We start from the raw sequence: 56,068 nt of genomic DNA, 5'->3' as shown, positions 1-56,068 counted from the left end.
TGATTCCGGACGAGGTGATCAAAGGCCTGGCCGCGATCGGCGCGTTCGGCATGACCATCGAGGAGGAGTACGGCGGGCTGGGCCTGAGCCACCTGTACTACTGCCGCGCGCTGGAACTCGTGACCTCGTGCTCCCCCGCGCTCACCGCGCTGCTGTCGGCCCACCAGTCCATCGGGGTTCCGCAGCCGCTGCGGCTGTTCGGCACCCCCGAGCAGAAGCGCCGCTTCCTGCCCCGCTGCGCCCGGGGCGAGATCTCCGCCTTCCTGCTCACCGAGCCGGACGTCGGCTCCGACCCCGCCCGGCTCTCGACCACCGCCGTACGCGACGGCGACGCTTACGTGATCAACGGCGTCAAGCTGTGGACGACCAACGGCGTGGTCGCCGACCTGCTGGTGGTGATGGCCCGGACCGGCTCCAAGATCTCGGCCTTCGTGGTCGAGGCCGACGCGCCCGGCATCACCGTCGAGCACCGCAACCAGTTCATGGGCCTGCGCGGCATCGAGAACGGAGTCACCCGCTTCCACCAGGTGCGGGTGCCGGTGGAAAACCTGATCGGCCGCGAGGGCCAGGGCCTGAAGATCGCCCTGACCACGCTCAACACCGGCCGGCTCTCCCTTCCTGCCACCTGCGTCGGCGCGGCGAAGTGGGCGACGAAGATCGCCCGCGAGTGGGGGCGCGAACGGGTCCAGTGGGGCCGGCCGGTCGGGCACCACGAGGCCATCGCCCGCAAGATCGCCTTCATCGCCGCCACCACGTACGCGCTCGAATCGGTGGTGGACCTGGCCGGCCGAATGGCCGACGACGAGCGCAACGACATCCGCATCGAGGCCGCGCTCGCCAAGCTGTACAGCACCGAGATGGCCTGGCGGCTGATGGACGAGCTGGTGCAGATGAGAGGCGGCCGCGGTTACGAGACCGCCGAATCGCTGCACGCCCGCGGGGAGCGCGGCGTGCCCGCCGAGCAGATGCTGCGCGACCTGCGGATCAACCGCATCTTCGAGGGCTCGACCGAGATCATGCACCTGCTCATCGCCCGTGAGGCGGTCGACGCCCACCTGTCGGTCGCGGGCGAGCTCATCGATCCGAAGGCCGACCTGCGGGCCAAGGGGCGGGCGGCCACCCGGGCCGGCGCCTTCTACGCCAAGTGGCTGCCGAGCCTGATGGCCGGGCCCGGCCAGGTGCCCACGTCGTACGCAGAGTTCGGCCCGCTGGCCCAGCACCTGCGCTACGTCGAACGGACCTGCCGCAAGCTCGCCAGGTCGACGTTCTACGGCATGTCGCGCTGGCAGGCACGGCTGGAGCACAAGCAGGGGTTCCTGTCGCGGATCGTGGACATCGGCGCCGAGTTGTTCGCCATCACCGCGGTCTGCGTACGCGCCCAGGAGGACGGGGCCGAGTTCGGGCGCAAGCCGTACGAGCTGGCCGACACCTTCTGCCACCAGGCCCGGCAGCGGGCCGAGGCGTTGTTCGACCGGCTCTGGGACAACACCGACGCCATGGACGTGCGGCTGGCCCGGCGGGTGCTCGACGGGCGCTACACGTTCCTGGAGGAGGGCATCATCGACCCGTCGCTGGAGGGGCCGTGGATCGCGCCCCAGCGCACGGGGCCGTCCATGTTCGACGACGTCCACCGGCACATCGGCTGAACGGGAACGGCCCCGCCCCCTTCTGCGCGGGGGGCGGGGCCGTTTCATGCGGTGGAGCCGTGTTTTGTGCGGGGCCGTGCTCTATGCGCGGGCGGGGCCGTGCTTTGTGCGCGGGCGGGGCCGTGCGGCGAGCCGGTCAGGCTCACACGTCGAGGCACCACATCCAGCCGTGGTCCGAGACGTAGCAGCGGTACCAGCCGTCGGCCCTCTGGGCGTGCGCCGGGGCGGACAGGACGCCGAACGTGGTGACCGCGACGGCGGTGGTGGCGAGCACGGCGGCGACGCGCTTGAACGACTTCATGGGTATCTCCTGACTCCTGTGCAAGGGATGTCTCTCTGACGCGTCTGAGTACACAGGACCCCACTTGTCGCGGTCTGGTGGGCCACTTGGAGACGGTTTGGCCGTCTCGGACGGCGAAAACCCTTTGTCCGGCGATACAGCGGCTTGTTACCGTCGTCCGCATGTGGATTCTGTACGGCGACCGCTGATCAGCCCAGCTGATCCGCTCAGCTTTCCGGCCCTGTCCATCCGACGCGGCAGCTGAGTGACGGCACCTCGGTGCCGCGTTCCCGACGTACAAGGAGATCCCGTATGCGTACTCGCGCGTCCAGCAAAGGCGGCAAGCGGCAGAACCCCCGCACGCCGCAGCCCCAGCGTTCCTTCCCACCGCCGCGGCAGATCCCGGCACCGCCCATGCGACCGGTGCGCCAGCCGCGGCGCCTGCCGAAAGGCCGCTGAATAAGCCGGCCCGGCAGAGGAAAGGGCACCTCGGAATCGATCCGGGGTGCCCTTTCGGTGTCCGTGCCCTGCCGTCCCGTCCTCTGCAGGGGTGACGGGGCCTGAGCTCAGACCGAGAGAAGCACAGCAGGATCGATGGAGAGCTCGACTGGGACATCCGTCTCCAGCAGGTCCCCGGCGAAGACACGATCGACCCGCCGGTAGACGTCATGACCCGGCACCAGCGTCCAGACCGTGATGTTCGGCTTGGGCTCCAGGTCCACCACCCAATATTGGGCGATCCCCGCCTTGGCGTACTCGCTGGGCTTCTCGTACCTGTCGGTGCGCTCGCTGGCGCTCTCCCGGGAGACGACCTCGACCACGAGAAGCAGGTCCACTCCCTGATATGCCCGTTCGTCTCGCTCGACCGCGCGCCGGGCGGCCCTGCCGTCGACGACCGCGACGTCGGGCACACGTATCCCGGTCGACGTGAACACGTCGACCGGGCCGTTCACGTAGAGATCGGCACCGGCGCGCGCGACCGCCGCATCCAGCCGCGTGCGCAGGTTCCGGACCGCGTGGTCATGACGAATGCTGGGCCAGGGGGACATGACGATCCATCCGTCGACGAGCTCGTACCGCGCGTCCCTGGGCATGCGATCCAGGTCGGCGATCGTGTACGGACCGTGGTGGTAGGAGTGCTCTCTGTCATCGTAAGCGACGCTCATCCCGCCTCCTTCGCCCCGAATGCCACGAGCCACGACTCAGCGTAACCCAGCGGGCCCACGAGGGCCGGGGCTCGTGCACCGCACGTCGCCGGCCCGGCAGAGGAAAGGGCACCTCGGAATCGACCCGGGGTGCCCTTTTCGCGCGAACGGTCAGAGACGCTCGATGATCGTGACGTTGGCCTGGCCGCCGCCCTCGCACATCGTCTGCAGGCCATAGCGCCCGCCGGTGCGCTCCAGCTCGTGCAGGAGCTTGGTCATGAGGATCGCGCCGGTGCCGCCCAGCGGGTGCCCCAGCGCGATGGCGCCGCCGTTGGGGTTGGTGCGCGCCGGGTCGGCCCCGATCTCCTTGAGCCAGGCCAGCGGCACGGGTGCGAACGCCTCGTTGATCTCGATGACGTCGATGTCCTCGATCGACAGGCCCGCCTTGGCCAGCGCCTTGCGGGTGGCCGGGATCGGCGCCGTCAGCATGTAGATCGGGTCGTCGCCGGTCAGCGCGAGCGTGACGATCCGGGCGCGCGGGACCAGGCCGTGCTCGCGCACCGCCTGCTCCGAGGCGATGAGCAGCGCCCCCGAGCCGTCGGAGATCTGCGAGGAGGTGGCCGCGGTGATCCGGCCGCCCTCACGAAGGGTCTTCAGCCCGGCCATCTTCTCCAGCGTGGTGTCGGGTCGCGGGCCCTCGTCGTCCTCGACGCCGTTGATCGGCGCGATCTGGTCCTTGAAGTGTCCGTTGGCGATCGCCTTCGCGGCCCGCTGGTGGCTCTCGTAGGCGTAGCGCTCCAGCTCGTCGCGCTCGAAGCCCCACTTCTCGCACATCAGCTCCGCGCCGCGGAACTGGGAGATCTCCTGCTTGCCGTACCGCTCGACCCACTTGTCGCCGAACGGGAACGGCATGCCCTTCTCCAGGGCCGCCGAGATGCTCGATCCCATCGGCACGATGGACATCGACTCGACGCCGGCCGCGACGACCAGGTCCTGCGTGCCCGACAGCACCCCCTGCGCTGCGAAGTGGATGGCCTGCTGCGACGAGCCGCACTGCCGGTCGATCGTGACCCCGGCCACGGTCTCCGGGAGGCCCGCGCTCAGCCACGCGTTGCGCGCGATGTCCATGGACTGCGGGCCGAACTGCATGACGCAGCCCATGATCACGTCATCTACGGCGGCGGGGTCGACGCCGGTGCGCTCGACGAGCGCGGAGAGAGTGTGGGCGGCCAGGTCGACCGGGTGGACCGTGGAGAGCCCGCCCTTCTTCTTGCCGACCGGCGTGCGAACCGCCCCGACGATGTACGCCTCTGCCACAGTGCCTCCATAAGAAACCGAGCAATGTTCGGTTAGTGAGAGGTTACATCAGAACTTTCGTCGGGGGAGGCGGGGAAACGGACATATTCAGGCATAACCTCCCGGAAGCGCGTCGGCAGGCTCGGCAAGCTGGAAGCCCCGGCTGTCGGCCGCGATCCCCCGGAGCGCGTTGGCGAGCGTCACCGCGACGTCCGCCCGGACCAGCAGCGCCGCCCGCGCCTCGTCGGCGTCCTCCGCGTCGGTCTCGCTGGCCGTGTCCTCCACGTCTGGGTCTGCGTCCGTATCTGAATTGGCGCCCGCATCGGCGGCGGAGCCCGTGTCCGAGGTGGCGTCTGCGTCGGAGCCGGAGTCCGCGTCGGCGGCAGAGCCCGTGTCGGCAGTGGCGTCCGTGCCCGAGCCGGCGTCCGCGTCCGAGGTTGTGTCGGCGTGGCCGTCCAGCGGGGCCGCGTCCGCGCCCGCCACGTCTTCCGTCGTGCCGTCGGCCGCTTCTCCGGAGGCCGCGCCGGCCGCGTCGTCGGCTCCCGTCTCCTCCGTGCGTACGACCGGGGAGACCCTGGCGATGGCGATCTCCGTGAGGTACGGCCAGCGGGTCTGGGCGGCGGGCGGCAGGCGGTGCCCCTCCTCGATCGTGACCTGCACGTCGGCTCCGGCGTAGACGTCGGCCACCCTGCCTCGGCGTACGGAGACGTGGACGACGCCCTCGATCAGCTCGCCGTCCGGCCACCTTTCGGCGTCCACCGCATCGGCGTGCCGCAGCGCCTCGGTCAGGACCGGCAGGATCTCCTCGGGCTCGGGCACGGCCGGCAGGTAGACCAGCGGATCTACGGTCTCCTCCGCGGGATCGAGCGGCTCGCCCTGGCAGAGCGACCAGCCGCCCAGGCGGTAGGCGATGCCCTCGGCGAGACTCTTGTCGAAGAAGTCCACCGGCAGCGGGCCCTCGGCCGCGATCCGGCACGCCCAGAGCGTGTCCGAGTCGGGCACGCCGAGTTTGGCGAGGACGTCACCGGTCAGCTCGACGGGCGCCTCGATGCGCGACCCGCCCGCGAGGATGTCGTCGCCGTCGGTTCTCGCCTCGGGATCGGCGAGTTGCGCGACCGCCAGCAGTGTCTTCGGATCCGGCCGGGCAGGCAGCAGCGCCGTGGGCCCCGTGCGCAGCCGACCGGGCAGCAGGAGTTTCGAGAACCAGCCCACAGGCCCTCCTCATGATCGGGTCGAAGAGACCATAGCCCCGACGGCCGCCCGCCACGAGCCCTTCCCGTGAGGTGCCCGGGATCAGGACTTTCTTTTCGCCAGGCGCGTGCCGGTCATCGTGGCATAGACGATGACATTGTCGACATAGTGGCCAGTTGTGTGGTTGTAGGTGCCGCCACAGGTGATCAGCCTGAGCTCGGCGTTGTCGGCGTGGCCGTACACCCGGTTGGTGGGGAACGTCTGCTTGTCCGCCTGCTCGATGCCGCCCACGGTGAAGATGGCCACGGTCCCGTCGAGGCGATACACCTCGATCTTGTCGCCGTACGCCAGCTCGTGCAGGCGGCTGAAGACGGCGCTGCGCGTGGTGGTGTCCTTGTGGCCGAGCATGACGGCAGGGCCCGCCTCACCCGCCGTCGGGCCCCCGCGATACCAGCCGACCAGGTTCGAGTTGCTGATCGGCGGCGTCTGGATCGCGCCGGAACGATCGAGGCCGACCGACTTGATCGGCGCGTTGACGCCGATCTTGGGGATGACCAGGCGCTTGGGCGTGGACGGCTGCATCGCCGGAGCCGCCGGGATGTTCGGAACCGGCGGCGGCGCGGTGGCGACCGCCTGCGTCAGCGGCTGCCCGACTCCGCCCGGCCCCACGGAGGGGGCGAGCCCGTCCTGCGCCACGCGCTTCAGCGTCGAACGCTCCGACGCGGCGTACTCGTCCGGGTTGTTCACCATGATCACCACACCCACGATCATGATGACCAGGCCCACGATGGCCGCCGTGATCAGCAGCCGCCGTACGGCCTCCGCCCCGCTGCCGGGAGGCTTCTCCTCCGGCGGCGGGGGCGGCGCCTGCACGGGCTGCATCTGGGGCAGCATCACCGGCTGGAAGACCGGCTGGCCGTAAACCGGCTGTGGGTAGCCCTGCCCGCCCGGCCCGAGAGGCACGCCGTACGGCTGGCCCGGCGGGTACTGTCCAGGTGGCGGGGTGGTCATGACTCGTCCTACTGCCTCACCGGACGTCGCCGGGCCCGGAGCACGAGCCCGCCCGCACCCGCCGCCAGCATGAGCGCGGTGCCGGTCAGGACGAAGAGCCGCGCGTCGGGGCCGGCGTCGCCTCCACCGCCGGTGGCCGCGCCGCCCCCGGGCGTGTTCTCGATCTGGGCGGACTTCGACTTCTTGGTCTTGACCGGCGACGGCGACGCGAAGACCGTCTCGTACACCGTCCTGGTGCTACTGGGCCTGGGCGAGGCGCTCGCGGAAGGACTCGGGCTGGCGCTGGGACTGGCACTCGCGCTCGGGGACGCCGAGGGGCTCGCCACCGCGATCGTCGCGACGGCGGGCGCCGTGTTGGCGCCCGTGGTGGCGACCACGCAGTTGTAGAGCGCGGTGGGCGTCGTGGTGGTCGTGCCCGTGCCGGCGGGCGCGATCATACTGATCTTGAAGTCCTTCGCCGTCAGCACGACGGAGGTGGCCCCGCTTTGCGGTGTGACGGTCATCGTGGCCGTGGGAAGAGCGGGCATCGCCCCTCCCGACGCGACGACCGCGGTCAGCGGCGTGCCGGTCGGCGAGGGTGTGGACACGCCCGCGGTCATGCCGGCCGGCAGCGCCGACGCCGACACGGTGGGCTGGAGCTCGATCGTCGCGCCGCTCGCGATCTCCACCGGCGCGGGGAACGCCGACGTGGTGACGGGCTGGACGCTCAGGGTCGCGGTGTACTGAGTGCCGGACACCGCCGAGGTGCTGGCAGTGAGCGTCACCATGAAATCGTGCGTCACCGCAGCGCCACCCACGCTCGGAGTGCAGCTGTACGTCACGGTCTTCGTGTCGGCGTGCGCGCCGAGCGCGCTCAGGCCCAGGAGAAGGCCCGCGCTGACCACTCCGGCCGCGGCGGCCCTTCCGGCGACACGGCCCCGCGCCTTTGACTTCAGCACTGACGTCTCTCCACTTCGATGCTCGCAGTCAACAGGCGTACCAGCATTCCAGCGTACGGTCACGGTCAGGTAGAGATCTTACGGACAAAAACCCCAAGACTGTCTCCACTTGCTCAAACATTCTCCCGTTCTCCACCTGTGCGCGTCAGCCGGACGCTAATGCCTGCCGTACGAACCGGGGTTGAGGCCGAACCGCCGCAGCAGCAGCCCTCCGGCCGCCGCGGCGGCCATCAGCGCCAGGCCGGTGAGCACGACGAGCCGGGCGTCCGGGCCCGCGTCGCCTCCGCCCCCGGTCTGCGCGCCGCCGAGCGGGGTCGTCTTGATCTGCTTGGTCGCCGGGCGGGAGGCCGTCGCGGTCGCCGTGACCGTGCGGGTCGCCGTGATGCTCGGGCTCGGGCTCGGGGTCGGCGATGCCGAGGCGCTGGGGCTGGGCGAGGCGCTCGCGTCGCTGTCGGACGGGCTCGGCGAAGGGGACGGCGAAGCGGAGGGAGACGGCGAGGCGGACGAGGACGAGGCGACGGCGAACGCGAGCGACGCCCTGCTCGCGGACGCCGGCAGCGTGCACGTGTAGAGCGCGTCACCCTCGCCTGTGGTGTCCCCGGCGGCGCGCAGCTTCAGCGTGAAGTTCCCGGCCGCGACTCCGACCGTGCCCGTCGCCGTCGGCGTAAGCGTGACGAGCAGCTGGGGGATCGGCGTCAGCGTGGCCGACGGCGAGAGTGACGACGCGAGCACCGTAGAAGCGGACGGGCTCAGCGTGATGGCCGCAGGGCTCTCCCCCGTGCCGTTCTCCGTTTCGGCGCCGTTCTCCGTGTCATCCGTGGTCGAGCCGCCCTCCTCGCCGGGCGGAGTCGCACTGGCGGAGGGTGACGGGCTCGGGGAGGCGTCCGTCGCCGACTCGTCGCCGTCAGGGGAAGGCGACGGCGATGCCGAAGGAGAAGCCGAGGGAGAGACGGATGGGGAGACGGAAGGGGAGGGCGACGGGCTCGGCGTCGGGGAGTCCGCAGGACTGGCGCTGGCACTGGGACTGGCACTGGGGCTCGGCGACGCGTCCGCGGGCTCGCTCACGACGGGAGCGCCGGTCACCTCCACCAGGCCCTCGGCGATCATGACGTCGTTCGCCGCGATGCCCGTCGCCGGCGCCACCATCGCGCTCTGGCCCTCAGACGGCGTCGCGGGAGCGATCTGCCAGGTCAGGGTCGCCGCGCTGCTCACCACCGGGTCGTCGGGCGCGACCAGGGTCACGTTCACCGGGTAGGTCGCGGCGGCGGAGGCACCGGCCGGAGTGCACGAATACAGCACCGTCGTGGTTTCGGTCTCGGCGAGCACCGGCCACGTCATCAGGGCCAGCGCGACCGCCGCTCCCGCCGCCGAACGGGCCGCGATGCGACGCTGGGCACTCCTGCGCCGGGCACTGGGGTCGGGCACGACGTCTCTCCTGCCACCTCAGTCACGTACACGTAGCGAACAGTCTCCCAGGAGTTGACCATTGACATAACCGGCGGGCGGCCTATGTCAGGAAATTCCCAGGGAACCTTCATCGCCTCGCAACAGTAGGGAGGGTGGAGGTGTTGACCATGAGAAAACTGCTCGTGGCTCTCGCGGCCATGGCTGCGATCCTCGTTCCGGCCCTGCCCGCGCACGCGCGGGCAGGCGGCTGGGCCGTGACCGAGCTCGACCCGCTTCCCGCCACGGTGCGGCCCGATGTCTCCTACACGGTGGGCTTCTGGGTGCTTCAGCACGGCACCCACCCATACGACGGCCCCGGCGACATCGGACCGATCGGCCTGCGTCTGACCGGAAAGGACGGCACGACCCTGACGTTCGACGGGACGCCGCTGCCGGAACCCGCGCACTACGCCACGTCCATCACCGTGCCTGCCGGACGATGGCGGGTGGAGGGTGTGCAGGGCATATTCGCGACGTACGAGATCGGGACGCTCACGGTGCCGGGCGGGCTGAAGACGGCTCCGCCGCCGTTCCCGGTGCCCGTCGGCATCGTGATCAAGGATTATTGGGGTCCGGTGAAGCCGCCCGGGTTCCCCTGGAAGGCGACGAACGTCGTTCCCAACCGCCCGCCGACGGCGATGCCCGCAGCGTCCGCGGAGCCGACCGGTGCCTCACCGCAGGCCCCTGCCCCTCAGCCGGTCGAGGCCACCCCGCCGACGCAGGTGGCCGCGGCCGCCGGCGACTCCTCGCCGTGGCGTCATCCGTACGCGCTGGTGGCCGTCGCGGTGGCGGCGGTGGCGGGCACGCTGCTGGTCCAGCGCGCGGCCCGGCCGGTCGTACGGCGAAGGCCCCACGATCCGCCCGAGCGTGAGGAGCGGGAGGGCGAAGAGGTGATCAGCCTGGGCTGATCACCTCCGTGATCACTTGGTCTGCGTCAGCGTCGCGTAGACGATGATGTTGTCGGTGTAGTGGTGCTGCTTGGCGTTGTAGACCCCGCCACAGGTGATCAGCCGCAGCGACGACGTGATCGTGTTGCTGTAGACCCGCTTGGTCGGGAAGGTCGACTTGCTGACCTGCTCGATCCCGTCCACCGTGAAGATCGCCATCTTGCCGTCCGCGCGGAGAACGGCGATCTTGTTGCCGCGCTTGAGCTCGCGCAGGCGGCTGAAGACGGCGGCGCCCTTGCGGGTGTTCACGTGTCCGAGGATGACCGCCGGCCCCTGGTCGCCGGGGGCCGGTCCGTAGCGGTACCAGCCAGTCAGGCCGGGCTTGCTCAGCGGGGGCGCCTGGATGACGCCGGACTTGTCCACGCCGACCGAGCCCACCGCGGCCTTCACGCCGATCGCGGGAATGCTGATCTTGAGCGGGCGGCCGGCGGCGGCCTTGCTCGTCGTCTTCTTCGCACCGGACGACGAGGACGACAGCGGCTTCGAGGACGACGAGGCCGCGCTCGTGAGGGTCAGCGGGGCGATCGGCTGCAGCGCGGGAGCCGGCGGCGGCGCGGTCGGGTCGGCCGCCGTGAGCGGCACGCCCGGCCCGCCCGGGCCCACGGTCGGCGGCAGGAAGGCCGCGTTGCCCGCGTCCCGGACGGTCACCGTGGCCGGAACCGGCCCGCTCTCCTGCGGGTCCGAGGGGCTCAGCACGACGAGCATCCCGGCCATCACCGCCGCGATGCCGCCGAACGACCCGGCCACGAGCAGCGTCGCGAGCACCGGCTGGGGCAGTGGCTTGCGCGCCTTCTTGGCGTCGGCCTCCGCGGGAACGCCGCTCTGCACGGGCACGCCACCCTGCGAGGGAGCGTCCGCCTGCGCAGGAACGCCACCCTGCGAGGCAGCGCCCTGCGCGGGATTGCCGGCCTGCTCGGGAACGCCACCCTGCTGGGGAGCGCTGCCGTGCTCGGGAGCGCCGCCGTCAGGAATGCCGTCGTTCATCGTCATCCTCCTCAGCCCCGCTCACCCGAGTGCGCCGCCCTGCGCCGGAGCATCGCCACACCGCTGAGCATGCCGATAAGCAGCAGCGCGCCGCCCGAGCCGATCAGCAGCATGCCCGAGAACGACACGCGCTCCGGAGCCTCACCGGTCTGCGCGCCGCCCTGCGGCGTGATCGCGACCTGTGCCACGCTCGGCGTCGCGGTCAGCGTCACCGTTCTCGTCGCCGTCGGCGACGGGCTGCCCTGCGTCACCACCGCCGTCACGATGTAGTGCTGCGTCTGCACGGCAGCCGGCGAGGGACTGGCCGACGGAGAAGGCGAAGGCGTGGCCGAGGGCGACGGGGAAGGCGACAGCGACTCTTCGCCCGGGTTCTCATCCGTGGGACTGGCCGAAGGGGTCGGCGACGTGCTCGGCGAAGCGGACGTGTCAGGCGAGGTGTCCGGCGACGGGCTGGCCGGGTTGTCGTCACCACCGCCGATCTCCACCTGGATGGCGCCCGGTGCGTTGGCGAGGGTGCACTCGGCGCGGTACTCCTTCGGCGGATTGACCAGGTCACGAGTGATCACGCGGAAGGCGTCGAGCTGGCCCGCCTTGGCGTCCTGGACGTTCTTGATCGTGATCGTGTGCTGCCCGTACTTCAGACCGTGGAACTTCCACAGGGTCTCGCCGCCCTTGTGGGCATCGTTCACGAGAGTGCCGTCGGGGTTTCGCGAGGGATCCACCCGCGGCGGAGTCGCCGGCTGGCCGTCGATGGCGATGTCTATCGGTCCCGCGTCCCGGTCCTTCTGCGCGACGTATTCGATGCCGGTGCCCGTGAAGGTGTAGGACGCCCAGGCGTCCTTGTCCGTGGTCCGATGCAGGTCGAGGTGATAGTCGTTGTCCTCGCTCGGCCGGTCGTTGAGGTCCTCCCAGCCGGCGCTGTAGGTGATCGTCGGATCGTCATCGTTGACCATGACTTCCGAGGCCGCCGGCCGGAAGTCGACGAACAACGTTTTGCCGGGCCGCACCGTTACAGTGCCGGCCCGGTCGGTGTGGCCGAAGTCCGAGATGCCGACGGGCAGATCGAGCGGGACGCCCTTGTCAAGCGGCCCCGCCTGCTCCACGGTTCCCTTCGGCTGAAGCTGCCCGTCCCAGCCGCCGCTGATGTTGGCCCGGCCGATCACATCGATCCGGCCACCGTTGGGCATGTATGCGGGTGATCCGAAGCGCGTCGCGTCCTTGTAGTTCAGTTTCCACTCGACGTTGAGCGGGTCACCGACGTTGAGCGTCGTCGGGACGGTGAGCCGCGTCCGGAGATTCACGGTCCCGGAGCCCGTTCCTGCAATGCCGTTGTTGCAGGTGTAGTCGACGACCAGAGTGGCGGTAGCGGCGCCTGCTGTCATCGACGGCCCGACGACGAACGCCGTACCGGCCAGGCCGAGGGCTAGAGCGGCCATGGTCCTAGGGAGACCAGCTTTCCACCGAATCACCGCATACTCCGATCACAGGACCGCCCTGGCGGGCCTATAGCAAACCGAAGGTAGATCTTAGAGGCAACCGAAGCGGGCCAAAGGGGTCGTTATGACGATGGTTTCGGAGTTGTGACCCTCCGTACAACGTGGTGCCGATCGACCGGGGAGGACCAGAATCGTATTCTGGTGCGGCCAACAGACCCTGGGACCGGAAGGCTTACCCGATGCGGCGAGACCTCTTCGACGAGGAGCACGACCTCTTCCGCGAGACCGTCCGTGAGTTCATGGCCCGCGAGGTCGTCCCCCACCACGCGCAGTGGGAGAAGGACGGCATCGTCCCCCGCGACGTGTGGAAGAAGGCGGGCGAGCTGGGCATGTTCGGCTTCTCCGTCCCGGAGGAGTACGGCGGTTCGGGCATCACCGACTTTCGCTACAACGCGGTGATCGTCGAGGAGATCATCCGCGTCGGCGCCACCGGCCTGGGATTCGGCCTGCACAACGACATCATGGCGCCGTACATGGTCGATCTGACCAACGACGAGCAGAAGCAGCGGTGGCTGCCCGGCTTCGCGTCCGGCGAGCTGATCACGGCGATCGGGATGACCGAGCCGGGGGCCGGCAGCGACCTGCAGGGCATCCGCACCACCGCCGTACGCGAGGGCGACCACTACGTGGTGAACGGTCAGAAGACCTTCATCACCAACGGCATCAACTCCGACCTCGTCGTGGTCGTGACCAAGACCGACCCCTCGGCGGGCGCGCGGGGCACCTCGCTCCTGGTGGTGGAGCGCGGCATGGAGGGCTTCACCCGCGGCCGCAACCTGGAGAAGGTCGGCATGCACGCACAGGACACCGCCGAGCTGTTCTTCGAGAACGTCCGGGTGCCGGTGACCAACCTCCTGGGCGGCGAGGAGGGCCAGGGCTTCTTCCAGCTCATGAACAACCTGCCGCAGGAGCGGCTGTCGATCGCGGTGGCGGCCGTGGCCGCGGCGGAGACGGTGCTGGAGCAGACGATCGAATACTGCCGCAACCGTACGGCCTTCGGCCGCAGCATCGGCAAGTTCCAGAACACCCGGTTCCTGCTGGCCGAGCTGTCCACCGAGGTGGAGATCGCCCGCCACTACGTGGACAAGTGCATCCGGGCGCTCAACGCCAAGGAGCTCACGGCCGTCGACGCCGCGAAGGCCAAGTGGTGGACGACCGAGCTGCAGAACAAGGTCATCGACCGGTGCGTCCAGCTCCACGGCGGCTACGGCTACATGCTGGAGTATCCGGTGGCGAAGGCCTGGCTGGACAGCCGCGTGCAGACGATCTACGGCGGCACCACCGAAATCATGAAGGAGATCATCGGCCGGTCCTTCGGCTTCTGAAAGGGCCCCGGATCGGCAAGGCCCCGGATCAGCCGTGCTGCTGTCCCCAGATGAGCAGCATGGCCACCACGAACACGACCATCACGCCTCCGTAGGCCACCGGGCTCAGCCGGAAGAACCTGCGCACCTTGTTCAGCAGCCACGCGAACAGGAACGCCAGGAAGACCAGAAGGATGAGTCCGGTGTCCACACTGATCAGTATGCGCGGGTTTCCCCGCCCCCGCGTGCCCGTCGGCACAAGCGGCATGAGCGGCACAAGCCGCCCGGGAAGGCTCAGCGGGAGTCCTCGCGAGCGCAGCCTTCGAGGATCACCCGCGCGACCAGTTCCGGGTCGTCGCTCATCGGCAGGTGACCGCAGCCGCGCAGCAGCAGCGCCCGCTGCCCCGCCCACCGTGCCGCCCGTACGGCCTGACGGCGCGGCAGCAGCCGGTCGTGGTCGCCCCAGGCGATCGTGACCGGCACCTGGGGCGGTGCGGGCGGCGCGACCCACGCCATCGACTCCAGCGTCTCCTCGAACCCCGCGCACTCGCGCATCGCCTCGGCCGCCGCGACCACGGCCTCGCGCGACAGCCGCTCCGGGTGGGCCACGAGCAGGCTCATGGCCAGCGCCCTGCCCTCGGCCGTGCCGGCCGCGAGCGCGGGCAGCTCGCCCGCCCGCGTCGCCAGCCGCAGCAGGCGCAGCACCGCCCGCGCGTACATGTGCTCGGACCGGGACCAGAACCCGCTGGGAGACAGCGCGACGGCCGTGCGGACGTCGGCGGACGACGCCAGGTCGAGCGCGATGTAGCCGCCGAGCGAGTTGCCCGCGACGTGCGGCCGGCTCAGGCCGAGGCCGGTCCAGAACTCGCGCACCGCCCGCCCCAGCGTCTCCGCGTTGTACGGCGTGCCGTACGGCAGCGGCGGAGAGTCCCCGAAGCCGGGCAGGTCCACCGCGATGACGTCGTGCCGCTCGGCGAGCAGGTCGAGGACCGGCAGCCAGCCGTGCCGGTGATGGCCGATGCCGTGCAGGAGGACCAGCGGTGGGCCGCTGCCGCGGCGGTCGTGGGCGAGCTCCATGTGTCCGAGTGAAGCACCCGGAACGACCGGAAAGAAGCGTGCGGCGCGTCGCGTCCGTCGGCGTCAGTTAACGCATTGGTCTTCTGCACCTGCAATCATGTTTCGTCACAATAGTTGAAAATGGAATGAAACCGACAGATGACTATCACTAAGCCGGAGGAAATCACCGGCGCCGTCTCCGACCTGCCGGAGCCGGACGCGAAGGCCAGCGTCGTCGATCTGCTGGAGCGCGGCGGATCGGTCGTGGTGCCCGTCGGCGTCGCCCTCTACGCGCTGCTCTACCTCGGCATCCAGCAGGTCTACGGCATCTTCAACATCAGCCCCGAGCAGGCGGGCATCGACCAGGCCACCATGTTCGGCCGCCTGGTCGGGTCGCTGGTCCTGCTCGTCATCGCCGGCGCCCTGCTCATGGGCGTCGTCGTAGCCGTCGTGTGGCTGCTCGACAAGGTGACCCTCGGTTACCTGTTCCGCCTGATCCAGGCCATCAGGGAGCGCCCGTGGGCCGCCGCGATCGTCGGCGCGCTGTGGTGCGGGGCGACCTACTGGGGCTTCCTCGGCTACCTCGGGCTGGGCGAGGGCGTGTCCATGGCCGGCGTCGTGATCACCTCGGTGCTGATCGGCGCCCTGGCCTTCCTCGTGCCGTTCCGGCTGCTGCGGCGGCGTCCGTCCGGCCGCGCGGGCATGAAGATCGTGGTGGCGGCGTTCACCGGCATCGGGCTGGGCTTCGCGTTGATGGGGCAGATGGAGAGCGACGCGATCGCCGTCGCCGAGAAGGGGCAGCCCGCCAGCATGCTGCTGTCGATGGTGGGCTTCCAAGACCAGTGGGTGGTGCTGAACGACCGCGAGAGCGGCAAGGTGCTGCGCGACGGTGCGCAGGTGCTGCTGCTCGGCGAACGCGAGGGCACGTATGCGCTGTACGACTGCGCGCACCAGGAGACCTTCCGCATCTCCATGGAGGCGACCGTGCTGCGGCAGGTGACGCTCGAACCCGAGCGCCCGGACGGCTACAGCTGCCTCGACCAGAAGCACTGACCTGAAGCCAGAGGCACCGACCTGAAGCGCCCCCGCACCGGGGGGCGCTTCAGCGTCCTACGGTCTTCACCCGCTTACGGCCTTCACCATCTGACGGTCTTCGCCGTCTAACGGCCGCCGATGGGGATCTCGAACCAGACCGCCTTGCCCTCGCGGGTGGGACGGGAGCCCCAGCGGCGCGCGAGCTGGTCGACGAGATAGAGACCGCGGCCGCCCTCGTCGTTCTCCCCCGCGCTGCGGATGCGGGGCAGGCGCAGGTCCTGGTCGAAGACCTCGACCCAGACGGACTCCGCGCCCCGGCGCAGCCGCAGGGTGAACTCCTTGTCGCCGGCGATCTCCTCTTCGAAGCCCGGCACGTCCCACGACTCGTCGAACGGCAGCGGCGGCCCGTCGAGCACCAGCTCGCGGCGCGGCACGCTGGCGCTGGCGGCGTGCAGCACCACGTTGGTCACGACCTCGGAGACGAGCAGGCAGGCCAGCTCCGCGCGTTCCTCGGGCACCTGCCATCCGGCGAACGCCTCGGACGCCATCCGCCGGGCCTCGCTCACCATGATCGGCTGGGCCGGGAACGTGCGCTCCTGGGACTGTAGCTCGGTGCCCGCGGAGCGGACGACGAGGATCGCCATGTCGTCGTCGATCTCGCCGGGGACGGCCACCGTGGCCAGGTCGGCGATGCGCTCGACGGACTCCCCCGACGCCTTGGCGAGCTTCTCCCGCAGGATGTCGAGCGCCTCGTCGTCGACGGCGACTCCCGTGGCGGAGTCGCGCGGCGGCCTGCGGTCGACCAGGCCGTCGGTGTAGAGGAGCAGGGTCGCGCCGGGCGGCAGCACCCGCGTCTCCTCCTTGTAGACCAGGTCGGCGTGCATGCCCTTGGCCCGCACCCCGAGCGGCTGGCCGACCTCGGTGATGTCCAGGTCTCTGACCTCGCCGTCCACGATCAGCAGTGGCGGCGCGTGCCCGGCGTTGGCGAACGACAACTGCCTCGACCACGCGTCGTAGACCATGTATTGGCACGTGACGATCGGCGGGTTGGTGATGTCGGCGCCGAAGTCGTCGCGCTCCGGCGCGGCGACGATCCTGGTCCACTCGTCGAGGCGGGCGAGGATGTCGGCGGGCGGTTTGTCGTCCTGGGCGAAGGCCCGCAGCGCGGCCCTGAGCTGGCCCATGACCGCCGCCGCCTTGGCTCCTCTGCCCTCGACGTCGCCGATCACGATGCCGACGCGGCCGGCCGACAGCGGGATCACGTCATACCAGTCGCCGCCCACCTGGGTCTGGATGCCCTGGCCGTGCGAGGCGAGCGGGGCGGCCGGGTAGTAACGTACGGCGATCTCCAGGCCGTCGAGCGACGGCAGCGGCTGACGCGGGAGCAGGTGCTTCTGGAACGACTCGGCGGTGTGCCGCTCCTCCTCGAACAGCAGCGCGTTGTCGACGGCGAGCGCGACGCGGGTGGCGATGGCGCCGACGAAGTCGCGGTCGAAGGTGTCGTAGTGGGGCGACCGCCGACTGGTGAGGTTCGACAGGCCGAGGTACATGAGGCCGAGCGTCTCTCCGCGCACGCACAGCGGGGCGACGATGGCCGAGGTCATCCCGATCTCGCCGCACAGCCGGGCCGCGCCCTCGCTCGGCGCCGGATAGCTGACCTGGGAGAAGTCTTCGACGAGGATCGTCTCCTGGCGGCGCAGCGCGCTCTCGGCGTAGTGCCCGAGGGGGTATCTGATCTCCGCGCCCACCGGCCGCCAGGTGTCCGGCGGCGGCGTCCAGCCGTTCACGTGCGTGGAGACCTTGCGCACCAGGCGGTCGCCCTCGTTCAGCTCGATGAAGCAGTGGTCGGCGAACTGCGGGACGAGCATGTCCGCGACCCGGTTGAGCGTCTCCTCGACGTACAGGGAGCCGGCGAGCCGCTCGCCGATCCGTTCGAGCAGGCCGAAGCGGTCCTTCTCACGCTCGTTGCTGCGCATCGCCTCGCGCGCGGTGATCACGATGCCGCTCACGGAGCCGGAGGGGTGGCGCAGCGGCACGGCCTGCGCCCGCACGTAGATCGTCGAGCCGTCGCCGCGGGTCACGTCGAACGTGCCCTCCCACACGTTGCCGCGCAGCACGTGCTTGGCCAGTTCGGCCGCGAGCGGATGGTCCTTCTCCGAGATTCCGAGGGTGTGCAGCGACTCCTTGGCCGGAGACGCGCCCACGCGGCCGAACAGCTGCTCGGCGAAGGGGTTCCAGTACAGGACATTGCTGAACCGGTCGGTCACGACCACCGCCATCTCCGCGTGGTCGAGCACGGAACCGGCGGAAAGGTGGTCGTCGGCGTCCTGTGACAGATCTCCCCATCGCCTCATGCCACGACCGTCCCTTGTCGAGGTGGGTTCGCTATGCCGGGCACGGGCGCTCCTGCGATGGCTGGGTCGCGAGAAATGAAAGGACTCCCTAGGGGATTCAACCAGGCACAACTCATTCCGTCATCGTCTGGTGACAAAAACGTGAGAGGCGACGTCCCTCGGAAGATCCGCGGTCGTGGTTCCCACCTCACCATCACCAGTCACCGTTACACCGTTGTCACTCGCCGCGAGCGTGACCTCGCGTCCCGGTTGTATCCCAACTTGCTTGAGTTTAAGCATCACAGCCGGGTCGCTTTGCACTTGTTCGCTGATTCGGCGCACTACAACGGGCACAGGGGCCTGTCCCGCGAGGGTCACCATGGGAGACACCATCTCATCCCCGGTCGAACCGGACTGGGGCACCCCCAGCTCGTCGAGACCCGGGATCGGGTTGCCGTGCGGGCACACCCGGGGGTTCTTGAGAAGGTTCACGAGCCGGGTCTCCACCGACTCGGACATCACGTGCTCCCAGCGGCACGCCTCGATGTGGACCTCTTCCCAGGGCATGCCGATCACCTGCGTCAGCAGGCACTCGGCGAGGCGGTGCTTGCGCATGACGCGGATCGCGAGCGTGCGGCCCAGCGCAGTCATGCTGAGGTGCCTGTCCCCCTCGACCTTGACCAGGCCGTCGCGCTCCATACGCGCCACCGTCTGGCTGACGGTCGGGCCGCTCTGCTGCAGCCGCTCGGCGATCCGGGCGCGAAGCGGGACGATGCCCTCCTCTTCGAGTTCGAAAATCGTCCGGAGGTACATCTCCGTCGTGTCGATCAGGCCGTGTGCGGTCAAGGCTCCTCCAGTCCTTGTAAATCGATGCTACGACCTCCCCCGTGTTCGCAGCCGACCCTATTGGGGAAGCGACCCAGGATGGGAAACATGGGGGCTCAGCGATTCCTTCCGGCGGAGATCAGCCTGCCCGCGCTCAGGGAGGCCGCGCGGCGCTGCAAGGGCTGCGACCTCTACCGCGCCGCAACGCAGACGGTCTTCGGCGACGGCGCCCCCGACGCGCGGTTCATGCTGGTGGGCGAGCAACCCGGCGACGAGGAGGACCGCGAGGGTGCGCCGTTCGTCGGGCCCGCGGGGCGCGTGCTCGACAGGGCGCTCGAAGAGGCCGGCATCGAGCGCGAGGCGGTGTACGTGACCAACGCGGTCAAGCACTTCAAATACGAGCCACGCGGCAAACGCAGAATCCACCGGAAACCCACCGTGGGAGAGATCAACGCCTGCCGGCCGTGGCTGGAGGCCGAGATGCGGCTGGTGGACCCCGAGGTGACTTTGGTGCTCGGGGCCACGGCCGCCCGGGCGCTGCTGGGCCCGGACTTCCGTGTGACCAGGCACCGGGGAGAGCCGGTCCCCCGGCGCGAGGGGGCCTACTACGTGGCGACGATCCACCCCTCGGCGGTCCTGCGGGCGCCCGACCGGGACGAGGCCTACTCCGGCTTCCTCGCCGATCTCACGGTCGCGGCCGGGCTGCCCTGAAAACTTCAGGGGGCCAGGCGCTCCAGGGTCCAGGCCGCGCCGGTCCGCCGGTAGCGGAGCCGGTCGTGCATGCGGTCGGTCTGGCCCTGCCAGAACTCGACCTCCGCGGGCACCACCCGGAAACCGCCCCAGAAGTCCGGCAGCGGCGGGTCCTGCGGCCAGCGCTCGGCCAGCTCGCGGAACCTGGCGTCGAGCTGCTCCCTCGACTCCACGACCGCCGACTGACGGGAGGCCCACGCGCCGATGCGGGAGCCGTACGGACGAGAGTGGAAGTAGGCGGCGCTGTCCTCGCGCGGGAGCCGTACGACGGAGCCCTCCACGCGGACCTGCCGCCTGATGGGATGCCAGGGGAACAGCAGGCAGGCCCGCGGGTTCTCACCGAGATCGCGGCCCTTGCGGGACTCGTAATTGGTGAAGAAGACGAACCCGCGCTCGTCGAAGCCCTTGAGGAGGACGGTGCGAGCCGAGGGGCGGCCACCGGCGGAGCTGGTGGCGACGACCATCGCGTTCGGCTCCGGCAGGCCCGCGGCGACCGCGTCCGCGAACCACAGCGCGAACTGCGTCACCGGGTCGGCCGCCATGCCGGATTCGAGCAGGGGCTCACCCTCGTAGCTGTGCCGGAGCCCGGGGAGGTGCGAAGCGCTGTCCACGGAAAGGTATTCTCGCGTGCTCGGTACACGTCTCGCTCGGTGGCCCCTGCCTGGGGGAACCCCGTTGGGTAGGGCCGGGGGCGCGACAGTCGGGCGCTGCGGGTTAAATTGACCCGCCGGTATCTCGACATCAAGGCTCTGGACTTCACAAGAGAGGGAGGCGGCCGAGAATGTCCGACTTCAAACCCGGGCTCGAAGGCGTGGTGGCGTTCGAGACCGAGATCGCGGAACCGGACAAAGAAGGGGGCGCCCTGCGTTATCGGGGCGTCGACATCGAAGAGCTCGTGGGCAATGTCTCCTATGGACACGTCTGGGGCCTGCTCGTCGACAACACGTTCCAGCCGGGTCTGCCCCCGGCGGAGCCGTACCCACTTCCCGTCCATTCCGGCGACATCCGAGTAGACGTACAGAGCGCGCTGGCCATGCTGGCGCCGTCGTACGGTTTCCGTCCGCTGCTCGACATCGACGACGACCAGGCCCGCGACGATCTCGCACGCGCCTCGGTCACCGCTCTGTCGTTCGTCGCGCAGTCGGCTCGTGGCCTGGGCCAGCCCATGGTCCCCCAGAAGCGCGTGGACGAGGCCGAGAGCATCGTCGAGCGCTTCATGGTCCGCTGGCGCGGTGAGCCCGACCCCAAGCACGTGAAGGCCATCGACGCCTACTGGACGTCCGCCGCGGAGCACGGCATGAACGCGTCCACGTTCACGGCCCGCGTCATCGCCTCCACCGGGGCCGACGTGGCGGCCGCCCTGTCGGGCGCGGTGGGCGCGATGTCCGGCCCGCTGCACGGCGGCGCGCCGGCGCGCGTGCTGCACATGATCGAGGGCGTCGAGAAGATGGGTGACGCCCGCAAGTACGTCCAGAGCGAGCTGGACAAGGGCCAGCGGCTCATGGGCTTCGGCCACCGGGTCTACCGGGCCGAGGACCCCCGTGCCCGCGTGCTGCGGCGTACGGCCAAGGAGCTGGGCGCGCCCCGCTACGAGGTCGCGGCCGCGCTCGAGACCGCCGCGCTCGAGGAACTGCACGCCCGCAAGCCCGACCGGGTCCTCGCGACCAACGTGGAGTATTGGGCCGCGGTGGTCCTCGACTTCGCCGAGGTGCCGTCGAACATGTTCACCTCCATGTTCACCTGCGCCCGGACCGCCGGCTGGGCCGCCCACATCCTGGAGCAGAAGCGCACGGGCAGGCTGGTCCGCCCCAGCGCCAACTACGTGGGCCCGAAGCAGCGCTCCATCAACGAGGTGCCCGGCGCCGCCGAGGTCATCGGCAAGGTCTGAGGCCCCGGGCGCGGGTCGCGGCCCTGCGGCGTGCCACAAGCTCCGAGAGACCGCAGGGCCCGCCCGCGCACCCGTCGGCACACGTGACGGCCCGTTCCCTTCCGGGGAGCGGGCCGTTTCCGCGTACGGCTCGCTCACGCGTACGGCTCGCTCACGCGTACGGCTCGTTCACGCGTACGGCTCACTCACGCGCACGGCTGGCTCACGGGTCCTGCCGCTGAGTGGTCCTGACCCCGACCAGGCCCCGAGGCGTCAGCGGCCGGAGTCCGCTGGCCCGGCTGCGGGCCCGGCTGTGGGCCCGGCTGTGGGCGGGGCCGTGGACAAGGCCGAGGCCGAGGGAGCCGCCGGGGCGTTCGGCACCGGGCGCTCCGCGTCGAGGTTCTGGCAGATGCCTCTGGTGTCCGGGGGCTCGGTGGTCGCGAGGAGCCCGCAGCGGACCGCGACCTCGGACTTCCCCGAATCGGTCACCTTCAGGATCGCGATGGCCTTGTTCTCGGGCTGGTGGACGGTGGCGCCGAAGGAGATGACCCCGCTGGAGCCGTTCCACCTGTCGCGCGGGGAGATGAGGGAGATCTGGTAGAGCAGGTCTCCCCTGCTGGGCAGCCCGCCCCGATAGGCCGCGTTGACGCGCTCGTAGAACAGCTTGACGGCGTCGTAGCTGAGGATGAGGTTGTCGTCGGACTCCTTGGCGTGCCGGCCGCCCAGGAGGCCCTGGAGGAAGCCCGTGGGCGCCGCCGCGCCGTCCCGCCACAGTTCGCGGCTCGCCAGCGCCGCGTAGTAGACCCGGACACGCCGGTAGTTCCCGATCTCGGCGCCGCTGTTGGCCACCGCCTTGATGACGTCGTCGCCCGCGAGGACCTTGATCTGCTCCTTGCCGCAGTCCTTGCCCTCGACGTAGCGCAGGAAGTCGAGGAAGTCGGCCGCGCGCCCCGCGTAGAGGACCAGGTCGGGCCGGTGGGCGCAGGCCCGGCTCACCGCCATGTCCATGCCGGTCCCCCGGTCCTTGTAGGGGACGCTCTCGGTGATCTTGATCCGCTCCGCCCTGGCCTCGCTCACGTAGTCGTCGGCGAGGTTGTTCGTGTAGTTGTCGTTGTCCGTCTGGTCCTTGACGACCACCGCGGTCGGCTCGGGCACGGCGCGGAAGAGCTGCTCGCGGGCGAACCGGACGGCCAGCCGCGCCTGCCGCAGGTTCGACGGCCCCAGGCGGAACACGTACGGCGAGGGGTAGTCGGACCCGGCGGAACCGTCCGGGACGTACCCGAGCCGGTCGGCCGTCGCGGTGGTGACCAGCATCGGGATCTTCGCCGTGTGCAGCGTCCTGATGGCGTCCCCGACGCCGCTGACGCTGCGCTGGAAGCCGATCACCCCGAGCATGCGCGGGTCCTCGGCCGCCATCTCGCTGACCAGCTCGGCCGTACGCCGTCCCTGGGCGAAGTTGGTCCCGGCGTTGGCCACCAGCACCTGGAGGCGGGGCGCGCTCGAGACGCCCCGCTGGTATTCCTCCACGGCCGCCAGCTCCGCCCGGGCCCCGACGAACGCGCTGTCGTTCTCGTTCTCCGCGACGGAGTATTCGCCGAACAGCACCACGCTTACGTACGTCCCGGCCTTCCTGGCCAGTGCGTTGTTGCCGTCGATCCTGGCGACGAGATCCTTTATGTCCTTCGAGGGGAAGATGTCCTCCGGGGCCGGGCCGTCGGCGTTCACGACGCCGACGCACTCCGTGCCGATGCGCTCGACCCACGACAGGCCGCCGCAGTGCGCGTTCCGGTCCTGCTGGATGCGTCCCAGCAGGACGACCGGCCCGATCAGCAGCAGCGCCATCACGCACCAGTAGCCGATCGCCCGCATCCGGGGGGCCAGCAGGTGCGGCCGATAGTCGTCGTCCAGCGGCATCGTGGGCGCGCTGACCATCAGCCGCAGCGGCGGCACCCTCCGCCGCGCCGCCGTCCGCCACGCCGACACGAGCGCGGGCAGGTCCGCCAGCCGGCCGGCGGTGACCGGGCGGCGGCCCGGCGCGAACGACTCGGGCACCGCGGCCAGCGCGAGGAGCGGCGGCAGCAGGCCGGTCTCCTCTACCGTCTCCTCCAGGGTGCGCAGGAACCGCTCGTTGACGTCGCCGGGCCAGCGCGCGTCGAGGACGAGCATCGCGTAGAGGCCGCGCCCCCAGCTCGGCCACGGGATCAGCCACTTTCCGTAGGCCTGGCGCAGGTCCTGGCACAGCGCGTGGACGAGCAGCCGCTCGATCTCCGCCTCGCTCGCGTTGGCGATGCGCAGCGCGTACTTCGGCAGGCGTTCGAAGGGCTTCCTGGCGAGGTAGGGCTGCTTCCTGAACCAGCCGTTGAAGAAGGACCCCCGGATCGAGAGCATGGCCTGGATCAACGTGCCGACGACGGCGACGAGCACGCCCAGCGCCCACGGGACCACGCCGACCAGGTCGGAGGCGCCGCCCAGCGACCAGACGGCGAGCGTGCCCACCGGCACCCAGGTGGTGGCCGCGCGGCCGATGAAGTCCGCCGCGGTCCTGCGCCCTCTGTCGCCGCCGTACCTGCCCCTGCGCCAGTCCTTGAGCCGCTCCTTGAACTCGTCCTGGCCCGTACGCGACCGGGGATCGGGCGGCCAGGTCCGGGCGGGCACGTCGACCTGCTCCCCGGGAGGCGGCTCCTCGCGCTGACGCCGCGCCCACAGCACGAACTGGACGAGCGGGAACCGCGGCGGGGGCAGGAACGAGCCGCCGACCGGCTTGCCGAGCTGGCCGTGCTCGCCCGCCAGCGCCTCGACCAGCTCGCGCAGCGTGTCGTACTCCCCCGCCCGCACCGTGGCCTGCGGGAGGAAGTCCTCGAAGGGCTCGGCGAGGCGCCGGGCCGTGTCGAACGCGCCGCCGTCGCGGCCGACGACGAGGACCAGAGGCAGTGGACGGTCGGCCCGCCAGATGAACGGCCTGCGAACCAGTGCCTCGATGACGGCGTGCGGGTCGGCCACGCGAAAGTCTCCCGGGAGGCGGAGTGCCGGTCTTCAGGTGGTGTGTGATCTTAAAACCCGACCATGATGTCTCAGAATCCGGACCATGGTCTAGAGCATCCGCAGGTCTCACTAGGCTTGAACCGTGGCTGACATCGTGATTCCCGCTGACATCAAGCCCGCCGACGGCCGCTTCGGCTGCGGGCCCTCGAAGGTACGCCCCGAGCAGCTCGCCGCTCTGGCCGACGCCGGGGCGAAGGTGATGGGCACCTCCCACCGGCAGAAGCCGGTGAAGAACCTCGTCGCCCGCGTCCGCGCCGGGCTCACCGACCTGTTCTCCCTCCCGGAGGGGTACGAGGTCGTGCTGGGCAACGGCGGCACCACGGCGTTCTGGGACATCGCGTCCTTCGGGCTGATCCGGGAGAAGTCGCAGCACCTGCACTTCGGGGAGTTCTCCTCGAAGTTCGCCACGGTCGCGAAGAAGGCTCCCTGGCTCGCCGATCCCTCGGTCATCAAGGCGGAGCCGGGCAGCCACCCGCTGCCGGTCGCCGAGGAGGGCGTGGACGTCTACGCGCTCACCCACAACGAGACCTCGACCGGCGTCGCGATGCCCATCAAGCGGGTCATCGATGACGAGTCGCTCGTCCTCGTCGACGCCACCAGCGGCGCCGGCGGCCTGCCGGTCTCCGCCGAGGAGTTCGACGTCTACTACTTCGCCCCGCAGAAGAGCTTCGCCTCCGACGGCGGCCTGTGGATCGCGCTGTTCTCGCCGAAGGCGCTGGCCCGGGTGACGGAGATCGCCGAGAGCGGCCGGTTCGTCCCCGAGTTCTTCAGCCTCCCGACCGCGATCGACAACTCGGTCAAGGACCAGACGTACAACACCCCGGCGGTCGCCACGCTGTTCCTGCTGGCCGAGCAGCTCGACTGGATGAACGCCCAGGGCGGCCTCGCCTGGACCACCGCCCGGTCGGCCGACTCCGCCTCGCGCCTGTACACCTGGGCCGAGAAGACGTCGTACACCACGCCGTTCGTGGCCGACCCGGCGCAGCGCTCCAACGTCGTCGGCACCATCGACTTCGACGACGCGGTGGACGCCGCGGCGGTCGCGAAGGTGCTGCGGGCCAACGGCATCGTGGACACCGAGCCCTACCGCAAGCTCGGCCGCAACCAGCTGCGGATCGCGATGTTCCCGGCGATCGACCCTGCCGACATCGAGGCGCTGACCACCTGCGTCGACTACGTGGTCGAGCGGCTCTAACGGTTCTCGCGGCGGCCGCCTCTCCGGCGGCCGCCGATCCCGCCGGCGGTCTCCGGACCGTCGGCTTTTTCGTTTCTCCGGCCGGTGGTTTCTCCGGCCTTGTAACGGTGTGCGGCGCTCCGTCCACGCAGGGATGTGTTTTCTCACACGACCGAGGGGAGCGCCGGTGCGCCGTAGACAGACGGGTCCGGCGGGCTTCGCCCGTGATCCCGACGCGTTCGAGGCCTTCTACCGGCGGCATGTCCAGCGCTTTCCCGGGGTCATGGAACTGATCGGAGGAACGAAGTGAACGCCACTTTCGAGGACAGACTGCTCGCGCAGCTCAAGGCGGAGATCGTGGCCCGTGAGGCGCGGACGCGCGTGCCGGCCGTACGCCGGATCGCCCGGCCCCGATACCTGGCCGGCGCCGTGGTCGCCGCCGCCGCGGTGGCCGCCGCCGTACCGCTGGTGGTCGGCGGGCAGACCCCGGCGTACGCGCTGACGAAGAACCCGGACGGCTCGATCAACCTCAAGATCAACGAGTTCCGGGACCCGGACCAGGTCGAGCGGGACCTGGCGAAGATGGGTGTGCACGCCGACATCACCTATCTGCCACTGGGCAAGAGGTGCGCCGACGGGCGCGCTCCCTTCGTGAAGGGCGACCGGACCTCCTTCGCCAAGAAGGACCTGGAGAGCAGGGACCCGGCCGTCCAGGCGCGCATCCGGAGGCAACTGGAGAACACGCCGTCGAGCAAGGCGATCCGGCCGGAGAACGGCATCACCATCCACCCCGAGTTCATCGAGCCGGGGCAGACCGTCATGATCGAGGTCAACGAGAATCCGGTGGAGCCGGACGCCGGCCACCCGGGAGTCGCCTGGCAGTTCTCGGGGCGGCTGACGGAAGGGCCCGTGCAGCCCTGCCGGGTCGTCGACGACCCCACCGCGTTCGAGATCGGGAACGCCACGCCGTCTCCCGGCTCGTGAGCCGTTCGCGGGTCAGATCGTCACGGGCCTGCGGCGGCGCAGCAGCCAGGCGGCCAACACGCCGCCGATGAGGCCGAACAGGTGGCCCTGCCAGGAGACGCCCGGCTGGGTGGGCAGGGCTCCCCACAGGATCGAGTAGTAGAGCACGGCGACCACGACGCCGAGCACGATGTCGAGGGTCCGGCGGTCGAAGAGGCCCCGGGCCACGACATAACCGAAATATCCGAAGACGAGGCCGCTCGCGCCGATCGTCAGGGTGTCCGGCGGGCTGGTGAACCACACGCCCAGCCCGCTGACCAGGATGACGACCAGGCTCGCCGCGAGGAACCTGCCGATCCCCCGGATGGCGGCCACGAACCCCAGGATCAGCAGCGGCACCGAGTTCGCCATCAGATGGCCGAACCCGGCATGCAGGAACGGCGCGAACAGGATCCCGGGCAGGCCGTCCGTTTCATGGGCGACGATGCCATACCTGTCGAGCCGTCCGTCCTCCACGTAGTCGACGATCTCGATCGCCCACATCACCGAGACGAGCACGATCATCAGGATCGCGCTGCCGAGGGCGCCGGTGAGCAGCGCCGACGTTCGCTCCCGCATCGACCGGCCCGGCCGGGGGAGCCCGGGCCCGGAATCACTCATGCTTTCACCGTACGCAGTCCCGCTCACAAACGAGCGGACTGCCCTGATCCGGCGGGATCATGCCATGGGGTTGCCAGGAGGGCCGGGCGGGAGTATCAAGAACCACCTGGCGTTCCTGTGCATGGACCCGACCGATCCGCAGCACTGGTCGTCCACGAGGCGCAGCGAGGGGCGATCCTGGCCCTGCCCGGCGAGGCGGCGGCCGCGTGCCCGCTCGAAGGAGATCGCATGAACGACACCCAGCCGCTCGCCGGGAAGGTCGCCCTGGTCGCCGGAGGCACGCGGGGCGGCGGACGCGGCATCGCCGTCGAGCTCGGGGCCGCGGGCGCCACGGTCTACGTCACCGGCCGCAGCAGCACGGCCGGCCGCTCCGACCTGGACCGCCCGGAGACCATCGAGGAGACCGCGGCGCGGGTCACCGCCGCCGGCGGCACCGGCATCGCGGTGCGCACCGACCACAGCGACCCCGAGCAGGTGCGCGCCCTGGTCGACCGGATCGCCGCCGAGCGGGACGGGCGGCTCGACGTCCTGGTCAACTCGGTGTGGGGCGGCGACGCGCTGATGGACTGGGAGCATCCCCTGTGGGAGCAGGACATCGACACCGGCCTGCGCGTGCTGCGCCGGGCGGTGGAGACGCACATCATCACGAGCCGGTTCGCGCTTCCGCTGATGGTGGCCCGCCGGAGCGGCCTGGTCGTGGAGGTCACCGACGGCAACACCGCCCGCTATCGCGGCGTGTTCTTCTACGACATCGCCAAGTCCACCGTGATCCGCCTCGCCGTCGCCCAGGCCGCGGAGCTGAAGCCGTACGGCGTGGCGGCGGTCGCCATCACGCCGGGTTATCTGCGGTCGGAGGCGATGCTCGACCACTTCGGCGTGACCGAGGCCACCTGGCGGGACGCGATCGCGCAGGATCCTCACTTCGCCCATTCCGAGACCCCCGCCTACCTGGGACGGGCCGTCGCCGCCCTGGCCGCCGACCCCGGCGTCATGGCCAAGACCGGACGCGCGCTGGCCACCTGGGGGCTCTACAAGGAGTACGGCTTCACCGACGTGGACGGCACCCAGCCGGACTTCGCCGCCCACTGGGCGGACGCGCTGGAGGAGGAGCACGGCCCGCTCGGCGACCCGCTCTGACCCGGCTTCGCGCTCGCCCGGCGTCCGGCCCCTGCGAGCAGCGGGAGGCGGGCAAAGTGAAGCGGCGGGGAGCGGGAAGGGGCGGGAAGCGGGAAGGGGCGGGAAGCGGGAAGGCCGCGAGGCGACGTCTGCGACGGGCCCGGACATGGCTCGGGGCGCCCCTGGACGGAGCGCCCCGAACGGTTCCCGCGGGTCCCTGCGAAGGTGCGGTCTACTCGCCCTTCCAGATGGGGGCGCGCTTCTCGGCGAACGCCGCCGCGCCCTCCATCGCGTCCTTCGAGGCGAAGATCGGGCCCACGATCTCGCTCTGCCTGCGGAACATCTCGTCGAGCGGCCAGTCGGCCGACTCGACGATGACCCGCTTGGTCGCGGCGAGCGCCAGCGGCGCGTTCTTGGCGATCGTGCGGGCCAGTTCGAGCGCGCCGTTGAGCGCCTCGCCCGGGTAGGTGATCCGGTTGACCAGCCCCAGCTCGTACAGCCGGGCCGCCGGATAGTGATCGCCGGTCAGGGCGATCTCCATGGCGGCGTGGTACGGGATCCGGCGCGGCAGCCGCATGATCCCGCCCGCGCCGGCGACCAGGCCGCGCTTGGGCTCGGGAAGGCCGAACTTGGCCTCCTCGGACGCCACGATGATGTCGCACGACAGCGCCAGCTCGAAGCCGCCCGCCAGCGCGTATCCCTCGACCGCGGCGAGGACGGGCTTCCTGGGCGGCGCCTCGGTGATGCCGCCGAAGCCCCGGCCCTCGACCACCGGCATGTCGCCGGTGAGGAAGCCCTTCAGGTCCATCCCCGCGCAGAACGTGCCACCGGCCCCGGTGAGGACGATCGCGGACACGTCGGGGCTGCCGTCCAGCTCGTCCATGGCGGCCGCGATCCCGCGCGCCACCGCGCCGTTCACGGCGTTCCTGGCCTTGGGCCGGTTGATGGTGACGACGGCCACGCCGCCGTCGACGATCTCTACGAGTACCGCGTCCGGCTCGGCGGCCGGCCCGGAGTTGACCTCGGACACCTGACCTCACTCGCCTTACTTGGGCTGGAAGCGGATGCCGCCGTCGAAACGGATGACCTCGCCGTTCATGTAGTCGTTCTCGATCAGCACGCGCACCAGGTGGCCGAACTCGGAGGCCTTGCCGAGCCGCTTGGGGAACGCGACCGGCGCGATGAGCTTGGCCTTGAACTCCTCGGCGTTCTTGTCGCCGATCTTCCCGTAGATCGGGGTGTCGATGATGCCCGGGGCGATGGTCAGCACGCGCACGCCGATGGCCGCGAGGTCGCGGGCCGCGGGGAGGGTCATGCCGATGATGCCGCCCTTGGACGCGGAGTACGCCACCTGGCCCGTCTGGCCCTCGATGCCGGCCACCGACGCGGTGTTGATGACGACGCCGCGGGCGCCGTCCTCGTCCACCGGCTCGGTCTTGGCCATGGCCGCCGCGCCGATGCGCATGAGGTTGAAGGTGCCGATCAGGTTGACGTCGATCACCTTGCGGTAGGACGCCAGGTTGTGCGGCGAGCCGTCCCGGTTGACCGTGCGCTCGGCCCAGCCGATGCCGGCGCTGCTGATCACGGCGCGCAACGGCTTGCCGGTGGCGACCGCCGCCTCCACCGCGGCCTGCACCGACGCCTCGTCGGCCACGTCGGTGTGGGCGAACACGCCGCCGATCTCGTCGGCCAGCGCCTTGCCGCGCTCCGCGTTCAGGTCGGCCACGACCACGGTCGCGCCGACGCGGGCCAGCTCGCGGGCCGTGGCCTCGCCGAGGCCGCTGGCACCGCCCGAGATGATTGCTGCTGCTCCGTTCAGATCCATAGCCGGACCTTAACGCGCGAACCGAATGAAGTTCTACTCGGGGTGCTGCAAAATCGCGGTATCGACGTCGGGGTAGACCTTGATCCGCCGATCCAGGCCGGTCGTACGCAGGATGCGGGCCACCGGAGGCTGCGGCGAGGCGAGGCATACGGCGCCACCCTCGCTCGTGGCGAGCCGCCAGGCCTCGATGAGCACGCTGAGCCCGCTTGAGTCCATGAACGACAGCTCGGCGAGGTCCAGCACGAGTGTCGGGCCGTCGTCGCGTATGGCGTCCCGTATCTCGTCACGCAGGAACGGAGCCGTGAACAAGTCGAGCTCCCCCTCCACGGCCACCACCACGACGGCGTTGGAAAGCGATTGGCGGGCGAGCCGCAGCTTCATCGTCGGGACCTCCTCAGCTCCGGCCCACTTTACTTATCCATCACCCCGGCTGAGCAGGGACGGCGAAGCCGTAGGGAAGTTCGAGCCGGTGCGCGGCCAGCAACCGCGCGTCGGCGAGCAGCTCGCGCGTCGGCCCGTCGGCCGCGATCACCCCCTCGGACATCACCAGCGAGCGCTCGCACAGCTCCAGCGCGTACGGCAGGTCGTGGGTGACCATCAGCACGGTCACGTCCAGGCTCTTGAGGATCTCGGCCAGCTCGCGGCGGGAGGCCGGGTCGAGGTTCGACGACGGCTCGTCGAGCACGAGGATCTCCGGCTCCATCGCCAGCACCGTGGCCACCGCCACCCGACGGCGCTGGCCGAAGGACAGGTGGTGCGGCGGCCGGTCGATCGCGTCCAGCATGCCGACCCGCTCCAGCGCGTCGCGCACCCGGCGGTCGAGCTCCGCGCCGCGCAGCCCGAGGTTGGCCGGGCCGAACGCGACGTCCTCCCGCACCGTCGGCATGAAGAGCTGGTCGTCCGGATCCTGGAACACCAGCCCGACCCGGCGGCGGATCTCCCGCAGGGTGTCCGCGCGTACGGGGAGCCCGGCCACCTCCACCGTCCCGTGGCCTGCCGTGAGGATGCCGTTGAGGTGCATGACGAGCGTGGTCTTGCCCGCGCCGTTCGGGCCGAGCAGGGCGACCCGCTCCCCCCGCTCGATCGTCAGGTCCACGCCGTACAACGCCTGTGTCCCGTCGGGGTAGGCGTACGCGAGCCTGCTCACCGTGAGCGAGGGGCTGCCGGGGGTCATGTCGTGCTCCACGCCAGTAGGGCCGTCACCGCGGCGAGGCAAGGCAGCATGCCCGCCATCGCCCAGTCTCGCCCAGTTGCTGATATATCCCTAATCGTCGGCATCTCGCCCATGTAGCCGCGGCTCAGCATGGCGAGATGGACCCGCTCCCCCCGCTCGTACGCGCGGATGAACAGGGCGCCCGCCGACTTCGCCAGCACGGGGGCCTGCCGGAGGTCCCGGGCGACGAATCCCCGCGACTCCCTGGCGATCCGCATGCGCCGCATCTGGTCGAGGATCACGTCCAGGTAGCGCAGCATGAACGTCGCGATCTGCACGAGCAGCCGGGGCAGCCGCAGCCGCTCGGCGCCGAGCAGCATCATGCGGGGCTCGGTCGTGGCCGCCAGCAGGATCGAGGCGACCACGCCCAAGGTGGCCTTGGCCAGGATGTTCCAGGCCGCCCACAGGCCGGGGGCGCTCAGCGACAGGCCGAGCACCTGCACCCGCTCGCCGGTGCCGATCAGGGGGATCGCCAGCGCGAACAACACGAACGGCACCTCGATCGCCATGCGCCGGACGATCACGCCGGCCGGCACCCGGGCGGCGACCGCGACGGCGGCCAGCAGCAGCGCGTCGACGGCGAACGCCCAGAAGCGCTCGCGCGGCGTGGCGACCACGAACACCGCGAACGCGACGACCGCCGCCAGCTTGCACTGGGGCGGCAGCCGGTGGACGGGCGTGTCGGCGGGCCGGTAGATCGGGTGATGGTGTCCGGCACTCACTTCGCACTCACCGTGTCATCATCGCCGTCATCATCGCCGTCATCATCGCCGCCCCGTCCCGCCCGGCACGCGGGCAGGCCGCTCACGGCCTCGGCGGCGCGGTGGCCGTCGTGGCCGTCGTGGCCGTCGTGGCCGTCGTGGCCGTCGTGGCCGTCGTGGCCGTCGTGGCCGTCGTGGCCGTCGAGCTCGCGCGGCTCACCGGGCGCTCGCGGGCGTCATGGCGTCGGTTCCGCGCCTGCGCCGGCGGACGACGTAGAAGACGCCGCCTCCGGCCGCGACCGTCAGCGCGACGCCCGCCACCCCGGCCAGGCCGTTGGACAGCCGCTGGTTCTCCACGCCCTTGACGCTGTATCCGGCCAGCGGGCCGTTCTCCGCCGCGTGCGGCTTCTCCTGCGCGCTCAGGCCCTTGTCGGCCGCCACCTTCTCCAGCCCGTCGGGGGCGCTGGAGGCGTAGAACGAGACGACACCGGCCAGCAGCACGGCCACGAGCGCGCCGCCCACGAGCACCGGGCGCAGGCCCATCCGGGCCGGAGGAGCCTCCGGAGCCGCCGGCCCGACCTCGACGTCCCCGTCGGCGGTGCGCAGCGTCAGCGTCCTGGTCATGCCGCGCGCGCCGTACACGAGGTCGGGACGCACGGCCAGCACGCTGCTCACGGTGAGCGCGGTGATGAAGCCCTCGCCGAGCCCGATGAGCAGGTGCACGCCGACCATCGCGGCGGCGACCGAGCCCGGCTCGATCGGCGCGGTGCCGCCGAGCCAGAACAGGGCAGTGAACACGAGCGCCGCCGTCGGCACGGAGACCAGCGCCGCCACGAACGACGCGGCCACCAGCGTCGGCCGCCCGCGCGGCGCACCCCGCGTGATCAGCCGGAAGACCGCCCAGCCGACGACCGAGGTCACGATCGCCATCAGCGTGATGTTGACGCCCAGCGCGGTCAGCCCGCCGTCGGCGAAGAAGAACCCCTGCACGAGCAGCACGACCGCGACGCATAAAACGGCGGTGTACGGCCCGACGAGTATCGCCGCCAGGGCCCCGCCGAGCAGGTGACCGCTGGTGCCGGCCGCCACGGGGAAGTTGAGCATCTGCGCCGCGAATATGAACGCGGCCACCAGGCCCGCCATGGGGGCCGTTCTGTCGTCGAGCTCCCGTTTCGCGCCGCGAAGGCACACGGCCACCCCGGCGGCGGCGAAGACTCCGGCACCGACGGACACGGGAACGTCGAAGAACCCATCGGGCACGTGCACGGCTTATAACCCCTTCGAAACGGACGAATCTCCTCCCACTTTAGAGCACGAGGTTGTAGTTGCAAATAATTCGCAATTAGCGCTGCCGCAGGTGCCTGGCCATCCGCCTGACCACGGTCAACGGGGTCACCACCCGCACCGACACGCTGAGCCGCCGGTTGACCGCCGTGGCGTACGGCCGGATGGTCCACTGCGCCACTCCCCCTCTCAGCGCGCCGCGCCACCACCGCAGGGGCCGGTCCAGCGCGTCGGCCTCGGCGACCTTGACCGGGAAGCGCACCGGAGGTCCGCCGAGGCCGAGTTCGAGGTAGGCGTCCCAGGTGCCGGGCCGCAGGCCGGCGGTCTCGGCCGCGAACTCCCGCGGCCCGGCCGCCACGGCCCGCTCCCGGTGTTCGCGTCCGGACGCCCGTTCACGCCAGATCACCTGCCGTACGGCCGCGGCGGCGGCCTCCTCGCCCACCAACGCCCTGCCCTCCACGCGCAGCCGCCTGCCCCGCCACCGCGTCCGCGTGAGCCGTACGACTGCGGGGACCCGCACGACGTGCCCCCCGAGGTCGAGGCCGAGATGGCCGTGGGACCGGGTGAGGAAGGGCACCGCGACGACCCCGCCCACCATGTGGGCGGCCGGAACGCCGACGCCGGGTTCGCGGCGGGAGCCGAGCCTGGCGAGCCTGCGCGCCCCCTCGCACTCGACGGCCACGTGGATGTCCCACACTCCGGGCGGCAGCGCCGCCACGTCGAGCACGGCGGTGAAAGAGGCGCCGGTCGCGCCGTGGGTCACGAACGGCACACGCTCCTGGCGCGACGCGCGCTCGCGCAAGACCACGCCCACAGCACCGGTCAACCCCATGTCGCCCGGCAGACCGTCCGACCGGCCGTCCGACCGGCCGCCCGGCAGGCCGTCCATGTCGCCGAGGGCGGCCCATCCTTCGATCACCAGGCGGTCGCCCCGCCACTCGACGCCGGTCAGCCGATGCCGCAGCGGCGCGGCCTCGACGAGCGCGAGCCGTACGAGCCGGTCGGGGTCGTCGAGCGCGGCGACGCGGGCGGCGTCGACGCCGTCGAGACCGGCGCGCACGCCCGGCGTCAGCCACTGGCCGCAGATGTCGGCCACCTCGACGGCGATCTTCTCGCGCTCGGCCTCGCAGGCCGCCAGGAACGGCACCCCGAGCTGGGCGAGCACGTCGCGGCGCAGGTGCCGCAGGAGCAGGCGGTCGCGCAGCGCGCCGGGCGGCACGTGCCGCGCCATGACCTCGATGGGCGTGCGGACCACGCGCAGCCAGCCGAGCGGGTCCCGCGCGGACGCCTCGCCCCCGCCCTCCGCGGAGCGCCGTTCCGCGTAATAGCAGTCCCCGTCCGCGACCACCGAGATCACCCGTGCATGGCAGTACGCGTGGACGGCGAAGGTCATGTCCTCGCCACGCCGCTGCGTCTCGTCGAACCGGATGGCGTGCCGCTCCAGGAAGTCCCGGCGGAAGAGCTTGAAACAGGACAGATCGTCATAGACCGCGGTTAAGGAGGCCCTGTCGGCGCTCTCCCGCAGCCCCTGGCGGGCGCCGGCGATCCTGCCCACGACGACGTCGGCGCCGTTCCGGTCGGCCACGGCGACGAGGCGGGCCAGCGCGTCGGGCGCGAGATGGTCCCCCGCGTCGCAGAAGAAGACGTAGCGGCCGGATGCCCGTTCGAGCCCGCGGTTGCGGGCGCCGCCGGGCGTGCCGGGCTGGGCGTCCTGGATCACGGTGATCACGCGCGGGTGGTGGGCGGCGTAGAGGCCGAGCAGCGCGCGGGTGCCGTCGCGCGAACCGCCGTCGACCACGACGATCTCCTTGGCGACCCGCTGCACGAGCAACGAGGTGAGGCAACGGTCGAGCGACGCCCGGCGGTTGTACGCCGGGACGACGACGCTGACGTCGATCCCCCGATCGACGCGTTGGCCACTCCCCGTATCCATCGCACTTCATTATGTGCCGACGACCCGCCCCACCTCCGTCTCCGCCGCGCCGGGCACTGCATCGCGTTCTCCGCGACGGAGTAGCGAGCCCGGCCGCGACGCGGGAAACTGAGCGCTCACCGAGTCACCGGGGGTTTCGCGTAGATGCGTACCGCGTTGTTCCCAGAGGGTTTCGTCTGGGGAGTGTCCACGTCCGCGTTCCAGATCGAGGGCGCCACCGACCTCGACGGCCGGGGCCCCTCCATCTGGGACGCCTTCCCGGGCGGGGCGTACGGCGACCCGGCCTGCGACCACTACGCGCGCCATGCGGAGGACGTACGGCTGATGCAGGACCTCGGCCTCTCGGCCTACCGGTTCTCGGTCAGCTGGCCGCGCGTGCTGCCCGAGGGGCACGGCCGCGTCAACGGCGCGGGGCTCGACTTCTACGACAGGCTCGTGGACGAGCTGCTCAGGGCGGGCATCGCGCCGTACGCGACGCTGTATCACTGGGATCTGCCGCAGGCGCTGCAGGACGCCGGGGGATGGACCGCACGGGACACCGCCCGCCGCTTCGCCGACTACGCCCAGGTCGTGTCCGACAGGATCGGCGACCGCGTGGACACCTGGTTCACGTTCAACGAGCCGTGGGTCGCCGCCTTTCTCGGCCACGCCTCGGGAGTGCACGCCCCCGGCCTGCGGTCGGCGGCCGACGCCTTCGTCAGCGCCCACCACATGCTGCTCGCGCACGGGCTTGGCCTGGAGGCGCTGCGCGCGCGGGGCGCCGCGCGGGCCGGCGTCGTGCTCAACCTCTCGCCCGTCCTCACCCCCGCGCAGCTCGGGGACATGTCCACCGGCATCCCCGAGGAGGACGCCGAGGCGGTGGCGCGGATCGACGCCCTGCACAACCGCCAGTTCCTCGAGCCGGTGCTGCGCGGCCGCTATCCCGCCGAGCTGCTGCCGCTGGTCGAGAAGGCCGCCGGGCTCGGCCACATCCACGACGAAGACCTCGACCTCATCGGCCGGCCCATCGACCTGCTCGGCGTCAACTACTACGCGCCCATCGCGGTGCAGGCCCAGCCCAGCGCCCCGGCCGACCCTGCCTTCCCGGGCAGCGAGGGCGTGCTGTTCTGCAGCGTGCCCACGGCCGTCACCGCGATGGGCTGGCCCATCATGCCGAGCGCCCTTTCCGTGCTCCTGCGGCGCCTGTCGGAGGAGTATCCGGAGACCGAGCTGATGATCACGGAGAACGGCGCGGACTTCGAGGACGTCGTCACCGCCGACGGCATCCACGACGTCGACCGGATCAGCTTCATCGAGGAGCACCTGCGCGCCCTGCGGGCCTCGATCGACGAGGGCGCCCGGGTGCGCGGCTATCTGCTCTGGTCGCTGCTCGACTGCGTCGAATGGGCGGACGGCTACCGGCGCAAGTTCGGCATCGTCCACGTCGACTTCACCACGCAGCGGCGGCTGCTCAAGGACAGCGCGCTGTGGTATCGCGACGTCATCAAGCGCAACGGGCTCGGGGCGGAGCGGCCGAAGCGGCCCACGCTCGAAACCGTCGCCGCCCGCGCGGGCGTCTCCCGGGCCACGGTCTCGCGGGTGGTGAACGGGGAGGCGCGGGTCAGCCCCGACGTGCGGGCCACCGTGCTGCGCGCGGTCCAGGAGCTGGGCTACGTGCCCAACGCCGCCGCCAGGAGCCTGGTCACCCGGCGGACCGACTCGGTCGCGCTCGTCCTGTCGGTGCCCCGGCACGGCGGCGAGGCGCTGATCTCTGCCGTCGTCCAGTACGTCACCAGCGTCCTCGAAGGGGCAGGCAAGCAGATCACGCTGATGCTCGCCGACACGGCCGAAAGCCACCGGCGCATCGTCCGGCACGTGGAGGCGCGGCAGGTCGACGGGGTCGTGCTCGTCCCCCCGGACGGCCCGGACACGCTCACCGAACGGCTCGCCCGCACCGGGGTGCCGGTCGTGCTGCTCGGCAAGCCCGCGATCGCCTCCCTGGTGCCGCACGTGGATGTGGACAACGCGGGCGGCGCGAGGGCGGCCACCCGGCACCTGCTCGACCGGGGCCGCCGTCGGATCGGCGTGGTCTGCGGCCCGATGGACCTCGTCGCCGTACAGGACCGGCTCAACGGGCACCTGGCGACGCTCCACGAGGACGGGCTGCGGCCGATGATCGCGCTCGCCGGCCTCGACGGCGAATCGGGGGCCGCCGCCGCCCGCGAGCTGCTGTCCGGCGGCCAGGCCCCGGATGCCGTGTTCGCGACCTCCGACGAGCTGGCGATCGGCGCGATGGAGGCGGCGCGTGAGAGGGGGCTGCGGGTGCCGGAAGACCTGGCGGTCGTCGGCTTCGGCGACATCCACGCCGCCTCGTGCACGACCCCGGCGCTCACCACCGTGCGGGTGCCCGCCGCGGACCAGGCCCTGGCCCTGGCGCGGCTGCTCCTGTCGCGCCTCGACGGCCGCCACACCAGCTCTGTCGTCCTCCCCACGCGCCTGGTGGTCCGCGCCTCGACATGACCGGACCTGCCGTCGAACTTTCGCGCCGTACGGCATAGGTTGTCTGATGTCGTCCCCCGGTGCGAAGGCAGGTCCAGGTGACTAACGAACTCAGCCACGAGCGGTTCGAGACCCTCAAGCGCGAATTCGAGGCGATCGACGGCGACGGTGACGGCTTCATCACCGAGGCGGAGCTGCGGGCGTACTTTCCCGGTCTGCCGCCGGAGGCGATCGGCGCGCTCGACCGCGACGCCGACGTGGACGCCGACGGCCGGTTCTCCCTGGAGGAGTTCATCCGCCTGACCGGGGCGCGCGACTGAGGCACCTCACCGAGCGCAGAAAAAGTGCGCCTCCCGCAAAAATACGTCTCACGCATCTTTGCGTCTCACGCAATTAGTTGTATGGTGTTCTCGTGAGCAGGGAAGACGAGCGCCCGGGGCTGCGCGAGCGCAAGAAACAGGAGACGCGCATCGCACTGAGCTGGGCGGCGATCAAGCTCGCCGCGGAGCGCGGGCTGGAGAACGTACGCGTCGAGGACATCGCCGCGGAGGCGCGCGTGGCCCCGCGGACCTTCAACAACTACTTCTCCAGCAAGGGCGAGGCGATCGCCGCCAGGCACCTTGACCGCGCCCGTCTGATCGCACAGGAGCTGCGCCGCCGTCCGGCGCCGGAGCCTCTGTGGAAGGCCATCAAGAACGCCGTCGTCACCCAGCTCTCCCTGGGTGCGGAATACGGCGAGGGACAGCCGGACCAGCAGTGGCAGACCGGCATCCGCCTGATGATCAATGAGCCCTCGCTGCTGGGCGAGATGCTCAAGGCCAACGCGATCGCCGAGGAGGAGCTGGCCGCGGCGATCGCCGAACGGACCGGCACCGACGTCGACCGCGACGTCTATGCGCGCCTGGTGGCGGGCGCGGTAGGCGCCGCGATCCGGGTGGCGATGGACCAGTGGCTGCGGGCCGATCCACCGGTGCCCGTCAGACCGCTCATCGAAGACGCGCTCGACCGGCTCTCCGCCGGACTGCCCGAGCCTCTCACATAAACCCCGGGCACCTCGTACAAACCCCGGACCCCTCGTTACAACCCCGGGCCCTGACACAAGGACCCTCCGTACCGCGCTGTGACGTGCCGCGCCGGCACGCCACCCGGCCCTTCACGCCCTGACGCGGACGCCGTACGCGCCCGGCGCCGTCCCGTCATCAGCCATGCCGCGAAGTCGCCACACCGCGAGTTCGCCGTACCCCGAAACCGCCACGCCCCGCCACCGCCGTGCCCCGCCACCGCCGTGCCCCGAAACCGCCATGCCCCGAAACCGCCATGTCTTCCATTCGCCATGCCTTTCATTCGTCACGCCCGCCGAATCCCAAGGAGGACCGCCATGACCACCGACGTCGTGATCGCCGGAGCCGGACCGAACGGGCTGATGCTCGCCTGCGAGCTGAGCCTGGCCGGAGTGCGGCCGATCGTGCTGGAACGCCTGAACGGACAGGCCAAGGAGGACCGGGCCAACGGGCTCGTCGGCCAGGTCGTACGCGTTCTCGACCGGCGCGGCCTGTACGAGCGCCTGAGCGGCAGCACCGAGCCGCCCCGGCCGAGCCCGGGCTTCGTGTTCGGCGCGATTCCCCTCGACCTGGGCAGGCTCGACGACAACTCGCTCTACACGCTGCAGGTGCCGCAGAAGCGCCTTGAGCAGATCCTCGAGGAGCGCGCCCGCGAGCTCGGCGTGGAGATCCGCCGGGGACACGAGCTGACCGGCCTCTCCCAGGACGAGGACGGCGTCACCGCGGAGATCGCCGCCCCCGAGGGGCCGTACCGGCTGCGAGCCCGCTACCTCGTCGGCGCGGACGGCGGGCGCAGCGTCACCCGCAAGCTGTGCGACATCGGCTTCCCCGGGGTGACCAGGGACGACTCGGTCTCCCGCACCGCGCATGTCACCGTGCCCGCCGAGCTGATCGATCCCGCCACCGGCGGACTGAACGTGCCGGGCTACGGACCGATCCCCCCGTTCATGCACCACCGCACCGAGCACGGAATGTTCGCGTTCGCGCCGTTCCCCACCAAGACGCTCGTCAGCACGACGGAGTGGCACGGGGACGGCGGCGACCAGCCGATGAGCCTGGACGAGCTGCGGGAGAGCGCCCGCCGGGTCCTCGGTGGCGCCGACCTGCCGTTCGGGCCGCCCGAGGGCGCGGGGCCCCACCTGCTGCGCCGCCTGAACGGCGGCAACACCCGCCTGGCCGAGCGCTTCCGGGACGGCCGGGTGCTGCTGCTGGGCGACGCCGCGCATGTCCACAGTGCGATCGGCGGCCCCGGCCTCAACCTGGGCCTCCAGGACGCGGTCAACCTCGGCTGGAAGCTGGCCGCCGAGATCCGCGGCTGGGCCCCGCCCGGCCTGCTCGACACGTACGAGACCGAGCGGCGCCCGGCCGCGGAGCGCGTGGTCATGCACACCCAGGCGCAGGCGGCGCTCATCGCCCCCGGGCCGGAGGTCACCGCGCTGCGCGTGCTGTTCGGCGAGCTGCTGCGCGACGAGCGGACCATCAAGCACATCGCGGACATGATGTCCGGCGCGGACATCAGGTATGACCTCGAAGGAACCCACCCCCTGACCGGCCGTCCGGCCCCCGACCTCGTGCTGGAGACGGAGACCGGCTCCGTACGGCTGGCCGAGCTGACCAGGACCGCCCGGCCGCTGCTCATCGATCTGACGCCGGACGGCACGCTCGCTGGTGCCCTCGACGGCCGGCGCGACCGCGTCGACCTGGTCACCGCGACGACGAGCCGGGAAGGCGTCCCGACCGGGCTGCTGCTGCGTCCCGACTGCTACGTGGCCTGGGCGTCGGACTCCCTCCGGCCCGACACGAAGGAGCTCGACACCCTGCGTACGGCCCTGGCCTCCGCCTTCGGCCCCGCTCGCTGAAAGGTCAGGCGTCGCTGGAGGTCGGCCGTCAGCCGGTGGCGGCCGACAGCTCCGGGTTCTGCTGGCGGATGGGCGTGAAGAACGCGGCGACCGCGATCAGCAGGCAGGCCGCCCCCGCCAGCAGGCAGACCACCTCGACCCCGTGGTGCTGCGCGCCCCAGGTCAGCACGGCCGCCCCGGCCGGGCCCAGCGCGTAGTGGGTCATCCAGAAGGCCGAGGTGACCCTGCCGAGCAGGTGGTCGGGGGTGACCTGCTGGCGCAGCGACATCGAGCAGATCCCGGCCACGCTGACGCAGGCGAGATAGGCGGCGGCCGTCACCCCGGCCACCGGGACGCCGGTGGACACGCCGAGCCCCATGATGGCGAGCCCGGCGACCGCGATCGCCCCGATCCACGACGCGCCGAACCCCATCCGGCGGCGTACGGGACCGACGAGGAGCGAGCCGGCGACGGTGCCCAGCCCGGCGGCCGCGAGCACCACGCCCACGGCGCCGTCCGACTGGCCGAGGTCGTGCTTGAGGTGATAGATCAGCACGTCGGTCAGCCCGAGCGTCAGGAAGATGAAGAACGACAGCAGGACGGTCAGGGCACGCAGCACCGGCTGCCGCCACAGGAAGCGGGCCCCGGCGAGCAGCTCGTGCCAGGGCCCCCGCGCCGCTTCGTCCGCTTCCTCCGCTGACGGCGCGGGCTGCCGCCTGAGCCTGATCAGCAGGACGCCGAGCGCCGAGACCCCGAAGCTGGCCGCGTTGATCGCGATCGCGGCCGTGGGCCCGAACCAACCCGCCACCACTCCCGCGAGCAGCGGCCCGCCGATCCCGGCCGCGGCGGCAGTGGCGCTCAGCCGCCCGTTGGCCTCGGTGATCCGGTCCGCGTCGACCAGGCCCCGCACCGCCGTGACGTACGCGACCTGGAAGACCATGCCGATCGCCTCGCTGAGCGGCAGGACCACGTAGAGCAGCCAGATTTTCGGCCCGAAGGCCCAGGCGACCGGGACGACGCCATACAGGGCCATCCGCGCCACGTCGCACCAGATCAGCAGGCGCCTGCGGTCGAGCCGGTCGACCAGCACCCCGGCGAAGATCCCCGCCACCACCGACGCGGCGCTCGCCACACCGGTCAGCAGGCCCATCTGCGCGACCGATCCGGTCACGTGCAGCACGAGCAGGGGTACGGCGATGAGGGCGAACGAGTCCCCCGCGACCGACAGCGTCTGGGATGCCCAGAACACGGTGAAGTTCCGGTCACGCCACAGTGATGGTCCTTCTGACACCCGACCATGCTGCCGTACGTCGTCAGGCGCGCGGACGGCGGACCACGGGCACGGGCTGGCCGCGGCGTGCGGCCTCGGCGCGCAGACGCTTGCTCAGCATCCGGCCCTGCCCGGCGAACGACCGGAACCGCTCTCGACCGCTCCCCGCGAGGCTCCAGTCGTTCAGGGCCCGCTCGACCCGTACGCTCAACCGGTCGCCCGTCCCCGTCGCTGTCCCGACGAGCACCACGTTCTCCTGCCACTCCATCGCCGGGCCGTGCCGGTGGAAGGTGAGGCACACCGGCCCCGCGACGGCGTCCACACCCGCGGGCAGCAGCAGGTCGAAGCCCTCCTCCGTGCGTACGGCCGATCGGGTGCGCACGGGCAGCGGCATGCCGCCGGCCATGGTGACGACGGGCTCGCCGAGGCGGGCCGCGCGGCCGGCGAAGGGCCGCCAGTCCGCCGGCGCGACGGACCGGCTCGGCAGCCGGGGGCCGTCCGGGGCGGGGTCGGAGACGGGCGCGGCCGCCGGACCGGGCCGGGTCCACACCTCCGGCGTCCGGGACAGGTCGCCCTCGGGCCACCAGACGATGCGCTCCGGGGTCACCTCCACGTAGACGCGGGCGAAATACCAGGCCAGCCGCTTCGTCAGGAACCACGGCATCCCGGCGAACCCGGAGCCCGTCTTGGCCAGGGACTCCCGGACGTACCTGTCGGTGTTGGCCTGCAGGTCGGCGTCGCGTACGGCGGCCCGGCCCTGCACGAGGACGACGGGCGGCCGGTCGAGGCCGCTGCCCACGGCGGAGGAGTAGAGCAGCGCGACGCGCGGGTCGCGGCGGGCCCGCTCCGCCTTGTCGGGATAGGTGAGGCCGGTGCTCACGTCGAGCGTGCCGCCCGCGCCGACGTACGGTGTGACCGGCCAGGTGACGGGCCGCCCGTCGCGGGTGAGCGAGGCGTACTCGCAGACGACGGCGCGCTCGAACAGCTCGGCCGCCTCGCGCGGCCAGGTGGTCAGGGTGACCATGGCATGACTCCAAGGGATCGGTTTCGCACGTGAAGCGTGCGCTTTTCCCCCTTATGAGCACTTGTCGAGGGCTTGTCGGGCCCTTGACAGCCAGTAGCCGGCGCCCGCCTCCTCCAGGACGCGCACCGCCTCGCGCAGATGGGCCCGCGCTCCCGCGCGATCCCCCAGCGCCAGCAGCGCCTCGCCGAGGTGGCCGTCGTACGCCCCGTCGACCGTGGTACAGGAGCCGTTCACGTGCAGCAGGCCGGCGAAGGGACGGAACGCGTCGTAGACCTCCCGCACGACGTCCGGCTCGCCGAGCCGGATCGCCGCGTGCAGCCGGCACATGGTGGCCGTGGCCCATTGGTAGTCGCGCGGCGGCAGCGGGGTCTCCCGCAGGAGCCGCAGGGCCCGGTCACGCTCGCCCAGGTCCGCGAGCGCGCAGGCCAGGACGTAGGCGAACCCCGCCAGGCCCGTACGGCGATGCATCTCCTCGATCCAGGCCACCTCCGCGACGAGGCGGTCCTCCTGGATCAGCGTCTCGGCCCGCACGGTGAGCATGGCCACCTCGAAGTACGCGAGGTCGGAGAGGGACAACGTCGCCCTGACCGGCTCGAAATGGCGGGCCGGGTCGGGCACTCCCTGGAACAGGTCGAGCCCCACGTGCGCGATCGCCGCCTGCAGCGCCAGCGCCGGGTTGTGCAGGTCGCGCAGCAGGGCGTCGGTCTCCGTCAGCAGCTCGCGCGCCTGCGCCACCCGGCAGTGCTCGACGAGATGGGCGACGAGGTGGAGCTGTGCGATCACCCTGAGCTGGGGCGACAGATCCGGCTCCGCCAGCAGGCGCCGCGCGGTCTCGGCCTTCCGGTCCATGAAGTCCTGCCCCTGCATGGCGAGCAGCCGCAGGTGGAGCACGCGCCGCAGCAGCGCGGGGTCGCCCAGCCGCTCGGCCGCCGCCACGGCCTGCGACGAGACCCGGTCGATCTGGTCCTCGCCGCCGGTCTGCGCCAGCACCACGGCCCGTACGGCCTGCGCGGACGCCCAGGCGGGGGTGTCTTCCGGCAGCTCGCGCACGGCGCGGTCCATCGACTCCCGCAGGACCCGCACGTCCAGGTCGTGCCGGAAGGGGACCCAGACACCATGCCCCATCGCGATGTCGGCGGCCCGGACGGCCCGCTCCGGGTCGTCTCCCGCGAGGGCCAGCGCCTGGCCGATCGCCTCGTAGCCCTCGTCGTATCGCCCGGCGGCGTAGCGGCTCTCGGCCAGGCCCGCCGCGAGCTCGAACCGCTCGGCCGCCCCGGCCCCGGCGAGCTCGGCCGCCGCCAGCGCCTCCTGCCAGGATGCGGCCGCGTCGTCGAGCGCGTGCCTGCGCATGGCCGCACGTGCGGCACGTGCGGCGTAGTCCATCGCCATGCGGGCCGGCTCCGGGCCCAGCCCGGCCGCCGCCAGCCAGTGCCGCGCGATGGCCGCCGCCTGGTCGTCCCGGTCTCCGTGCACCCGGGTGAGCACCCCGGCCAGCCGCGCATGCACGCCCGCACGCCAGAGGCGGGAGCGGCGCGACAGCAACGCGTCGGTCACCAGGGCGTGCGCGAACGCGTATCCGCCCAGGCGTGTGCCCGACTCACGGAGCAGACCGGCCGCCAGCGCCGCGTCCAGCGACGGCACCAGGTCGCCCAGGTCGCGCCCGGCGACCTCGGCCATGACCCGCGCCTCGAACTCGTCGCCCGCGACCGCGGCCAGCTCCAGCAGGGCCGCCGTCTCCTCGCCCAGCCCGGCCACCCGGTGCAGCACGACGTCGAGCACGCCCTGCGGCAGCTCCTCGCCCGCCCGGGCCAGCTCGGTGAGGAAGAAGGGGTTGCCTCCGGTGCGTCCGCGCAGCTCCTCGGCCTTCCGGCTGCCCGGGTCACGGCCGGACAGCTCCAGCACGAGGGCGCGCACCTCCTCGGCCGCGAGCCCGTCGAGCCCCAGCCTGCGCGCGCCGAGCCGCGACAGCGCCGACAGGGTGGCGGTCAGCGCCGACGCCTCGTGCCGCCGGAAGCTGGCCACGACCAGCGGGCCCGGCCGCGCGACGGACGCGACGTGGACCAGCAGGCGCAGCGTCGCGTCGTCGGCCGCGTGGACGTCCTCCAGGACGACGGCCACCGGGCCGAGATCGGCCAGGAACGCCGACACCGCCTCGAAGAACCGCAGCCGCGCCCCCTGCGCGTCGTACGCCGGGATCGCCTCGACCCCGCCCGACAGGAACGTGCGGACCTCCTCGGGCAGCACGGCCCCGGGCACCGCGTCCGCGAGATCGCGCAGCACCTGCTCCCACGGCCACAGGGCGGGCGCCGTCTCGTGGCCGGGGCTCGCTCCCCACCCCACCGGGACGCCGGCGGTCGCGCGGAACCTCCTGAGCAGGCTCGTCTTGCCGACCCCGGGCTCGCCGTCGACGAGCACGACCTGCCGGGCCGTGGACGCCGCCCGCACGGCACCGGCCAGGAACTCCAGCGCGCTCTCGCGTCCCACGAACGGCTCGTCGTCCACGGGCCGCCCGGGGGCGGGCCGCCTCGGGGGCGGCGCGACGGGCCGTGCCGCCGCGGTCAGCGCGGCGTCCTGGCGCAGCACGGCGGTCTCCAGCTCGCGCAGCCGGGGCCCGGGGTCGATGCCCAGCTCGTCCGCCAGCACCTCGCGCACCCTGCGCAGGCACTCCAGCGCCGCCGCCTGGCGGCCCGACCGATAATGGGCCAGCGCGAGCAGTTCCCAGGCTCGCTCCCGCAGCGGGTGATCGTGCACGAACGGTTCGAGCCGGGCGACCACGTCCGTGTGGCGGCCCAGCTCCAGCAGCGCCCCCGCCAGCCCCTCGACCGCGTCGAGCCGCAGTTGCTCCAGCCGGGCGATCTCGGGCCGCGCCCACTCCTCGGACCGCACGTCGGCGTACGCGTCGCCCCGCCACAGACCGAGCGCCTCGGTGAGCACGGCGACCGCCCGCTCGTGCCGTCCCTCGCCCAGATGCCTCGATCCTGTGGACACGAGGCGGTCGAAGTCCCGCGTGTCGAGGTCGATCCCGGCGGTCATCAGGCCGTACCCGTCCGCCGCGCTGACCAGGACCGTGGCCGGTGCGCCTGCCTTCCTGCCGGGCTCCAGGCGGCGGCGCAGGTTGGAGACGTACACCTGGAGGCTGCCCTGCGCGCTCGCGGGCGGGCCGCCGTCCCAGAGCCGGTCGGCCAGCACGTCCACCGGGAGCACCCGATCGGCGTTCATCACGAGGAGGGCCAGGAGCGCTCGCTGCTTCGGCGGCCCGGCCGGGACGGCCTGCCCGGCCACGACGAGTTCCATCGGACCGAGGACGTTCAGCCGCACGGGCCAATGCTAGGGAGAGGGCGTGAACCGGTCCAGCGGCTCCTGGACGCCCGTGGGGGCCCTTCGTGCCCGGGGCCCCGCGGGTTCACTTCGCGGAGCTCGGCTCGATCTCCGCCCGCATCGGCTGCCAGGGCGACGCGTCGAACACCAGCATGATCGAGACGATCTTGCCGTCGTCCAGGCGGAAATGCTCGGCGGTGCGCTGCGTACCGGCCGGCGTCGCGGTGTGCACGTCGTAGACGAGCGTCGCCTCGGCGTCGCCGTACAGCTCACTGATGAGGTCCACCCCCGTCACGATCGACACGAACCCCGGCAGCGTCGCCAGATGCCCGGCCCGGTCGCCGGAGGCGAAGAACGGGCTCTCGAACCGGAAGGGCTCCCCCAGATGCGCCGCGGCGGCGGTCGCGTCCCCGCGGAATCGGGCCTCGTGATACCCGCGTACGGCGCGGCGCGTCTGTTCCAGGGTGGTCATGGGCGGGTTCCGATCTGACGGAGGTGGGCGGAGAGGCGCTGCTGGTTGACGGCCAGGCGCAGGCACAGATCACGCAGGACGACCAGCTCCTCGGGCGTGAACCCCTGGAACAGCGCCTTCATGGCGAGTTGCGATGGTCTGCGGAAGTCCTCGATCCATGTCCGGCCGGCCGGGGTGATCTCGGCGAGGACCGAACGCCGGTCGCCCGGGTCGGGCACCCTGCGGACCAGCCCGTCGCGTTCGAGGGTGTCCACCAGGCCGGTGACGTTGCGGGAGCTGACCCCGGCGGCCCGCGCGAGCTCGCCGATGCTGATCCCCTGCTCGCGCGCGGCGAGCCGGATCAGCAGGTCGAGAGCGCCCGCGCTGAGTCCTCTGCCCTCGGAGCCATGGGAGCGGAGGCGCTCGACCGCGTGAGACGCGGTGCGGACCGCCGCGCTCGCCTCGAACGCGGGCAGATCACCGTCGTCACCGGCGATCCACGCCATCGCCGCTCTGGCCCGTGGGTCGAAGAGGAAGCCGTCGGGATCGTGCTCATAGGAATCTACGTCCTTCATAGTAAGAACATAGATTAGTACGTACTTCCAGATTTTGCGACACACTGCGGGAAAGGCAGGCCGGCGGCCCGGGGTTCAGCGGGGTGGGACCTCGTCGTCGGCGGCCGCCTCCGCCACACAGGCCGCTTCCACACTGCCGGTGTCCGCCTCCACGCAGGCCGCCTCCACGCCGCGGGTGGCCACCTGCTGGAGCAGGCCGAAGAGGGTCTCGCGCTGGTCGTGGTCGAGCGCGCCGAGCACCTCGTCCTCGACCGCCGCCAGCGCGCATTCGGCCTTCGCGAGCCGCTCCGCCCCGGCTTCGGTGAGCTCGACGATGTGCCTGCGGCGATCCTCCGGCGACCGCCGGCGCTCGATCAGCTTCTCGGCTTCGAGGTCGTTGAGCAGCCCGACGACGTTAGTCCCGTCCATCTCCAGCGTGCTCGCGAGCGCCTGCTGGGTGCTGCCGCCCCTTGCCCGCAGCACCGTGAGGGCGACGAGATGGCGGGGACGCAGGCCGAGCGGCGCGAGCACCGACTCGGAACGCAGACGCAGACGCCGCGCGAGGTGTTCGAGCAGCGCACCGCACCGGTGCACCGGTTGTTCAGGCCGTCTGGGCTGTTCGGGTTGTCCGATCTGTTCGACGACGGGCGGGGACGTCATGAATCAACTCTAGCCGACTTGACCTGCGATAGACAGAGAGCTAATCATTGGTCCTGCGTCAACCATCTTCGAAAGGTTAAGAGATGCCTCATCTGTTGCACATCGACGCGAGCATCCAGGGCGAGCGTTCGGTCAGCCGCAAGCTCACCGCGCGGGCCGTCGCCGCCTGGCGCGCCGCGCATCCCGGGGGTACGGTCGCCTACCGCGACCTGGGCAGCAGCCCGCTCCCGCATCTCGACCAGGAGAGCGGCCTTGCCCGGGTGGTCCCGCCGGAGCAGCACACTCCTGCGCAGGCGGCCTCGTGGAGGTTGACGGAAGAGCTGGTCGGCGAGGTGAAGCAGGCCGACACGATCGTGCTCGGGCTCCCGCTCTACAACTACGGGCCGCCGAGCAGCGTCAAGTCCTGGGTCGACCACCTCATCGCCCCCGGGCTGTCGTACGACCCGACGACGAACCAGGGCCTGCTGGGCGGGCGCGAGTTCCTGGTCCTCGCGAGCCGTGGCGGCGGCTACCAGCCGGGAACCCCCCGCGAGGGATGGGACCACGCGGAGCCGTGGCTGCCGCACGGCCTGTCCATGACGGGCCTGGAGCCGCGCTTCATCACGGCCGAGCTCACCCTCGCCCACGTCACACCGGCGATGGCCGAGCTGATTCCGCTGGCGGAAAAGAGCCTCGCGGCAGCGGAGCAGGCGATCGACGGCCTCTGGGCCCCCGTCGCCGCATAAGGACTCCGGCATTCGACCGGCATTCGACCGGCATTCGACCGGCGAAGGCCCCTTCCCGGGCGAGGGAAGGGGCCTTCGCCATCGAAAGCGCGGGCGACCGGCGTTCACCCGCTCCCTCGACGGCCGGCTACAGGAACATTTCGAAGCGGGACGAACTCCCTGCCGGGCCGAATGAGAACTATCGTGACCAGCATGGAAAATGCCCCTCAGCGTCGGGACTCCCCCACGTCTCACCTGCGCGCCTCGGACCAGAACAGGGACCAGGTCGCCGCCCTGCTCGGCGAGGCCCTGAGCACGGGTCAGCTGAGCCACGACGAATACTCCGAGCGGCTCGACAGCCTCTATCAGGCCAAGACCGTGGGAGAGCTCGAGCTCCTCACCCACGATCTCCAGGTCGAGCGGCACCGCTCCGCCACGAGCCCGGCGTCCTTCACGGCGGGCGCCAGCGCCATCTCCTACGCGCCGGGCGAGAGCACCCAGCCCGACAACGTCGTCGCCATCTTCGGCGGCGCCGAGCGCAAGGGCCGCTGGCGGGTACGGCGGAAGACCACGGCGCTGGCCGTCTTCGGCGGCATCAAGTTCGACCTGTCCGAGGCCGTGTTCGAGGCGAAGGAGGTCGAGATCACCGTCAACGCCATCTTCGGCGGTGCCGAGATCATCCTCCCGGAGGGGGTCGAGGTGCGCTGCGAGGGCGTCGGCATCTTCGGCGGCTACGACGTGCACAACAGCCCGGACGCCGACCCGTCGGCGCCGGTGATCGTGATCAAGGGCATGGCGCTGTTCGGCGGAGTCAGCGGCAGGTTCCGCCGCCACCGCGACCGCTGACCTCTCCAGGAGGCCCCGCGAGGAGCTCTCAAAAAATGGGTGGACGGCACTGATAGCGTCCTAAAACGTGACAATCCATGACATCGACTGGCATGTCGCGTACGGATGCGCCGAGGTGGGGGCGACGGACCCGGCCGGCGACGCCACCGGGGACCGGCGACGGATTGTCAGCGGTGCAGGCGACCGGCCCGCGCAGTTCGGCCTCGCGCCGTGACCTACCGGCACGCGACCGTCCGGGCGGACTACGCCGATCTGGCCGGCGGCGCGGTGCTGCACTCGGCTCCGGGGTTCCCCGCCTTCCCCGTACGGCTGGCCAGCGAGATGTTCCAGCGCGCGATGGCGCTGCGAGGCGGCGGCAACGCCACGGTGTGGGATCCGTGCTGCGGCAGCGGCTATCTGCTGACCGTGATCGGGCTGCTGCACCGACGCCGGATCTCGGCCGCGCTGGCCTCCGACATCGATCCGGCCGCCGTCGAGCTGGCCGAGCGGAACCTGGCCCTGCTGACGCGCGCCGGGCTGATGGCACGTGCCGCCCATCTCGGCGAACAGGCCGCGCGCTGGGGCCGCGCCTCCCACACCACGGCGGCCGAGGCGGCGCACCGGCTCGCGGACACGCTCAGCGGCGACGGCGGTGACCTGCCCAACGCCGTGTATCAGGCCGACGTTTTCGACGCCGGCCGGCTCCGCCGTTTCCTCTCCGTACGCCCGCCGGACGTGGTCATCACCGACGTGCCCTATGGCGAGCAGACGTCCTGGCACGGCCCCAACGGCGCGGACGGGGTCGTCGGCATGCTCGACACCCTCGGCTCGGTGCTCGGCGAGAACGCGGTGATCGCGGTGGCGGTCCGCGGACGGAAGGCGCCGCGCACCGACCGCCTGCGTACGTGCGGGTCCTTCAAGATCGGCACCAGAACGGTCGCCCTCCTGCGGCCCGAACCCTGAGGCGACGGAGCCGGCTACGCGATCCCGGCGGTCGCCCACCTCCGGCGGATCAGTTCGGCCGGCTCGGCCGTGTCCCACGGCCTGGACGGTAGGTCACAGGCCAGTGGCGCTGCTGCGGCGTTCGATGAAGACGACGTCGCGCCAGCGGCCGTGGTGGCGGCCGATGCGGTGGCGGGTGCCGACGACGCGGAAGCCGGCCTTCTCGTGGAGGCGCAGGCTGGCGGTGTTCTCGGGGAAGACGCCCGACTGGATGGTCCAGATGCCCGCGGTCTCGGTCGACTGGATGAGCGCGTTCAGGAGCGCCGGCCCGATTCCCCGGCCGCCGTGGTCTGGGTGGACATACACGGAGTGCTCGACCACCCCGGCGTACACACAGCGGGACGAGACGGCGCTGACCGCGATCCAGCCGACGACCTCCCCGCTGGCGGTGTCCACGGCGACGTGCCGGTGAAGCGGCAGCTTCGCGGCGTCGAACGCCCGCCAGTCCGGCGCCGTGGTCTCGAAGCTGGCGTTCCCCCCATCGAGACCGGCCTGGTAGATCGCGAGCACCCGCGCCGCGTCGCTCTCCCGCATCGGACGGATGGTCACGCCGGACGGCGCCGCGGGCGTGGCCGCCCGGATGATCGCCGAGTGGAGCCCCCCGGCCGCGGCGTGCGTGCGCGTGATCGTGTACGTGGTGAACCCGGCCTTCGCGAGCAGGGCGCGATACTCGGATTCGGTGAGGGTGCCGACGGTGCAGCCGACGAGGCGTTCGGCCTCGGCACGCTGGGCGGGGTCGAGCCCGTCGTCGGCGATGACGTCGGAGACACCGAGCCTGCCGCCGGGCCTGAGGACGCGGAAGGCCTCGGCGAGCACCCGGGGTTTGTCGGCGGACAGGTTGATGACGCAGTTGGAGATGACGACGTCCACGCTGTCATCGGGAAGCGGGACGTCTTCGATGTGGCCGTGCAGGAACTCGACGTTGGCCGCCCCGGCCTCGGCGGCGTTGGCCTTGGCCAGCTCGATCATCTCGGGGGTGGCGTCCAGGCCGTACGCCTTGCCGGTCGGGCCGACCCTGCGGGCCGACAGCAGGACGTCGATGCCGCCGCCCGATCCCAGGTCGAGGACGGTCTCGCCGGGCTGGAGATCGGCGACGGCGACCGGGTTGCCGCAGCCGAGGCTGGCCCGGAGGGCTCCGTCGGGCAGGCCGGTGGTGTCGTCGTAGCCGGCCGCGCCGAAGCATCCGCCGGTGACCTCCTGCGGCTCGACGACCCGCTCGCCCGCCTGCGCGGCTCTGGCCAGTTCGCCGTAGCGGGCGACGACGCCGGCTCTGACCTCTTCCACGTTCTCGGACATGAGCCTCTCCATCTTTGATGGTGCCCGTGGTCAGGCCGTACCGGCGAGGGCGGGCGACGCCGGGCCGATCAGCGCCGACATGCGGGCCAGGACCTCGGGCTTGATCCAGTAGTACACCCAGGTGCCCCGGCGTTCGGAGTCGATCAGCCCGGCCTGCTTGAGCACCTTGAGGTGGTGGCTGATCGTGGGCGGGGTCAGGTCGAAGGCCGCCGTCAGGTCGCACACGCAGGTCTCGCCGCCCTCGTGGCAGGCGATCAGCGACAGCAGGCGCAGCCGTACGGGGTCGGCGATCGCCTTGAACAGCGGCGCCAGCTCGGCGGCCTCGCTCTCCGACAACGGCGCGCACGCCAGCGGCGCGCAGCAGGCCGCATCGGGCACGCCCGCGTCGATGATCGGCAGCTCATGCTTCGACATGTCTCTAATTTGACACAGGTCTATGCAGAGCCACAAACTCCGGGTATCCATTGATTAGAAGTTCATCGAAGCAAGCAGTCAGTCCGGCCGCTATAGGAGGACACCCATGTCCCGCGTCCAACTCGCTCTGCGCGTCGCCGACCTCGAAGGCTCGATCGCGTTCTACTCCAAGCTGTTCGGCGTCGAGCCCGCCAAGCGGCGGCCCGGGTACGCCAACTTCGCCATCGCCGAGCCCCCGCTCAAGCTCGTCCTGCTGGAGGGCGAGGCGGGCGAGCCGACCCGGATGGACCACCTCGGCGTCGAGGTCGAGGACACCGCCCAGGTCACCGCCGCGACCGAACGCCTGAAGGAGGCCGGCCTCGCGACCTTCGAGGAGAACGACACCACCTGCTGCTACGCCCTGCAGGACAAGGTGTGGGTCCACGGTCCCGGCAACGAGCCCTGGGAGGTGTACGTGGTCAAGGCCGACGCCGACAGCCTCACCAAGCAGGCCGACCCCGTCTGCTGCGCCACGGACGATGCCCAGAACGAGACGGCGAGCACGGACAAGTCCTGCTGCTAGGCAGGATCGACGACGGTCCTGCCTGTCCGTGTGGCGTCAGAGAGACATCCAGCAGTACAGGTGGTGCCGGTGCCGGGTGGCCCGTACCGCGAGATCGCGCAGGTCGTGGAGGAGCTCTGCGAGGTCGGCCGGGTCCGCGTGGCCCCAGAACTCCTCCGTCTCGGACCAGGGCTGCGCTACGGCGCGGATCCGGTCATCGGTGGTGGCGGCGAGTGCCGAGGTGAACTCGTCGGTGACGGTCATGACTCCCTGCCCTCCGTCCTCGCTGAATCTCAGCGGGGCGGAGTGCCGGGGCCGCGCGGTGATGTCCTCGTATCGGCCGCCGGTGAGCAGCGCTTCGAGAGTTCCCATCATCACGTGCGGGTCGATGTTCTTGAGTTCGGCGCTGTCCTTCGGCTCCACGCCGGGAGGCCGGCAGGTGGGACCGGCCGGCCAGTCGAAGACGTCCACGGCCTCGCCGTCCGTGGCCGCCCTGAAATAGTCGTAGAGGACTCCCATGATCGGGCAGAGTGCCAGGAACCGGGCTGACTGTCATCACCACAGCTCCGCCGTCGCGAGCCGCGGCGGCGGGAGCGCCTTCACCAAAGCCCGCCCTCATCGTGGACGGAATGTCATCCCTGCCCCGTCTCACGCCAGTTGATCGACCAATCGAGATCCTGGCCCTGATATCGGATCGTGGGAGTGCCTTCCACTCCTCTGCTGAAGCCCAAGGCGGTGACGTCGTCGGCCCGCTTCGCGGTCTCCGGAGACGTGAGACACTCGGCGAACTCCTCGGCCGGAATGCCGACCTTGCTCGCGAGCTGCACGAGCTGCTCGTTGGGGAACCCGCCCTTCTGTAACTCGTCCGGCTGGTGGGCGTACAGCTCGTCGTGATATCTCAGCCATTTGCTCGGGTCCCGGACGCAAAGTGAGGCGATCAGAGCCCGTCGGGAGTTCTCCCGAGTGATCGGCATGTCGTCCTGGAAGATGGTCATCGGGTGGATCATGACGGCTATCTCGCCTTTGACGGCCAATTCCCGCACGAACGCGCCGTTGTCGCCCTGCTCGAACTCCAGGCACACCGGGCACTGGTAGTCCTCGTAGATCTCCATCGTGGGACCCGCCACATCGAGCTGAGCTATGCGGACGGTGCCATCCTGCTCCAACGTGACCAGGCGGTCGACGAGGGCGGCAGGCACGCCGGCAGGTGGAGCCGCGGCAGGCGTTTCAGGCGTGCCGCACCCTGCCACCACCGCCGAACATGCAAAAGCAACAAAGAACCTGAGAAGCCGCTGCGGACGCGGAGCCATACACACCTTCAAGATCTCAACGAGTGCCGAAGCGGCAACTCTAGTGATCTATGCGCATATGGCTCCACCCTGTTTGCGGGAGACCACCACGACATGCGCTGGCGAGATCACCCAGCGGGATCCGTTTCTCTACCTCGGTTGGAGTACGCGCGTCATCCAGATCGTGTTGCCGCGTTCGGCGTCCTCGGTGATGCGGCCGCTCCAGTGGAAACCGAGCTTCTCGAGGACGCGGAACGAGGGGGCGTTCCACTCCCGTACGGTCACCCAGAGCCGTCGCCGCCCCGTACGCGTCGCGGCTTCGACGATCGCACGCGCGGCCTCTGTCGCGTACCCATGGCCGTGCGCTCGTCGTGCCAGCTCATAGGCGATCTCGGGTTCGTCGAAAGACGCCTGGCCGACGGTCAATCCGCAGTACCCGATGAACTCACCGGTGTCTCGCAGCTCGATCGGCAGCAATCCGAGCCCTCGATCCGCCATCAGCGGGTTGTCGACGAGCCGGCCGCGCATGTCCTCGACCGTCGGGCGCCCCTCGGCGTCGATCCGCCGTAGCGCTCGCGCATCCCGCTCAAGCCACAACCCGCGATACTCCTCGGCATCCGACGGCATCCACCGCCGCAGCCGGAGCCGCTCGGTCACCAACTCCGCCGGCAGAGCGTCATAGATCGCCACCCGACCAACCTAACCGGGCGCATCCAATCCTCACGTCCTCGCGTTCTGAGCAGGTTCCGCAGCCCCCGGGACAGCTCCCGCGTACGGCACCGACCGGCCTCCCGCCCTCGTCTGCTTCAACGACACCGGGCACCTCCGAAAATCCTCTGGGAAAGTTTCAGCACGTGCCCGATAAAGCCGCAGGTCACCTCGCAGGAGAACGGCGACGAACATCACGACCTATACCGATATCACCCGCGCTGCAATGCTTCGCAGTGGAAGTTCGGCACGACATCCACGGTCAGGAGATTAAGTGCGGAAACTCAGAGCTTTAGCCGTCGCCGGCGCTTTGGTCAGTGGGCTGGCGGTCACCGCGACCGCCGTCCCCGCACACGCCGATACGCTTCGCAACGTCTACTACTACTCGTCCGACTGCTATCGGTACGGGGACTACGGCGTCCAGAACCACTTGTGGGACTGGTACCACTGCGAATACCAGTACAACTTCTGGTTCCTTTACAGCGTCCCATAAATCTCTCCACGGCCCCGACCGGATTCAGCCGGCCCGGGTTCCCTGGTCGCCGGGCAGAAACAACCTGGCCCGGCGACCAGCCCGTTCATTCGCCTGATACAGCCCGTCGGCGGCCGAGCCGAGCATTGGGCCATGCCTGGATATCATCGCCGATCATGACGTCATGGAGTGTGAGATACCGCGCCGGCGAATGCTTCGCCGTCTGGGACGAGCTTCGTGCGTACGGCCCCGATGGCGTTCCCGATGCGCTTCACGAGGACGCCGAAGAGGTCGCGCGAGAGACCATGAGACGCGTCGCGGCCAACGTGGACGTCATCGTGGAGCGGCTCACCGCGGTGGGCTATGCCTTCGCCTATCCCGAAGATGCCCGGCAGACCCCCATCTCCAGGCTCTTACCTATGGCGAGACTGGGAATCATGGGGTGGCGATTTCGAGCAGGGGTGCGCCTGTACTGATCCCGGAGAAGAGCACCGCTGTCGATTTCACTCGGAAGGCTTCCCCTTCTCCTTGCGCCGGATGAATTTCACAAGGCGAATGTCAGCGGTGGTGAGCAGAACATCCTGCTTCCGAGCACGAGACACAGAGCCAATTTCATCCTCGGGAGGCGTGTGCTACCCGATGGTTCTGAAGGACCGCGATGGCTTTGACCAGGTGGCCGGTCTTGCTCGGGCTACATCGCAG

General features: G+C 71.0%; 55 protein-coding genes (1 of these 55 cut by a window edge). 21 read left to right on the top strand and 34 right to left on the bottom strand.

Annotated elements, in window-relative coordinates:
* A protein-coding gene (locus FLV34_RS28065) for an acyl-CoA dehydrogenase family protein (protein WP_147944505.1) crosses the window boundary here: on the top strand, positions 1–1,646 show its 3' portion. It extends 232 nt beyond the left edge of the window; the window shows 1,646 of its 1,878 coding nt (coding positions 233–1,878); the start codon falls outside the window, past its left edge; it ends in the stop codon at positions 1,644–1,646.
* Between the two features lie 142 nt (positions 1,647–1,788).
* Here FLV34_RS28065 and FLV34_RS40760 read toward each other — a convergent pair whose 3' ends face one another.
* From FLV34_RS40760 to FLV34_RS28035, 7 genes are all read right to left on the bottom strand, one after another.
* Positions 1,789–1,947 (bottom strand): hypothetical protein, encoded by a 159-nt coding sequence (locus FLV34_RS40760; RefSeq protein ID WP_168066445.1) that lies wholly within the window; start codon positions 1,945–1,947, stop codon positions 1,789–1,791.
* 545 nt (positions 1,948–2,492) lie between these two features.
* Positions 2,493–3,092 (bottom strand): Uma2 family endonuclease, encoded by a 600-nt coding sequence (locus tag FLV34_RS28060; RefSeq protein WP_142651156.1) that lies wholly within the window; start codon positions 3,090–3,092, stop codon positions 2,493–2,495.
* Between the two features lie 150 nt (positions 3,093–3,242).
* Entirely contained in the window at positions 3,243–4,388 is a 1,146-nt protein-coding gene (locus FLV34_RS28055; protein WP_142651155.1) for an acetyl-CoA C-acetyltransferase, read from the bottom strand.
* Between the two features lie 87 nt (positions 4,389–4,475).
* Positions 4,476–5,579 carry a hypothetical protein gene (locus FLV34_RS28050; RefSeq protein WP_147944504.1) on the bottom strand — a complete coding sequence of 368 codons (1,104 nt, stop codon included), beginning with the start codon at positions 5,577–5,579 and terminating at the stop codon, positions 4,476–4,478.
* Between the two features lie 81 nt (positions 5,580–5,660).
* Positions 5,661–6,569: a class F sortase gene (locus tag FLV34_RS28045; RefSeq protein ID WP_147944503.1), complete on the bottom strand. Its 909-nt coding sequence runs from the start codon at positions 6,567–6,569 to the stop codon at positions 5,661–5,663.
* 8 nt (positions 6,570–6,577) lie between these two features.
* Entirely contained in the window at positions 6,578–7,507 is a 930-nt protein-coding gene (locus FLV34_RS28040; protein ID WP_147944502.1) for a hypothetical protein, read from the bottom strand.
* 156 nt (positions 7,508–7,663) lie between these two features.
* Positions 7,664–8,932 carry a hypothetical protein gene (locus FLV34_RS28035; RefSeq protein ID WP_147944501.1) on the bottom strand — a complete coding sequence of 423 codons (1,269 nt, stop codon included), beginning with the start codon at positions 8,930–8,932 and terminating at the stop codon, positions 7,664–7,666.
* 149 nt (positions 8,933–9,081) lie between these two features.
* On the opposite strand from FLV34_RS28035, the gene FLV34_RS28030 reads away from it, so the two are divergent.
* Entirely contained in the window at positions 9,082–9,861 is a 780-nt protein-coding gene (locus FLV34_RS28030) for a hypothetical protein (protein WP_147944500.1), read from the top strand.
* A gap of 12 nt (positions 9,862–9,873) precedes the next feature.
* Here the strand turns inward: FLV34_RS28030 and FLV34_RS28025 are convergent, their stop codons facing one another.
* Both FLV34_RS28025 and FLV34_RS42750 read right to left on the bottom strand, forming a co-directional pair.
* Positions 9,874–10,884, bottom strand: coding sequence for a class F sortase (locus FLV34_RS28025; protein ID WP_147944499.1), 1,011 nt, complete (start codon positions 10,882–10,884; stop codon positions 9,874–9,876).
* An 11-nt stretch (positions 10,885–10,895) separates the two neighbouring features.
* A complete protein-coding gene (locus FLV34_RS42750; RefSeq protein ID WP_147944498.1) occupies positions 10,896–12,320 on the bottom strand; it encodes a hypothetical protein in 1,425 nt (474 codons plus the stop codon).
* A gap of 239 nt (positions 12,321–12,559) precedes the next feature.
* Between FLV34_RS42750 and FLV34_RS28015 the strand changes: the two genes are divergently transcribed.
* Positions 12,560–13,705: an acyl-CoA dehydrogenase family protein gene (locus FLV34_RS28015; RefSeq protein ID WP_142651147.1), complete on the top strand. Its 1,146-nt coding sequence runs from the start codon at positions 12,560–12,562 to the stop codon at positions 13,703–13,705.
* 28 nt (positions 13,706–13,733) lie between these two features.
* Here the strand turns inward: FLV34_RS28015 and FLV34_RS40755 are convergent, their stop codons facing one another.
* Complete coding sequence (locus FLV34_RS40755) at positions 13,734–13,895, bottom strand: hypothetical protein (protein ID WP_168066443.1); 162 nt, start codon at positions 13,893–13,895, stop codon at positions 13,734–13,736.
* Positions 13,896–13,978: 83 nt separating this feature from the next.
* The gene (locus FLV34_RS28010; protein WP_147944497.1) at positions 13,979–14,761 is read right to left on the bottom strand and encodes an alpha/beta fold hydrolase; all 783 of its coding nucleotides are present in this window, start codon (positions 14,759–14,761) and stop codon (positions 13,979–13,981) included.
* 138 nt (positions 14,762–14,899) lie between these two features.
* Between FLV34_RS28010 and FLV34_RS28005 the strand changes: the two genes are divergently transcribed.
* Positions 14,900–15,793 (top strand): hypothetical protein, encoded by an 894-nt coding sequence (locus tag FLV34_RS28005; RefSeq protein WP_142651145.1) that lies wholly within the window; start codon positions 14,900–14,902, stop codon positions 15,791–15,793.
* 107 nt (positions 15,794–15,900) lie between these two features.
* Here FLV34_RS28005 and FLV34_RS28000 read toward each other — a convergent pair whose 3' ends face one another.
* The gene (locus tag FLV34_RS28000; protein WP_147944496.1) at positions 15,901–18,129 is read right to left on the bottom strand and encodes a SpoIIE family protein phosphatase; all 2,229 of its coding nucleotides are present in this window, start codon (positions 18,127–18,129) and stop codon (positions 15,901–15,903) included.
* A 120-nt stretch (positions 18,130–18,249) separates the two neighbouring features.
* Positions 18,250–18,954 carry a metal-dependent transcriptional regulator gene (locus FLV34_RS27995; protein WP_142651143.1) on the bottom strand — a complete coding sequence of 235 codons (705 nt, stop codon included), beginning with the start codon at positions 18,952–18,954 and terminating at the stop codon, positions 18,250–18,252.
* Positions 18,955–19,041: 87 nt separating this feature from the next.
* On the opposite strand from FLV34_RS27995, the gene FLV34_RS27990 reads away from it, so the two are divergent.
* Positions 19,042–19,644, top strand: coding sequence for a UdgX family uracil-DNA binding protein (locus FLV34_RS27990; protein WP_205830972.1), 603 nt, complete (start codon positions 19,042–19,044; stop codon positions 19,642–19,644).
* 5 nt (positions 19,645–19,649) lie between these two features.
* Here the strand turns inward: FLV34_RS27990 and pdxH are convergent, their stop codons facing one another.
* Positions 19,650–20,294, bottom strand: coding sequence for a pyridoxamine 5'-phosphate oxidase (gene pdxH / locus FLV34_RS27985; RefSeq protein WP_142651141.1), 645 nt, complete (start codon positions 20,292–20,294; stop codon positions 19,650–19,652).
* Positions 20,295–20,464: 170 nt separating this feature from the next.
* Between pdxH and FLV34_RS27980 the strand changes: the two genes are divergently transcribed.
* The gene (locus FLV34_RS27980) at positions 20,465–21,571 is read left to right on the top strand and encodes a citrate synthase 2 (protein WP_142651140.1); all 1,107 of its coding nucleotides are present in this window, start codon (positions 20,465–20,467) and stop codon (positions 21,569–21,571) included.
* Between the two features lie 252 nt (positions 21,572–21,823).
* Here the strand turns inward: FLV34_RS27980 and FLV34_RS27975 are convergent, their stop codons facing one another.
* The gene (locus tag FLV34_RS27975) at positions 21,824–24,550 is read right to left on the bottom strand and encodes an ABC transporter substrate-binding protein (RefSeq protein WP_147944495.1); all 2,727 of its coding nucleotides are present in this window, start codon (positions 24,548–24,550) and stop codon (positions 21,824–21,826) included.
* A 124-nt stretch (positions 24,551–24,674) separates the two neighbouring features.
* Between FLV34_RS27975 and serC the strand changes: the two genes are divergently transcribed.
* The 3 genes from serC (at position 24,675) to FLV34_RS27965 (ending at position 26,750) form a co-directional block, all read left to right on the top strand.
* A complete protein-coding gene (gene serC, locus FLV34_RS27970) occupies positions 24,675–25,787 on the top strand; it encodes a phosphoserine transaminase (protein ID WP_142651138.1) in 1,113 nt (370 codons plus the stop codon).
* A gap of 166 nt (positions 25,788–25,953) precedes the next feature.
* Positions 25,954–26,076 carry a hypothetical protein gene (locus FLV34_RS42745; protein ID WP_260617490.1) on the top strand — a complete coding sequence of 41 codons (123 nt, stop codon included), beginning with the start codon at positions 25,954–25,956 and terminating at the stop codon, positions 26,074–26,076.
* The gene (locus tag FLV34_RS27965; protein ID WP_142651137.1) at positions 26,073–26,750 is read left to right on the top strand and encodes a hypothetical protein; all 678 of its coding nucleotides are present in this window, start codon (positions 26,073–26,075) and stop codon (positions 26,748–26,750) included. Before FLV34_RS42745 ends, FLV34_RS27965 begins: the two co-directional genes overlap by 4 nt.
* 12 nt (positions 26,751–26,762) lie before the next feature.
* On the opposite strand, the gene FLV34_RS27960 is transcribed toward FLV34_RS27965, so the two are convergent.
* A complete protein-coding gene (locus tag FLV34_RS27960) occupies positions 26,763–27,389 on the bottom strand; it encodes a rhomboid family intramembrane serine protease (RefSeq protein ID WP_142651136.1) in 627 nt (208 codons plus the stop codon).
* A 228-nt stretch (positions 27,390–27,617) separates the two neighbouring features.
* Here FLV34_RS27960 and FLV34_RS27955 point away from each other — a divergent pair, with 228 nt between their 5' ends.
* A complete protein-coding gene (locus FLV34_RS27955) occupies positions 27,618–28,526 on the top strand; it encodes an SDR family oxidoreductase (protein WP_147944494.1) in 909 nt (302 codons plus the stop codon).
* Between the two features lie 211 nt (positions 28,527–28,737).
* On the opposite strand, the gene FLV34_RS27950 is transcribed toward FLV34_RS27955, so the two are convergent.
* The 7 genes from FLV34_RS27950 to FLV34_RS27915 all read right to left on the bottom strand — a co-directional run bounded on the left by FLV34_RS27950 (position 28,738) and on the right by FLV34_RS27915 (position 35,461).
* Positions 28,738–29,535 (bottom strand): crotonase/enoyl-CoA hydratase family protein, encoded by a 798-nt coding sequence (locus tag FLV34_RS27950; protein ID WP_147944493.1) that lies wholly within the window; start codon positions 29,533–29,535, stop codon positions 28,738–28,740.
* A gap of 15 nt (positions 29,536–29,550) precedes the next feature.
* Positions 29,551–30,330 carry an SDR family NAD(P)-dependent oxidoreductase gene (locus FLV34_RS27945; protein WP_142651133.1) on the bottom strand — a complete coding sequence of 260 codons (780 nt, stop codon included), beginning with the start codon at positions 30,328–30,330 and terminating at the stop codon, positions 29,551–29,553.
* Positions 30,331–30,363: 33 nt separating this feature from the next.
* On the bottom strand, positions 30,364–30,711 hold the full coding sequence (locus FLV34_RS27940) for an STAS domain-containing protein (RefSeq protein WP_142651132.1): 348 nt from the start codon (positions 30,709–30,711) through the stop codon (positions 30,364–30,366).
* Positions 30,712–30,751: 40 nt separating this feature from the next.
* Entirely contained in the window at positions 30,752–31,504 is a 753-nt protein-coding gene (locus tag FLV34_RS27935) for an energy-coupling factor ABC transporter ATP-binding protein (protein ID WP_147944492.1), read from the bottom strand.
* Entirely contained in the window at positions 31,501–32,265 is a 765-nt protein-coding gene (gene cbiQ, locus FLV34_RS27930; protein ID WP_142651130.1) for a cobalt ECF transporter T component CbiQ, read from the bottom strand. The genes FLV34_RS27935 and cbiQ overlap by 4 nt, the downstream gene beginning before the upstream one ends.
* Before the next feature lie 195 nt (positions 32,266–32,460).
* The gene (locus FLV34_RS27920; RefSeq protein ID WP_142651129.1) at positions 32,461–33,510 is read right to left on the bottom strand and encodes an energy-coupling factor ABC transporter permease; all 1,050 of its coding nucleotides are present in this window, start codon (positions 33,508–33,510) and stop codon (positions 32,461–32,463) included.
* A gap of 76 nt (positions 33,511–33,586) precedes the next feature.
* Positions 33,587–35,461: a glycosyltransferase family 2 protein gene (locus FLV34_RS27915; protein ID WP_147944491.1), complete on the bottom strand. Its 1,875-nt coding sequence runs from the start codon at positions 35,459–35,461 to the stop codon at positions 33,587–33,589.
* Positions 35,462–35,605: 144 nt separating this feature from the next.
* On the opposite strand from FLV34_RS27915, the gene FLV34_RS43290 reads away from it, so the two are divergent.
* The 4 genes from FLV34_RS43290 to FLV34_RS27895 all read left to right on the top strand — a co-directional run bounded on the left by FLV34_RS43290 (position 35,606) and on the right by FLV34_RS27895 (position 40,859).
* A complete protein-coding gene (locus tag FLV34_RS43290) occupies positions 35,606–37,960 on the top strand; it encodes a GH1 family beta-glucosidase (protein ID WP_142651127.1) in 2,355 nt (784 codons plus the stop codon).
* A gap of 77 nt (positions 37,961–38,037) precedes the next feature.
* Positions 38,038–38,259: an EF-hand domain-containing protein gene (locus FLV34_RS27905; RefSeq protein WP_142651126.1), complete on the top strand. Its 222-nt coding sequence runs from the start codon at positions 38,038–38,040 to the stop codon at positions 38,257–38,259.
* Between the two features lie 92 nt (positions 38,260–38,351).
* A complete protein-coding gene (locus tag FLV34_RS27900) occupies positions 38,352–38,981 on the top strand; it encodes a TetR family transcriptional regulator (RefSeq protein WP_147944490.1) in 630 nt (209 codons plus the stop codon).
* 336 nt (positions 38,982–39,317) lie between these two features.
* A complete protein-coding gene (locus FLV34_RS27895; protein WP_147944489.1) occupies positions 39,318–40,859 on the top strand; it encodes an FAD-dependent monooxygenase in 1,542 nt (513 codons plus the stop codon).
* 28 nt (positions 40,860–40,887) lie between these two features.
* On the opposite strand, the gene FLV34_RS27890 is transcribed toward FLV34_RS27895, so the two are convergent.
* From FLV34_RS27890 to FLV34_RS27865, 6 genes are all read right to left on the bottom strand, one after another.
* A complete protein-coding gene (locus FLV34_RS27890) occupies positions 40,888–42,129 on the bottom strand; it encodes an MFS transporter (protein ID WP_147944488.1) in 1,242 nt (413 codons plus the stop codon).
* Positions 42,130–42,151: 22 nt separating this feature from the next.
* Positions 42,152–43,132 carry a pyridoxamine 5'-phosphate oxidase family protein gene (locus tag FLV34_RS27885; RefSeq protein ID WP_142651122.1) on the bottom strand — a complete coding sequence of 327 codons (981 nt, stop codon included), beginning with the start codon at positions 43,130–43,132 and terminating at the stop codon, positions 42,152–42,154.
* 51 nt (positions 43,133–43,183) lie between these two features.
* Entirely contained in the window at positions 43,184–46,450 is a 3,267-nt protein-coding gene (locus tag FLV34_RS27880; protein WP_147944487.1) for a BTAD domain-containing putative transcriptional regulator, read from the bottom strand.
* Positions 46,451–46,535: 85 nt separating this feature from the next.
* On the bottom strand, positions 46,536–46,922 hold the full coding sequence (locus FLV34_RS27875; RefSeq protein WP_142651120.1) for a hypothetical protein: 387 nt from the start codon (positions 46,920–46,922) through the stop codon (positions 46,536–46,538).
* Positions 46,919–47,476, bottom strand: coding sequence for a MarR family winged helix-turn-helix transcriptional regulator (locus FLV34_RS27870; RefSeq protein ID WP_142651119.1), 558 nt, complete (start codon positions 47,474–47,476; stop codon positions 46,919–46,921). Before FLV34_RS27870 ends, FLV34_RS27875 begins: the two co-directional genes overlap by 4 nt.
* A 75-nt stretch (positions 47,477–47,551) precedes the next feature.
* Entirely contained in the window at positions 47,552–48,115 is a 564-nt protein-coding gene (locus FLV34_RS27865) for a MarR family winged helix-turn-helix transcriptional regulator (RefSeq protein WP_142651118.1), read from the bottom strand.
* Between the two features lie 83 nt (positions 48,116–48,198).
* On the opposite strand from FLV34_RS27865, the gene FLV34_RS27860 reads away from it, so the two are divergent.
* The 4 genes from FLV34_RS27860 (at position 48,199) to FLV34_RS27850 (ending at position 50,607) form a co-directional block, all read left to right on the top strand.
* A complete protein-coding gene (locus tag FLV34_RS27860) occupies positions 48,199–48,840 on the top strand; it encodes an FMN-dependent NADH-azoreductase (RefSeq protein ID WP_142651117.1) in 642 nt (213 codons plus the stop codon).
* 192 nt (positions 48,841–49,032) lie between these two features.
* Positions 49,033–49,665 carry a DUF1707 domain-containing protein gene (locus tag FLV34_RS27855; protein WP_147944486.1) on the top strand — a complete coding sequence of 211 codons (633 nt, stop codon included), beginning with the start codon at positions 49,033–49,035 and terminating at the stop codon, positions 49,663–49,665.
* Positions 49,666–49,732: 67 nt separating this feature from the next.
* A complete protein-coding gene (locus tag FLV34_RS40750; RefSeq protein WP_168066440.1) occupies positions 49,733–49,879 on the top strand; it encodes a hypothetical protein in 147 nt (48 codons plus the stop codon).
* Positions 49,876–50,607 carry an rRNA methyltransferase gene (locus FLV34_RS27850; protein ID WP_142651115.1) on the top strand — a complete coding sequence of 244 codons (732 nt, stop codon included), beginning with the start codon at positions 49,876–49,878 and terminating at the stop codon, positions 50,605–50,607. The genes FLV34_RS40750 and FLV34_RS27850 overlap by 4 nt, the downstream gene beginning before the upstream one ends.
* A gap of 93 nt (positions 50,608–50,700) precedes the next feature.
* On the opposite strand, the gene arsM is transcribed toward FLV34_RS27850, so the two are convergent.
* Positions 50,701–51,942, bottom strand: coding sequence for an arsenite methyltransferase (gene arsM, locus FLV34_RS27845; RefSeq protein WP_142651114.1), 1,242 nt, complete (start codon positions 51,940–51,942; stop codon positions 50,701–50,703).
* A 30-nt stretch (positions 51,943–51,972) separates the two neighbouring features.
* Positions 51,973–52,356: a helix-turn-helix transcriptional regulator gene (locus FLV34_RS27840; protein ID WP_147944485.1), complete on the bottom strand. Its 384-nt coding sequence runs from the start codon at positions 52,354–52,356 to the stop codon at positions 51,973–51,975.
* 106 nt (positions 52,357–52,462) lie between these two features.
* On the opposite strand from FLV34_RS27840, the gene FLV34_RS27835 reads away from it, so the two are divergent.
* Entirely contained in the window at positions 52,463–52,918 is a 456-nt protein-coding gene (locus FLV34_RS27835) for an ArsI/CadI family heavy metal resistance metalloenzyme (protein ID WP_142651112.1), read from the top strand.
* Positions 52,919–52,954: 36 nt separating this feature from the next.
* Here FLV34_RS27835 and FLV34_RS27830 read toward each other — a convergent pair whose 3' ends face one another.
* The 3 genes from FLV34_RS27830 to FLV34_RS27820 all read right to left on the bottom strand — a co-directional run bounded on the left by FLV34_RS27830 (position 52,955) and on the right by FLV34_RS27820 (position 54,876).
* Positions 52,955–53,416, bottom strand: a complete 462-nt coding sequence (locus FLV34_RS27830; RefSeq protein ID WP_147944484.1) for a hypothetical protein — start codon at positions 53,414–53,416, stop codon at positions 52,955–52,957.
* Positions 53,417–53,529: 113 nt separating this feature from the next.
* The gene (locus FLV34_RS27825; RefSeq protein WP_168066438.1) at positions 53,530–54,096 is read right to left on the bottom strand and encodes a thioredoxin domain-containing protein; all 567 of its coding nucleotides are present in this window, start codon (positions 54,094–54,096) and stop codon (positions 53,530–53,532) included.
* 240 nt (positions 54,097–54,336) lie between these two features.
* Positions 54,337–54,876, bottom strand: coding sequence for a GNAT family N-acetyltransferase (locus FLV34_RS27820; protein WP_147944483.1), 540 nt, complete (start codon positions 54,874–54,876; stop codon positions 54,337–54,339).
* A gap of 328 nt (positions 54,877–55,204) precedes the next feature.
* Between FLV34_RS27820 and FLV34_RS27815 the strand changes: the two genes are divergently transcribed.
* Together FLV34_RS27815 and FLV34_RS27810 are read left to right on the top strand one after the other, a co-directional pair.
* On the top strand, positions 55,205–55,387 hold the full coding sequence (locus FLV34_RS27815; protein WP_261985934.1) for a hypothetical protein: 183 nt from the start codon (positions 55,205–55,207) through the stop codon (positions 55,385–55,387).
* A 155-nt stretch (positions 55,388–55,542) separates the two neighbouring features.
* Positions 55,543–55,842 (top strand): hypothetical protein, encoded by a 300-nt coding sequence (locus tag FLV34_RS27810; protein ID WP_142651107.1) that lies wholly within the window; start codon positions 55,543–55,545, stop codon positions 55,840–55,842.
* Positions 55,843–56,068 lie beyond the last annotated feature (226 nt).

Source organism: Microbispora sp. CSR-4, assembly GCF_008033685.1.
Lineage (GTDB): Bacteria > Actinomycetota > Actinomycetes > Streptosporangiales > Streptosporangiaceae > Microbispora.
The sequence above is the reverse complement of the archived record's forward strand: the minus strand, read 5'-3'. Positions and strand labels throughout refer to the sequence as shown.

What these genes read in the sequence shown, in the direction of transcription:
- arsM (WP_142651114.1), bottom strand. Translation starts at nt 51,942, where the DNA reads ATGTCCGAGAACGTGGAAGAGGTCAGAGCCGGCGTCGTCGCCCGCTAC.
- FLV34_RS28060 (WP_142651156.1), bottom strand. Translation starts at nt 3,092, where the DNA reads ATGAGCGTCGCTTACGATGACAGAGAGCACTCCTACCACCACGGTCCG.
- FLV34_RS27855 (WP_147944486.1), top strand. Translation starts at nt 49,033, where the DNA reads ATGGAAAATGCCCCTCAGCGTCGGGACTCCCCCACGTCTCACCTGCGC.
- FLV34_RS27895 (WP_147944489.1), top strand. Translation starts at nt 39,318, where the DNA reads ATGACCACCGACGTCGTGATCGCCGGAGCCGGACCGAACGGGCTGATG.
- FLV34_RS27835 (WP_142651112.1), top strand. Translation starts at nt 52,463, where the DNA reads ATGTCCCGCGTCCAACTCGCTCTGCGCGTCGCCGACCTCGAAGGCTCG.
- FLV34_RS27990 (WP_205830972.1), top strand. Translation starts at nt 19,042, where the DNA reads ATGGGGGCTCAGCGATTCCTTCCGGCGGAGATCAGCCTGCCCGCGCTC.
- FLV34_RS43290 (WP_142651127.1), top strand. Translation starts at nt 35,606, where the DNA reads ATGCGTACCGCGTTGTTCCCAGAGGGTTTCGTCTGGGGAGTGTCCACG.
- FLV34_RS27885 (WP_142651122.1), bottom strand. Translation starts at nt 43,132, where the DNA reads ATGGTCACCCTGACCACCTGGCCGCGCGAGGCGGCCGAGCTGTTCGAG.
- FLV34_RS28005 (WP_142651145.1), top strand. Translation starts at nt 14,900, where the DNA reads ATGACTATCACTAAGCCGGAGGAAATCACCGGCGCCGTCTCCGACCTG.
- FLV34_RS27935 (WP_147944492.1), bottom strand. Translation starts at nt 31,504, where the DNA reads ATGACCCCCGGCAGCCCCTCGCTCACGGTGAGCAGGCTCGCGTACGCC.
- FLV34_RS27830 (WP_147944484.1), bottom strand. Translation starts at nt 53,416, where the DNA reads ATGGGAGTCCTCTACGACTATTTCAGGGCGGCCACGGACGGCGAGGCC.
- FLV34_RS27960 (WP_142651136.1), bottom strand. Translation starts at nt 27,389, where the DNA reads ATGAGTGATTCCGGGCCCGGGCTCCCCCGGCCGGGCCGGTCGATGCGG.
- FLV34_RS27945 (WP_142651133.1), bottom strand. Translation starts at nt 30,330, where the DNA reads ATGGATCTGAACGGAGCAGCAGCAATCATCTCGGGCGGTGCCAGCGGC.
- FLV34_RS28000 (WP_147944496.1), bottom strand. Translation starts at nt 18,129, where the DNA reads ATGAGGCGATGGGGAGATCTGTCACAGGACGCCGACGACCACCTTTCC.
- FLV34_RS27870 (WP_142651119.1), bottom strand. Translation starts at nt 47,476, where the DNA reads ATGAAGGACGTAGATTCCTATGAGCACGATCCCGACGGCTTCCTCTTC.
- FLV34_RS42750 (WP_147944498.1), bottom strand. Translation starts at nt 12,320, where the DNA reads ATGGCCGCTCTAGCCCTCGGCCTGGCCGGTACGGCGTTCGTCGTCGGG.
- FLV34_RS27860 (WP_142651117.1), top strand. Translation starts at nt 48,199, where the DNA reads ATGCCTCATCTGTTGCACATCGACGCGAGCATCCAGGGCGAGCGTTCG.
- FLV34_RS27840 (WP_147944485.1), bottom strand. Translation starts at nt 52,356, where the DNA reads ATGTCGAAGCATGAGCTGCCGATCATCGACGCGGGCGTGCCCGATGCG.
- FLV34_RS27940 (WP_142651132.1), bottom strand. Translation starts at nt 30,711, where the DNA reads ATGAAGCTGCGGCTCGCCCGCCAATCGCTTTCCAACGCCGTCGTGGTG.
- FLV34_RS28010 (WP_147944497.1), bottom strand. Translation starts at nt 14,761, where the DNA reads ATGGAGCTCGCCCACGACCGCCGCGGCAGCGGCCCACCGCTGGTCCTC.
- FLV34_RS28025 (WP_147944499.1), bottom strand. Translation starts at nt 10,884, where the DNA reads ATGAACGACGGCATTCCTGACGGCGGCGCTCCCGAGCACGGCAGCGCT.
- FLV34_RS28015 (WP_142651147.1), top strand. Translation starts at nt 12,560, where the DNA reads ATGCGGCGAGACCTCTTCGACGAGGAGCACGACCTCTTCCGCGAGACC.
- FLV34_RS27955 (WP_147944494.1), top strand. Translation starts at nt 27,618, where the DNA reads ATGAACGACACCCAGCCGCTCGCCGGGAAGGTCGCCCTGGTCGCCGGA.
- FLV34_RS40760 (WP_168066445.1), bottom strand. Translation starts at nt 1,947, where the DNA reads ATGAAGTCGTTCAAGCGCGTCGCCGCCGTGCTCGCCACCACCGCCGTC.
- FLV34_RS28045 (WP_147944503.1), bottom strand. Translation starts at nt 6,569, where the DNA reads ATGACCACCCCGCCACCTGGACAGTACCCGCCGGGCCAGCCGTACGGC.
- FLV34_RS27810 (WP_142651107.1), top strand. Translation starts at nt 55,543, where the DNA reads ATGACGTCATGGAGTGTGAGATACCGCGCCGGCGAATGCTTCGCCGTC.
- FLV34_RS27980 (WP_142651140.1), top strand. Translation starts at nt 20,465, where the DNA reads ATGTCCGACTTCAAACCCGGGCTCGAAGGCGTGGTGGCGTTCGAGACC.
- FLV34_RS27865 (WP_142651118.1), bottom strand. Translation starts at nt 48,115, where the DNA reads ATGACGTCCCCGCCCGTCGTCGAACAGATCGGACAACCCGAACAGCCC.
- FLV34_RS27915 (WP_147944491.1), bottom strand. Translation starts at nt 35,461, where the DNA reads ATGGATACGGGGAGTGGCCAACGCGTCGATCGGGGGATCGACGTCAGC.
- FLV34_RS28030 (WP_147944500.1), top strand. Translation starts at nt 9,082, where the DNA reads ATGAGAAAACTGCTCGTGGCTCTCGCGGCCATGGCTGCGATCCTCGTT.
- FLV34_RS27875 (WP_142651120.1), bottom strand. Translation starts at nt 46,922, where the DNA reads ATGACCACCCTGGAACAGACGCGCCGCGCCGTACGCGGGTATCACGAG.